This window comes from Aliivibrio sp. 1S175 (assembly GCF_001690985.1).
Lineage (GTDB): Bacteria > Pseudomonadota > Gammaproteobacteria > Enterobacterales > Vibrionaceae > Aliivibrio.
On the sequence record NZ_MAJS01000006.1, the window covers coordinates 250,831 to 308,501 of the forward strand.

Below are 57,671 nucleotides of genomic sequence, written 5' to 3' on the forward strand. Positions count from 1 at the left end.
ATCATGATAGTTTTACTAATGTGCTTGTCGCACATATTTACAATCAGGTGTTTGATTTTATTAATTCAGGAAAATCTTCATTGTCTGGTACGGAATTACAGAATCAGACTGAGAGTTTTTATAAAAGATTACGTAGTTTAGCTGAGGCGGTTCAACACTCAGGTGAAAAAAGTGAACATTCTGGATTAGATAAAATTATTCAGTACAGCTCTGGAATCAAAATTGACCAGCTATTTCATGATTATATAGCAACTGCAAAAATAATTTTAGGTTGTGATGCAATTGTATTATCAATCGATGATGTGGATATGGCTTTAGATAAGGCATATTCCGTTTTAGAGGAAATACGACGACGACTATCCTGTCCAGATATTATCCCATTAGTTAGTGGAGAGCTTGAGTTATACCAACACCTCGTAAAACTAGAATTAAGAAAAAGCCTTACAGGTTATGACGAATTGTATTGCGATAGAAAAAGTAACGAGTTAGCAGATGCTTATTTAACAAAAATACTACCTAATCATTATCGCATTGCTTTAAAACCTATATCTGATCTTTTGTCATATCTCCAGATAAAAGATTCTAAATTGAAAACAGAGGCTAACAAGCTAAGCTATTTTGATTATCAAAAAAAAATCAAACAGTATTTTTTCGGTTTAGTTAATGGTGAGGAAAGATGTGCTGATTATCCATTACCACAATCTGCTCGTGAAGTTGGTCAGTTGATAAGACTTATTACTCCATCAGCGTTGAACGATGACTTATCGTTAAAACATAATTGGGAGTGCTTACGAGGTTGGTCTGAAAGTCAACAACATGGAGCTAGTCATGTGTTAGCCTGTTCAGCGATACAGCAACTGGATAGCTTTACTCCCTTTAAATTAAGCCAATTACTCATTTTCAACGTTAGGGATCAAGCATCAAAACGTTTACCGTGGGCTAGCTACGATTTTTGCGAGGAGCAAATAAAATTGGCTGAGCCCTTTGATAAAGGAAAAGGGACAGGCACTAACGTTAATCTATTGAAGAACGCTCTAAATCATAAGGTGATTAGGAGCATGCCGCCTTTGGAAATGTTTAGTGATAATATATCTATTACTATCGGAAATTCTGCTGTTGAGATTGAACGCAATACTCTAGAACTATATACACACTCCGCTTACTATGGAACCCAAGGTAGTCAACAAAGAAAGGTATACTTCAGTAAAGCTTTTGAAATTTTGGCAACAACATTACTGATGTCAGTGAGCTCCGTAACTTCATGTGAAGAGTGGAAAAACAAGTTTCAAGAAATCATTGATTCGACGCCATTTTATTCAATACACGCTTTGAATCCGACTAAATATGTTGATGAAGCTCCCATAGCAAAAAATAGTGATATTTTAGAGATTGAATTGAATATCAATGATAATAATAACTTTGTTGAAAAACTCGTTCAGTGGGTCAATAATCATAAAACTGACATTGCATTATTTGTCGATAATGAAACTAAGTTACTTGCAATTTTAGCGGCTGTTTTTAACAAAGCATTCTCTCAATTGAATTTACTTCGCGAGGGTTACCATAAAGGTAATAATGCTGAGGATACATTATTAGATGCAATTTTGCGTTTTCGCTATATTTTAATCAACGCTTTTGGTTTCCTCCTAAAACCAAATAACGTTGTTCCTGCTAATTTAGCTCTTGAAACTTCACAAAATATCCTTCGTGAATTATCAGAATTCTCTAACCAATCAAAAACTTACCAGAAAAATGTAGACTGGATTCATGAAGCGATAAAAAGCTCTATTCAGGAATCTGAAGGTAGTCTTGAACTTAAGTCAGCTCAATTCATAGATGCGGTATCTAGACACCCAATATTTACTGAACTTGGTATTGATATTGATAATTGCACTACTCTTGAATCAGCGGTAATTACTAATCAGAATGGTGGGATAAGAGTTTCACAGGCACAAGAAAGTTCTTCTAGTGGGAAATTCAGAAGTAAGGGGAGTGTGAGAGCATCGTCCAATTCAAAATCTCCTATTATGACTTTCAAAGAGCAAATAGGGGCAAAAAAAACATACCGAACAGCATCTGACTTTAAAAAAGCGATCAATAATGGTGTATATAAACCAGATCATCTAAAGACTTTGTGGGAAAAAGCGGAGCAAGAGTTGGGTTCCAACCCTACGCCAGACAAATACCAAGGGACCCACTGGGAAATCTACATAACTCTGAAAGAGAAAGTAGGTAAATAATGCAGAGCATACAATTACATTGGCTAACTCCTGCTGTATTACTAAGTTCTGACCGTTTATTGGATAATGTCATTGGTTCACCAATACAATCTGCGATCAAAGAAAGTACTCAAAAGAATTTGTATCGAATGGCATTAAAAGACTACCAGAGTTACCTACCGGGTAGACTTCGTCAAGAAGATATAGATCTTGCTCTTGGTCAATGGATAGATATATCCAAACCACTTGATCTATCTTCTATCATAACAACATTTCGTAAATCATTTATTAGTTGGCGAGGTGATAGATTCGAAGTTGAAAATCAACAGCTTGAACTCTGGCTCAGTTTGTTGTCACAGATTGATCCCGCTTGGATAATTGGATCTGGTTATGCTGAGTTAGTTGATAACGAAACACTATCTATAAATCAAGTTATTGAAATTGTTCGTGAACAATGTCCGAATGCTCTTCCAAAACGCTTTGACGGAGAACCAGTTGCTGATAACCACGTACATTTAGGTGGACATGGGCATTATAGCCTCTCTATGGCAGCTTTTGCTCTTCATTTAAATAAACGTCCAAGTAATGATCGTTCTAAATGGCCTTTTAGACAAGAACACACTTTTTTTAATAGTCAAATGAGAGAAATCACTGATTTACCCGTATTACTTCATCGTTTGTTTGGTTTTATTATAAATGGTATTAATACTGAAGGTATTGATCATAAATCTGTAACTTATGATTGGGATTCTTTGAGTACTCACCAGATTACACGTCATGCGACTGAACTAAACTCTATTCCACTTAGTGGGCATGTTCATTGTTTACTTGCATCAGCTGTAAATGAAAGTGGCCCTGCTAGCTGGGTATTGATTACGACTGCTATTATGCTACTTCTACGTCAAACATCCAATATACATAAAAAGAAGTATCTAACTGCATTCATTATGACTTCGTCGGTATTACGCAACTACATGGTAGTATCAGGTGTTGGGCTTGGTGACTTTGTTCAGTATTTTAAGTTTGGCTACAGAAAACCAATTGCAGGTATAAATTATCGAAAGCAATCCCAACTATATGATCTTACTGAGCATTATTTACGTGAGTTCAGAGTTGGTGATTCTGATTATAAATTCTTTTACGAATTAGCACGCTTCTATCTAGAACATAATGTTGAATCTAAAATGCATTTCGTTTTTCATTTTACACGCGGTTTTAATAAAGGAGAAAAAAACCGCCGCTATTCTCTTACTAGAAGAAATAGTAAAGCAACTGTCCGTAACCTTCAGTCTTTTATTAGCTCATTGACTTTTAGTGACTTTCCTATAGTCAATAGAAACTCTTTGGAATATAAACAAGTAGATTTAAGAGCAATGCTAAGAGGTTTTGATGTTGCAGGTAATGAAAATGAAATACCTATCGAAGTGTTTTCACCTGCATTGCGAGTACTTAGAAGTGCTATCCACAAATACAAATTTCCATTAGAAAAGCGGTTGAGGCAGCCTTTTATAACATTGCATGCAGGAGAGGACTTTAGTCATATCCTCAGTGGTTTAAGAGCGATTGATGAAGCTGTTAGTTTCTGTGATTACAAACCAGGTGACCGCATAGGTCATGGGTTGGCATTAGGGATAGATGTTCAAACATGGATTGCTAGACAACAACATATTTACTTACCCTTGCAAGAGCACTTGGATAACCTTGTCTGGTGTTACCATATGGGACTTGAATTAGTAGCAAGTCATCCTCAATTTCAATCTGCGCTTATGATTGTTGGTGAGAAAATTCGTCATTTTTGTTGTGAATTACATGAACAAGAGATTTCACCAAGAGCCCTTTATCAAGCTTGGCAGTTACGAAGAAACTGCCCTGAAGCTTCAGAACAACAAGCTGAAGCATTAGGGAGTGAATGGTTGCTTTGGGTTCCTGATGCTGATTGTATTCGTCGTTTTCAATCGAAAGATTCATCAGGGAGTAATCAATCACCTTATCATCTATGGCAAAAGTATCTGAACCGTAAACGGCATGATAAAGATCATGATAAAGTGGTGTCTATTAGTTATTCAAAAAACTCGACAGCCTGTAATATGAACCCTAAATTCGGTGTTATCGAGGATACATTATCTAATGCTGAACTTGATCTCATACATGGCATACAAGACTTAATGCTCGAACGCTTTAGTCAATCACAATGGATTTTAGAAGCTTGTCCTACCTCAAACCTCTACATTGGTAGGCTTGAACATTATAATGAGCATCCTATATTTCGCTGGTTTCCACTAAATAGAGAAGATCTTCTTTTTGGGGGGAGAGCTAATCGATTTGGTATTAGAAAAGGCGCTGTTCGTGTTTGTATCAACACAGATGACGCTGGATTAATGCCAACAACACTTGAAAATGAGCATCGAGTAATAAAAGAGTGTGCTATGAAAAATGCTTCTGTTAGCGATTACGATGCTCATCAATGGATAGAATCTATAAGAAAAACCGGTGTTGAACTTTTCCATTCAAATCATTTGAATTGGTTGCACGAAAAATAATATTTAAATCAACGTTACAAAGGGGCTAACTAAAGGCTCATTTTAGTAATTAATATTCTACTTTTTCGACTTAAATTATGTGAAAGTTAATCGATTCTAATAAGCTTGGTGAGTTCTAATTACAGGTTAGCTATCGCGATTTTTACATTAAATAATGAATAATCTCTTGATAATTCAAGTAACAAGTACTGGTATTAGTGCATATAGAGATAACCAAACAATCTATTTTTTAATTAGGCAACAGCTTGTTGCCTAATTAGGGAGTGGATAAAAAATCAAGCTCAATCACTTTAAAAAAGGCACAAAAAAGCTCTGTAAAAATAGAGCGATTAAGTGAATGTTTTACTGCTTTTCCAGCATAATAGGTTGCTTTCTTCCTGACCTATTCTTGGCTGCCTATCCGGCAGGTTACGTAGAAAGGATGGTTCTGATATTTGGGGTTATATTCTTGGCTGCCTATCCGGCAGGTTACAATGGAATATAGGGTAGATATTCTTAAAAATCAAAATATTGAAACGTTTCCTTTAAAATACCAATGTTGAAGGTTTCTTTTTAACTTACTGATCTTTATTTGATAATTTGTCTTCGTAATAAAAAGGTATTTTTGATAAATCAGGAACAGTGCCTAAATGTTTATTATTTGTCGCTAAGCCATAACTATTGTAGCTATTGCTAGAGTCTGTAGTCCTCGGGATGATGCCTTTTTGAATATGAAGAATAAATTGTTGCTGTTTACTTTTACTAGAGCACGACACTTTGTGAAAGGTATCAAACTCTCTGTCTTCATTTGATATAGGTGTATGCTCTTTATTATTTCTTGTGATTGAACGCTGAATTCTACGTTTTTTTGAACCTATAAATATTTTCCCAATAGATTGGTTTCTGATGAATCTTATTTGAGGAAGATTATTTGGCACAGGCTTGATATCTGTAATAGAAAATAATTCCTCATTCTTCATTAAATTGAAATAGGGCTGGTACTTAATGGCACTTAATAATTCAGAGTTATTAGAAAAAATAGCAAATTCATTCCCAACACTTTGTTCGGACCAATTTGGGAAGCCAATGGCAAAAGAGTTGTTTTCTATCAGCCTTAGACTAGAGATAAACTTGTGAAATTCAGCGATGCAACGTCCTGCCAATAACTCATTATCACAATCATCAGGCACATACGTAATACTAAAATAATGAGTGAGCATCTACTTTCCTTTTTTTGAAGAAGCACTCTTTTGAAACAGTCCTCCTTTTACTAATACAGCCATAACGTAATGCATATCATCAGTAATATCTGAATTTTCATCCAGTTGCGCGCAGTAGTTATCAGCGTTTTGAATTAAGGTGTAAAAGTCATTGCGATGTGAGGGATGCCTTCTGGCTATGATATTGTGATGATCAGCACCAAACTCATTTACTCTTAAGGGAATATCGGCATCATCAGCCCACCAATCGTCGATAAGTTGAATTGCAGCTCCAATCTTTTGTGCATGTAAAGCAACGGTTTTCTCACCAGTTAGAAGTGACGTTTTTGCATACACTTTGCTTGGTTTACCTTTTTCTTTAGTATCTAAAAACTCTTGGCTAGGATAAATTTCTTGGCAAAAGGCTACATTGATCGTTGCCGTAATATCGGCAAAGTAATAATGATCAGGTTCAGATAGTGCAATTGCGATTTCACTTCCTAACTTTGATATTGTTTTTTTATCTTTAGCTGAGGCTTTTCTTGATAGCTTAAAGGCATCATCGATATTAAATTCTTGGTTACTTGTTGTTTTTATTAAAATACTTGTACCTAGATTATGCTCATTTCGCCATAGCCAAGTACCAGAAAGTAAGTTTTTTGCGTATCGTTCACCAAGTTCTTGATAGCCGCCATTTTCTTTATATTTGGTGGCAAAAGCTTGCAATATCTCTCTAATTTGAATATCAGAGCATTTATCTGGTTGTAATGAATTTGCTTCTATACGTAATGAAAATCGGATTTTGATTTCATCTATACCAACAGGAACATAACACTCTTCAATAAATTGAGGGTTACTAAAGGAGAGATCTTGTGGGGCAGTGTTTTTAGTTGAGTAATCGCTATTAAAGGCTTCTGAAAATCCAGCTTTAGGCGCTCTTAAATGAGTTTGCTCACACTTAATAGGATTCATCTGACCATCTTTACTTTCATAATAAAAAACAGCCTTTCCCGGTGACAATGATCGAGTGTAGTTTAGATTATTACATAGCTTCATAGCGTATCCTTACTCATGCTTTTGAATAAGAATAGAATTGAAATCACTATTGATCGACCAAAAAGCATTTGAAAAATAATGTTTTTGTCGGTTAAGTCTCATATCTATAGGTATTACTTGCTCTGCTAATCCAATTAAAGGTTCACAAAATACGTGTTGATTAAGGCTCACATTCTCTCTATTTGTTGGATCTTCAAGAAATGAATAACCATTACAAATAGCAAGGTGTGTGCTATTTTCCAATATAGAAAGAAATTCATCTGGAGTGTTAAATGTTTCCGATGGTGGGTATATCCAACGACCTGAGTTAGGAAGGCGAGCTAACTCTTCAAATAAGTGTTCAGAAGATACATAGCTTGTAAGCCATTCTAAGCTTTCATGTAACGAAGGTTGATGTAACGTGCCACCAACACAACGAGCAGGCATTGCTGATAGCATACGTTGACTAATATCGCTTAAATTAACCTCAGTGTGAACTTTGATAATGAGGTCAAAACGCATATCACAAGAATAAGAAGGTTGCGTTAATAAACGTTTTGCAGGTGATAGTTCTCTTTTTTTATAAACATCCGAAGCTTCACAGAGCGGAGGAGATGATTGTAATTCATATTGATGAACAAATAGGCTGAAAGCTTCAAAATGAATGTTCTCTTCAATCTTTGTTTTTAATCTTCGTTCGAAGTCATGCATAAATCCCCAAAAACCAGTTAGTGAAGGTAGTCCACAAACATAGGGGGAGCTTAACGCATTGCCATTGTATAGCCTTAAATTTTTAAGATGGATAAATTGGGTCCTAGGAAGAGCTGGCTGCTGATTTATATTTTTATCTTGTGCCAGTTTATTCAGAACCCATGAAAGTTGTGATTTGAAAATAGGCATTAAATCAGGGTGATAAGCAAAGCGTTTTGTGTATTTATTCTTTCCTAGAGTTTGATTTAGGTGATTATGCAATGGCGTTAATAAGTCGGGAAAATTAGCAATAGGAGACGACAAGAATAGGTTAACTAATGATGGATGGTCATTAGTGATTTGTATCTGGTTATTATCTATATGATCTCGCCATCGAATCAGAGGAGTAAGCCAAAGAGCTATTTTTTGTCTAATGAAATGAACTCCTGATTTTCTGATTTGTTTTCTATGTTTCACATTCATTCTTACTTCAGAACTGATGAGCCTTTGTAATGCGTCAGTCGTACTTTTCTCAGTGATAGCTGAAGCACAAAAAGCTTCTCTACATTCAGTTTTGCTAGTCATATTATCGTGATACGAGTGTGGTGATTGTGATGTGCTTGGTGGCGAAAATATTAAGCTATGGTAACCACCGATAGAAGATGATAAAGCGCCTACACTAGCAGGGTGCTTACTTTCTCGTTTAATCCAACGAATATCATTAGGTTTCCTAGATTGGTGTTCTAACCATGTTTGAACTGAATTAGAAGTTACTGGAGTTAAAGTTAGATAGTCATTTTTATATGGAAATAAGATCTGTTTTGAATATGGACTGATGTTCTCTGGAAGTGTTTTTGCAGGTATTTCTTTTTGTATGGAATGAATAAATTGCTCAGCTTGTTTCTTGGTCCAGTTACATTGTATTTTTTTTATGATATCTAACCAAAACAGCGTGTCGGTTACGAATAATTGACTAAGAGTTGTTTGTTTTCCTCTCCATTTAAAGCAAGAGAGTAGAAAATGAGTATAGTTGACCTTTCCACTGTCATGAGACCAACCTAATCGATAAGGGACTACATTACTGTTTATTGTGTTATTTACTGAATCGATTGGTAGAGAAATAATGTTTCGCCCTTTAACTCGGCAATCTGGATACTTAACATTGTGACTATGGAACCACTTAAGTTCGTCAAGACACTTTTGAATATTATCATGATTATTTAAAAACAGAGATGCGCTAGTTTTGTCTAGGTAATCCTCCGTTTTTGGCGTACACAAATTAAGTAGGCATGTAATCGCTTCGATTTCATGATCATCAATACAAATAGCTGAAGAGTAGTGAGCAAATGCAACCTTGAAAGCTCTGTTGCGTTCCTTTACATCTTGAATGATGAGAATATCTGTAAATTCCATTAGTTACCACGCTGAAAGGTAGTGATGCAATTCATCTTGACTGGATTGCATGTTTGAAAGTTTGACTAGAATAATACTTGAGAGTGTAAAAACTGATTGGTGACTTGCTATTTTTTGATGCAGTTTTGGCCTAACGCCTAATTTAAGAAAACCTAATTCATATAAACGATAGATTTGATCGGTAGTGCAAGAAAGCAAGCTCGATGCCTCTAAGGGGCTTAGCAAGATTGAGAAGACATCAGAGTTAGGTTGAATTTGATAGCGAGATAGAAAGTACTGATATATATGACTCAATATGGAATTAGTTTTAAATTCTCGAGTAGGCAAGTGTCGGCAATCTAATAAAAGACTATTGAAAATTTCATTAAAAAATATCTTATTAAAAGGTTTAATCTGAACTGTTTTAGCTTTATCTATTTGCTCATCGAGTTCGGAATAGAAATTAGTAGGCCAATTTAATGAATATTTTACAAATGAAGTAGAAAAATCATCCGTTAGATTATATCTATTGATATACCAAAGTAAGACACCAAAGCGAGATGATATTGCTTGGTGCTCTCCCCAAACATTAGCTAGCTTAGTGTTTTCGCTGTTAAGCCATTGTGCAATGAGTAAAGCATTACTATTTGCTTGCGGAGCTAAGTGATCACTGAATTTGAATCCACACTGACAATCCGTAATGTTTTCACTTTCTTGATAATTAATAGAGGTTTTACACTCTGGGCAGTAATGTAATAGATCTGTTTTATGTTTGGTGCATACATCATGAGTGATGAAGTGCCATTCTTGACGTATGTATTCGTTCTCTTTTAGGCACTCAGGGCATACTGGAATACCATTTTTTCTGAGCAGGATTCTTGGTATATCAACACCATTTCTAAAAACAGCAGAATGTTGGCGTAAGAAAGTATTGCTTGATCTGCTTAAGGCGCTTTTTAATAAAGGGAAGTTATTAATCTCAAGCCACTGCTCAATTTTGATTAGTACTTTGAGCTTTAAGTTACTTGATGTGTGAGAGTGATAGAGATTTATCGTATTTAGGGTTGCAGGGAAAGTTCCACGAACCTCACGATCTTCTTCTTTGACTTGGAACCAAACTTCATCGCTAAAATCCTGAAAAGAATCATAGTAATTATTCTGACTGATTCTTAATAAACAGCTCTCTAGCGATTCATCTTCATAAAGCTCTATTGGATTAAGCATTTTTAATTACGCCCTAAAACTGAGGATTCCTAAGTTTATTTTTAGGTTAGATTCTATTGAATGTCAAAAAAGAGGTAGGGTAATTGTTCAGAATGTGAGGGCTATAGCGCATTTATATTCTATGTAGACTTAATGGCGTTTGAGTTGGTATGGGAAAGGCACTGTTATTTTGATTTTTAAATAGCAGTGCTTTTTTGATTTTATTGCTTTAGTGATTCTATTAACTTAACTCGTTCTTCCTCACTCATTTTTCCTATTAGTAGATTCAATTCAGCTAACGAATCAGATTCACAAAAAAAGTAACTCAGTGGAACACCAAGTTCTTTTGCCATACGTTGCAGCACACTAATATCAGGTGTGTGACGACCTTTCTCGTAGTGATTCATACGCCCACTCGCAGAACTCTCTTCCATACCGATTCGAATACCCAATTCTTTTTGGGTGATCTTGGCATGCTTACGAGCTTCTTTAAGTCGTTTTGGGATTGGATTTTCTCTTTCCACAGACTCATCATCATAAAAACCTTTAATAACTTAGATTGTCTAAGTTTTACTTATTCTTGTATACTTAGCAATCCTAAGTTTTTAGTTAAGGTTTTTTGGTTGTGAGTAACAAAGTAAAATTAAATGAGGTTGTCTTTAAGATATTGATAGAAAATAAGTTAGATGGTTTTACCGTATCTGACATGAGAGATAGCGTGTTAGAAGTGTCTGATTTATTTGAATCAAAAGAAGCTGCTGGAACTTTTGCATATAGACAGATTTTTGCTTTGGAAAAGAAAAAACTATTGGCTAAATCTGAAAAAGTAGATGGAAAAAAACTAACTTATTATCAGACTGAGCTACTTTTAAATTCGCAAGTCACAATGAAATCTTATGAATTTAAAGAGAGGGCTAAGCGAACTTCAGTGATACCCAAGGCTACTGCTCCTACACCGAGTAAAGAGAAGCCTATTTCTGAGCTATTAAAAGCAGTGATTAAGCAAAAAACTCAGTACGAGGCAGAGTTGACAATGGTATTAAGTGAAACTGAAGAAGTTAAGCATGTGATGTCATCTTTTCCTGATGAATCGACTCATTTACAAGCTCTTTATTTAGATTTACGAAACCAATCAGCGACGTTATGCGGAAAAGTAAATGCATTAACTAAAATTATTCAGCTGGATGAGGGTAAAGTTTAATGCTAAGAAAGTGGCAAGCAGAAGCGGTGAACTTAAGTATTGAAAAATATTTAAATGACCAACAACATATACTATTACTTGCTACTCCTGGGGCAGGTAAATCAGTTGCAGCGGCTGAAATAGGTTATCGATTAAAACAGACAAATGAGATTGATTTTATTCTGTGCTTTTCACCATCATTAATCGTTGCTGAAGGAATGCGTACTACTTTTTCTTATCGTTTTAATGCGTCATTTCATGGTTCTATGGGAGCCGTTGGAGGGTCATATACCTACCAAAATATGCTTTATTTAAGTGATGAATTTTGGCAGATCTTAGAAAACCATAATGTATTAGTTGTTTTTGATGAGATTCATCATTGCTCAGGATCTGATGTATCAGAATCGAATGCATGGGGTGAAAAAATTCTAACTAAAATTCAATCGAAAGCAAAATATACGCTGGCATTAACGGGAACGCCGTGGCGCAGTGATTTTACTCCAATTACTCTTGCTAAATATACTGACCCAGATAATCAAATTTATTGTGATTATATCTATGGGTTAGGGGAAGCCGTGAGGGATAACGTTTGTCGTAACCCACATTTAGTACTTGTTGATAATAATAATTTTCAAGTAACCAAGAGTGAAAAGGGAAAACAAACATTTGGCAGTGTATCTGAATTATTAAAGTATTCGTCTATAAATTATGAGTCAGTGATTACTCATCCAGAAACGATGAATTACTTATTGCAGTTGAGTTGTCATAAATTAGCAGAGGTTAGAAAAGATAACCCAGAAGCGGCTGGGTTAGTCGTTGCATCATCGGTTAGTCATGCTATTGAGCTTTTAAATATACTAAAAACCAAATTCAAACAAACAGCAACCATTGTTACTTATAGACACGATAATCCACTAAATGAAATCGCAAACTTTAGGAGTAGTAATACACAATGGATTGTTAGTGTTGGAATGATCTCTGAAGGAACAGATATTCCTCGTTTACAGGTTTGTTGTCATTTGAGTACTGTAAAAACAGAGCTGTACTTTAGACAGGTATTAGGCCGTATTTTGCGAGTGACTCAATCAAAAAATCAAGAAGCTTGGTTGTTCACAATCGCTGAACCAAAATTAACAGAATTTGCTGAGCGAATAGATGAAGATATACCGGATTATTCAGTGATAGAAAAAGACATTGAGATGACTCAAAAGGCTAATTTATTACCGACAACGGTATTTGAGAATCCAGATAAGGCCTTTAAAGCAACGCAAAGAGCACTTAATGAGCATCTAGAGATTATGTTTGATGATTACCCACAAGATACTAGTGTTTTTTCATATGCCCCAAATATTGCCTTACAGGGTGACTTTAGACAAAGAGTCATTTCTGTATTTAGTCATATGAGTTAGCTGGATATCTACAAATTAAACGATAGGAATAATTTATGAAGCTTACACCAGAACGATTTATTGAAATGGCTTGGTCTATAAACTTAAGTATCATCTCAGCAGATAAAGATCTTTTAGATGTCGATTTTATTGAAAAAACGACCATCCTTGCTGAAAAGGAAGGAATAGATGTACTGTATTTGGACTTTTCTAGTTATGAATCGATCGAGCATGTACTGACGAGTACAGAAAATACCGCGTTCTTTGAGGCTATTCAGTCTGCGTCAAAACCAACTCTTTTATGGTTTGATAACTGCGATATGTTAGCACCACTGAATTGTGATTTTACTTATAGATTAAGATCTGTTTTAACTACTCGATTTGATGGGGTGATTCAATCTGTATTTATCGCGAAAAATGAATCTTTAAAGTTAATGTTTACGGATAGTAAAGCCGCGTTTTATCAAAGTTCAATGCGTATTACATGTAGGTAAGGCGAAATTAGCTTAGCTATGTTCTAAGCTTGTTACGTATTTAAGTACGTTACAGATAATCAACTAGTCGTGATATAAAAAACTCAAGACTTGGCTCTATTACCTTTTTTATAGCCAGTCACATTAGTAGCCTCGCAATCAATATGTGACTGAAATCAAAATAAATATTGTATGCTATGTGATAAATTTCATTAGCTTAATTGAAGTTGAATATGTTTGAACGAACACGGTTCAGAATGGAGACTATGGGAACTTCATGTTCACACTCCTGATTCAATATTAGAGACACAATTTAAAGGTAAATGATATGAATGATGAGTTTGAAAGTACACAAAGTGTGTTAGAACGACGTTTTTTAGAGCAAAAAGCAGAGTTTATAAAGAATCATACATTACTTTCTTTATCTGAGTTTGCTGATAAATTAAGAATTAAAGGTAAGAAGAGAAGCTTGTCTATTTATCGACTTAGAAAAGAAAAAAAGGTTCTGGCGATTAGAATTGATGACGAATATTTTTATCCTGATTTCCAACTAAATAATGCAGGAAGTGTTTATTCTGCATTGGAAATAGCAATGCCTCAATTTCCCAAAATACTTAATGGTTGGGATATCGCTTTTTGGCTAACGAGTTCACAAACCATTGTTCAATATATTCCCGTGTTAGATCTAGATGTTGTTAAAGAAATAGCATTGAACTTGGATTCTTTAGATGAAATTGCAGAGTTTATTGAAGATAAGATAGATACATCAGGGGTACGGACAGAAATTCCCTTAGATTTGCTAGATAATGGAGAGGTTCAACTTTTTGCAGAATTTGTGGCGTGGTATTTATGTGATGAGCCTGAAATTACGCTGAAGGTTGTTTGGGAGTAGCTAATATTGTTTAAATTGGCTACGTGGAATTACTATAATTCATTTCTTCCCCATTGTGCGTTAGTTAACACTTAAGGCCGATAATTATCCCAGAAATTAGAATGGATAAGGTGACTATCAATTATAATTGATGATTATTGTTTACTACAAAATTAACTTTCAAAAACCTCTTTTTCTATGGTTTAACTGATTGTTTCGTATAAGTTACCCTGTTCATATTTTCTTTCTGTACTTTACAGTAAGATACTGATATTTAGTTTAATCCTCGTACAATAATATTCCCACACATCTTTGTGAATCTTGGAGAGAAAAATGAGTTAAGGCGTTTTGCTACCTAGTAATCTACAAAGCGCTACTCTTCATTAAAAAGCAAGACATGCCTTTCATATTCATCTGATGCAAACTGTAACTTTTAAGTTGTTGATTTAATCACAAATAATGGTTGGCGGTTATGTCATAATTTGAAAACTACGACATTCAATTAGTTATTAATTGAAAATTAATGGAAATGAGTAATGACAGAAGAACAAAAATCTAAATTTTCCCCTAAAGAATTTTTGCAACGTCGTCGCCCTGAAAAATTTTCAGATTCAGTAGTGACAGAAATCGGTATTTTAGAGCGGCCAGTCTTAGAGCATTTTCTTGCTAAACTAAATACTCGTAACCAAGAACTTCAATTCGAAGATTTCGCTAAAAGGCTTTGCGAAAAAGTGATCTGCCCTAACTTACTCGAACAAACTGGCCCTGTCGCTGGTGGTGATGGTAAAACTGATACTCAAACATTTCCGGTATCCGAGCAAAATCAACTTTTGTGGTTTGAAGGTATTAATGATTCCTCACATAAAGAACGCTGGGCATTTGCAGTAAGCACCAGAGTCGACTGGAAGGTAAAATGTCGACAAGATGTTATAAAAATACAGCAAACAAACCGTGGATATACTCAAGCATTTTGTATAACTAATCAATATGCAAAATCTAACCAACGCTCTGAGCTGGAAGATAGCTTAAAAACAGACACTGGCATGGATGTTCGTATTCTTGATATAAGTTGGATTTTAGATCAAATTTATAAGAATAAATTAGAATATTTGGCGATTGAAACTCTATCTATGCCAGTGCAATTTAAAAGAGAGCGCTGCGTCGGTAACAATGACTATCAAAAACAAAAAGAACTGGATGAAATAACAGAAAATATAAATACAAATGTTAACTCCGCCAAGATCACAACGGAGCAAGTCGATTACTTTTTAGATGTTGCAATACTGAGTGCCGAATTAGATAAGCCTATATTTGAAACTCAAGGCATGTTTGATCGCGCAATAAAAATAGCAAAGAAATTTGGAACCAAACAACAATTACTAGATGCCTATTATCAATACGCATGGAAGGCTCATTTTTGGCTAGAAGATTTTGAAATATTCGAAGAAAATCTATCTGAGGTATATAACTGCGCACAATCATCTTCTAGTGCGAGTAAATGGGAAAGTGTTGTAACACTAATAACCGTTCACCGCAGTTATGTCAGATTGAATAAAATAACTCCAACTATTGATATTGAAGTGATTGAGCAAAATACATTAAAGCAATTACATACGATCGCCGACAATGAAACTACTCCAAGTAATGCTCTTTTTGCTAAAACTCAATTAGTTATTTTTGAATTAAATAAGATTAAATCCATTGAGGAGTCTGCACCTGCATTTGAAGAACTTTTGGCGATACTCAAACAAAGTGAACGATTAATCGGCTTTCCTTTCGATAAAATATTCAACTTAGTTAATGGGGTAGATGATGTTTTTGGTGACGTTGAATCGTATGAAAACTTATTAGATTACCTTACTGAACAGTCTTGTTTGCGAGATGGTGAAGTTAAAAGCGCAATGCTTCAATTAAAACGCGGTATTAAAAGGTTAGATAGCAGGAAACCTTATCAAGCTATCAAGTTGGTAGGAAAGTCGTTAACTCTTCTGTACAAAGAAGAGTCAACAGATCAAGTGATTTTAGCGTTAAGGGTGATTTCAACAGCTTATGGGAATGTTGGGTTACTTTGGGCTTCTAGAGCCTGTATGCTGTTAGCTGCTTCTTTACTTACTGATAAATTTTGGAAGCGAGATGAACTAAATGCTTGCCAAGTACAAACTTATCACCAACTATGCTGGATTGAACTTAAGTTAGGTAGGCTTGGACATGCGCTAAAATGGTATGAACTCACATTGCTTATTCAGTCAGGTTTGAATGAAGACATTATCAGTGAAAATGATGTTATTAGTATAGAGGCTTTTATTGGACAATTAATACTTAACAGCAGTTTTGATTTTATTAAACGTCTAGAAAACCTCCCTAGTGTACTTGATGGACTTGGTTTATATAACTCCTCTGGAAATTTATTGGTCGCATTAGGGTATTTAGACGAGTTCGAGCAGGAATATAAAACACCTGTTGATGACCATTTATTCGAATACTTAATAAAAATGCGTGACTTTAATTTCGGAACTACTCCTAGGAAATTAAATATAAATTTAGAGAGGCGAGCTAAACATTTCTCTCAATTGTTGGGCTGTTGCATTAATATTGATTCTCCGAATAGAGCACCTTTTATTGAATTTTCTGAAGGTATTTTATCATTACTAGAAGGTGCATTTGCAACGTGTGCAGTTGACAAATTACATCTAAAAGAAGCTTATCTTTCAATTGAAGTAATTGCTGATGATGAAGATGAGCTGGAAATACACCATGAATTAGATGACAGCTCAGGCAAACTTCACCTAGAAGTAACTTGTTCTGGATTTGATGAAGAAGCTTTTGATCTTGAAGGGCAAGCCATCGTGCAGGCTTGGTTTAAGCAATTGATTTTTGAATTATTACCTGAAATGTTCATGATCCATAATACAAAATCCATTGAACGAATGATCTTTGAAGATGGAGCGCTAGATAGGTCGATATCTTTCGGTGCTTGTTTTAATGCTTCAAATAATGTTTTAGGGAAAGGTTTAGATACAAAGGTAAAAGATCTCTTTGCTCACAAGCCGGGTTCAACAAACTACCCTATGCTTCGCACTGAAGCGTGGGATAAGGATTACCCTAAGCCGGAATTAGTTAATTTGCCAACTAATTTAAATAAAGGTGTTGGGTCTCCACCTGAATCTCTTACTAACCCTGAAAATATTCATCATCAAGATATGTCAATCCAAGGGCTGATCAAACCGAGATTGTGGAGTAAAGCTAAATGGGCTGGTGTTGGATTCAGTAACTTTCCTGATGACATACCTGGTTTGTATTTGCTCTTTGATAACACTAATGAAGGTTCAGCAGTCTTTTCTGATTTACTCGATGAAGTTGGCATAAATAACAGAAACAATAGATTAAGGGTAGTTATAGTTAAAGGCATCTCTGTCAATGATGCTGCTCACTACAGGATGATTGTTTCTGAAAATATAAATGATGTTAATAATAATAAATTGATGACAATGATAAGTCGCATTAATACTATGACACCAAATAGCAGTGAAAACTTAGAACGTTTCTTACTTGAGTATGAGAAAAATGGTCGCTGTTATTTTGGTTGCGATGCAATGTTAAGAAATAACGAACGATCGGATGCGCATAGTGGCAAATTGGGTATTGTTATTAACAATCTATCGGTTCGTTGGGCTTGGGAAATTGGCGAAAATGATTTGGATTGCATGGCTATACAAAGAGACGATGAACCATACATACCAAAACACATAGACACAGCACCAGTGATTAAGTTATTGAATCGAAAAAATAGTTAAGTTGTCTTAACTATTTACTTTCTAAGTCGCTATAGGGACATTAGTGAATTAGGCTTATCTGCCCGATAGCTATATTCACTGTAGTGGTTAATCTATTTAACCACTACAGTGATTACCTTGGATAGTTCCATGAATAAATCTAGTTTAAACTTTACTACTGAGATTGAAGTCGAAACTCGTTTCTGTCCCAAAATGAGCTAGCACTAATATCTTTTATCTGATGTTAACTCTTACTCAATAGTGAAGATAAAGACATAGCATCGAGAAACTTAGTTGCAGTAAGGCGTTCATCATCAGTCATTGCGTTTAGATTATACTTTGAATAAGACTCTACCTCTTGAATTGGAATGTCAGCTACATTCATTTCAAATGGATTTTTCTTCGTTGGGTATTTGTATTTGAAAGTGGCACTTAAAACATCATGAGTTAATGTGTTTTTGTTTTGCTTAAAGCTTTCTAGCATCGCATCAGAGCAGAAGTTCTTAAGTTGCCTTAGCTCACCCCTACAAATTGAAAACAGTGGAATAGCAAACTCCTTATTGTGTAGTGATGGCACCTCATCATATCCCATTCGATTTGCTAGGCCTTTTAGGAATTGAACATATGTTTTCATGTCATTTTTTAATGAAAAATATTCTATTTGTGTTTTCCATGCTAAGCGAGATCCCCATTGAGGTTCTTCAGAAATAATATCTGCATAGGGCATACCAACTAACACAATTGATACTCTAGCTTCTTCACTAATGTATTTAAGCGTGTTAGCGACATTCTGACGTTCTTTAGCACTTGAAAATTCGATGAGTTCTTGAAATTCATTAATAATAATGAGTTCTGTTTTTTTACGCTGTAAAGCTCGAACTACTCCTTCAGCGAGAGCGATCTCAGATCGCTTTGCTCTTCTCGAACCTGAAGGTGATTGTCCTAAGTCAGTTAACAATTGATACATGGTTTGTTCGTTATTCACTCTACGTGGGATACGTGTATGTAAAACGGGTAATGAACTGAGTGCGGAAAAATTTGATGGCGGTTGTTGTAACAGGTAGTTATTAATGAGTGCTGATTTTCCTGAGCCAGTATCACCAAGTAAGAGCATACATTGCGGTTCTGCACCTAAACCTTGATTCATTCGTAAATCATCAAAAATAGAGTAGATATGAGTAATTATTGGATACTCAATAAAGCATTGATTAAAGCTGATGAGTTGCTCTTTTTGAGTTGAAGATAAAGTGTGCATCAAAATCCCTCTAAATCATCAAATTGTTCATCCCACCCATTCAAAACATCATGTTCATTTTTGGTATCGCTTTGCTCATTAGGTATTTGAATCGATTTTTGAGTATGACTACCAATATCTTGGTGCCGAGCTATCTTTGATGCATGAGTAGTTTTCGTAGTACGTTTTTTACTAGATTTGATTTTTTCTACTTCTTCCGCAATTCTATTTTCAACATATATACGTGAATCAGCGAGTTTTTCATGTTCTATTTGTAATCTTGTTTTAGTTCTTTGTAATTTTTGAGCTGTTTGATGCTGAAATAACGTAAGGCCTGATGTATAGCTAATATCTGTTATGCAAGGAACTTTAATATAGCGAGATTCATTAGTTAAATAGACAAAAATATTTGATATATCAGAAGGATCGGTTTTTGTTTTCAGCGTTAGGTTATTCTTATCAATCGCACCCCAAATTTTTCTGTATTCATTTAGCTCTTCTGATTCATAACGTAATCCATAAAGGAAAATACCCCCAATACGTACAGTTCGAGTATTTAATATCCCAAGTTCAATTCGTAATTGTTGGGCTTCTTCATCTGTATAGGTGAGAGGGGGTAAGGCTGTTACTCCTTCTTGCCATTTAAAGTAAGGAACAGCAGTCTCTCTTGTATCGGAAGACATATGATAGATATCGATAATCCACGTATGAAATAGTTCTAAAAATAGACTGAATGTAATCGCGGCATCTTTTTTAGGGTTATATCCCTTTAGTTGTTCTATTCTTGAGCGAGTTGTTCCGGGAAGTGAATGCACCAAGCCTTTATTTAATACATCAAAAAATTTTTCAACAAGAGGTTTCATCCATGGCTTACCAACTTTATTAAATAAAATGTTGGTAGCGAAGGGGCGTAGGCTATCTTCTAAACTGTTACTCCAGAACTCAGCACCATTATCTACAACAAGATTTTCAATTTTTCCAGAAATAGGCCAATCCTGTTGAAGGTGAGGGTATTGTTGTGTAATAGATGATTTATCAAGGCAGGCATTGCAAAAAGCGTGACGAATAGATTCAAAGCTAGGAGGCCTGAAACTAAGGTTATAGCCGACAATGCATTTGCTATAACTGTCGATTAAAATTGTTAGGTATGGACGACCTAATGGTATCTCTAAGTTGTCATCCAGTAAGATTAAATCAAGAGGTGTGTGATCTATTTCTACTCGCTCTAAAGGTCTTGTTACATTTACCATTCTATCTACGGTTCGGTAATTAATATCAGCATATCGTTTACCATACTGTTTTAAAGTCACATCATATTTAGGTAGTGCATTGATTCGGTTGTAAAAAGTACGTTGACTGACAGATTTGATTTTCTTTTCAGGCAAGGAACGGTTTTCTATTATTACTAAATCACAATAGTACTTAAAAGTTTGACTGATAGAGCATCGGGTTAGTGTTAAGTATTTTTCGTTAATTGCTTTCATTATCAAAAAATCGCTATCAGTATGCTGTTGAATATTACCTTTACTTGAGTGCTTTGGGATTAAAGAGGAGATATCATTCCCGCTTGAATGGTAATTTTTATGCCACTCAGCAAGAGTTCGCCAGTTAGGGGCTATCATTTTTAATTGTGTAGCTGCATCATCAAGAAGAGGATTTAAGTTTTTTTGTGTCCAACCACCTTTTAAACGTGGCTTGATCCACTTAATAAAGGAAATACGGCGTAGTACTTCCATTTTTATGTTATGACTATATGAATCAAGGGATAATAGAAGGGAGTTTGTTTCTTCATTATGAATGATTTTATTTTGCTCGCCAGAAACCTCGATAATCTCTTGAAATTCATCGTTAAATGGAAAACTCATAGTTATAACCACACATACGAGTTGCCATTAATCACTCCATTTGAGTAATCAGTTTGAAGTGCCCCTTTTGACAGCCAACTTAAAACACCTGTTAATGCTTCTCCGTTACTAATGTTTAAGCTGTTTGCAATTTGATTAATTTGAATTTTATTTACTTTCTGAATGAGGTGAATAATTGCTTTTTGAGTAACAGAAATACTATGTAGTCCAGAGTATCTATGTAGAAGCTTAAAATTATTGAGTAAATGACCTGTTCTAATTTGCTTTTCGGTAATAAGGATTAATGAAAGATTTAACTTCTGGGCTGCTTGTTGTTTTTGGATGAATTTTGATTGAAAATCGGGACGTTGGGTTTTAGAAAGAGGTTTGACTTCAAGTAGTTGTTGTTGTCCAGATGAATGTGTAATGAGAAAATCTGGAGTATAGGGGAGGCGTTTTCCTTGATATTCGTAATGAAAGCCTTGAGGTTGAGATTCAAAGCTAACAACATCAGGAGAATATTCAAGATGAAAGCACATATCAAATTCAAGCATAGATTCTGTACGAATGATCGAATCATTCTTCAGGCTCATAAATTTGCTAATGTTTTTTACTTGAGATTGTTTTAGTGTACGAACGTACATGATATTCACCTCTATGTTGTAAACTTACAACTAAAGGTAGTTTATGCAGGCTTATTTTGCAAATTTGTAGACTTCTTTGCAATTTATGCAGAGTAATTTTGCAAGCATCAAATAGGTGGAAGCCCCAGCCACATCCCGGCACACACGTCACTCGCTGCGGCTGCTTCCTTCCGGATCTGACCGAGTTCACGAATTAGTGTTGCGGGAGGACCAGGGCCTCCATAGATTCTGTTGTTCCTGAGAACGAGATGGATTATTGAACATGCTCATTTAGATTGCAAGTGAAAATAATAAAAAACACACCAAGCGATCAATAAATAAGCATCTTGGTTCATTTTTAGTAAGTGTTGTGATTTTTATGTGTCTTAAATGTAATGTGTTGGCATGACTGTTCTATAACAGGGGTCATAATTAATTATAAATGTGGCTTCTTTACTATTTTTAAGGAAACGCATACTCAAACAATCCGTTGTTGTATCTTTATTATCTGCTCTTACGCTAGCTGGTTTTTTATACGCAAACGAATGAAGGAGCAATGTCGGTTAATTCAGTTATTACTTTAAAGTACGAAGAACAATTTTGGCACCATGCTGCACTATTCTCCATGTATTATACAAAAGGAATGAAAGTGATGATGGAGCGAATAAAATAAGACCGCTTATGACTTAAAATACGATATGTCAGAGGCCTTTTTTGTTTTTGTAAATGCAATTATGAATATGACAAAATGGCCACCTATCGTGAGCAAGTTTTACTGATGAGTTGTTTTGGAACGAATCTTATAGACACTAAAAATACCTTAGTAGACGTAGGTGCAGGTTATCGTTATTCTAAACGTCAGTGTTTTGATGTTTTTTTAAAGAAAAAAGTAATAAAACATTTAGCTTTAATGATTGATGTGAAATACATTTATTATAGTGTTGTCACTATAGATGAAGCGCATGATGAATTTATAGTGTAATCAGTTTACATTACGATTTGTAGTTCCAGTAATATAAAAGGCAATTCTATTTTCTGTTGATTTAGGTATTGTTAAATATATGCATTTGGTTTTTATATTAATATTTTCAATGAGTTGTTACCGATAATTCGTGTATTTACACTAACTATTAGACTGAGGTCACTTATTAATACATATTAATTTGATACCATACAAAAGTAAAAATTGGAATTCTGAATGGTTGTATGATCTATAAACAAATAAAATACTTTATTGTTACTATCTTTTTGATCGGTATAACTCCGATATTTTATTTTTGGAGCTTATATCAAACTGAATTAAATACAATAGTATTCCAAAGGCAGAATGTCGCCAAACACCAGCTAAATTTTAGTAAAAAAGAAATTTATTCAATTGCTTCTGAGTTAGGTACATCGTTAAGATTATTATCTGATAACAGAATGTTATTACGATTTATTCAAGATCCTTCTGAAAAAAACCGAGCGCTATTAGAGTCACTGTGGTTACTAACCGTTACGAATTATGCTTATATTTCTCAAATTCGATTTATTGATATTGATGGCAAAGAAATATTTCGTATGGATGATGATGATAATCAAATTAGAATTAGCACCGATCACCGATCTCAAGATAAATCCCTGAGAGATTACTTTGCCTCTGTCCAAAAAATGCAGGCTGATGACCTTGTTTTTTTTGATATTGATTTAGACGTTGAACAAGGTCAAGTTGTTATACCTACTAGTCCATCATTGCGGATTTATACTCCAGTTGAAGTGGGTGGATTACGTGAAGGGTATTTATTCTTTAATGTGAGTATTTATGAAATTATTACTCAACTTGAAAGTTCTTTAGAGGGAAAAGGTAACGTTGAAGTTGTTAATCAAGATGGTTATTACTTAGCGTCCAACAATATGAATAAAACCTTAGGGCACCTTATTTCTGAACGTGAAAAATATAATATTTCACTTGAAAATCCAGAATTATGGAAAAAGATAAAGTCTAATGATTCAAGTATATTTTCAGATGAGAAAAACTTTTATACATTTTCAGACATTACGTTTGAGGGTGTATCTGCTAGTCGTTCTTTTTCTTTAATATTAAGTCGTCCTAATTCTTTAAAAGTAGCTAATTTAGACCATAAATTGACGTTTATTATCTACGAATCGATTATGGCAATGATAGTTATCATTTTTATATCCGTGCTAATTGCCCGGTATATTGCAAAACACAGAACAACGAGCCTTGAAAGTCAGTTAGCCTTAGCTGCCCTTAATGGAATGTCAGCTATTGTTATTACAGACAGCAACAACCGCATAATAAAAGTAAATGAAGAGTTCACTCGACTAAGTGGGTGGGAAGAAAACGAGGTATTAGGCCGTTTACCCTCAATGTTTCAATCTGGATTACATAAAAAAAGCTTCTATTCGTTAATGTGGAAAACGATTCAATCGAAAGGTTTGTGGGAAGGCGAAATTACGAATAAAAGAAAAGATGGTACGTTATTAACTGAGATTTTACGTATTCAAGCGATTTGTAACTACGATGGTAAAATGGAATATTTCATTGCATCTTTCGTTGATATTACCGCACGTAAAGAACTGGAAAACAGGCTCAGAGACTTAAGTGAAAAAGACGCTCTGACTCAGTGTTGGAATCGTCGTAAATTTGAAAGTGAATTTTCAGCAATTGTTAATCAAGAGCAACTAAATGAAGAAGTAAGTACATCTTGCTTAGCTATTGTCGATATTGATTACTTCAAACGAGTGAATGATAAGTATGGTCATGATGTCGGCGATAAAGTGATCACACAAGTGGGGCATATTTTAAATTCGGAAAGTAGAGAGTTTGATTTTGTTGCTCGTATAGGAGGAGAAGAGTTCGCTATTATCTTACCTAACACTACGTTAAAAGAAGCGGATGTTATTTTGAATCGTTTTAGAGTGGCAGTGCATTTATATGATGGTGTGAAAATTACCATTAGTGGTGGATTTACTGATATTTGCACTAGCAGTGAATCAAGTTACAAGCGTGCAGATCTTGCTCTATATGAATCTAAAACATTAGGTAGAAATAAAATTTCTTGTTTTTCTTCTGAAGAGATGGGGGAAATTGCATAGAATAAATGTCGTAAACATTGATTTTATTTTCGATAAAATACAGACGTCATTTTTTGTAATAATGGCTTTTTGCTTTCTATTGCTTGTTCGATCTTTATTTCCTTGAATACGGATATTAGAGCTTTGAAATTAAGATTTCGTTCTGCAGGTACTGGCTTCATAGCCTGAAGAAGTAATTGATGTAGTTTCTTTTGTTCTTTTGTCCTTGCTTCTAGAGTCGCTTCTTTTTGTTGATAAGGATGGGTTTTAAGTAAAAGCTTGTAAAGTAAGATAGAAAGCGAATAAAGATCGCTTTTTACGGTTGGAGCATTACCTTGAAGTACCTCCGGTGCTGCATAATCACCAGTCCACGCATGGACTTGGTTGAAGTTAATGGCAAAATTATTATTGTCGGGGTTAATGTTTCTACTAATACTAAAATCAAAAAGATGCAAATCGTTATTGTCTGAAATAAGTATATTCCCTGGTTTTAAATCGCCATGTATAACCCCTCGTTTATGGCAATGAATCAAACAGTTGATTAAAATAAAAGCGTATTTTAATCGTGCGTCATCAGGAATATCCTCGAAAGGAGAATCAAGTAATAAAGACAGTAATTCTCCTTTTACCATGGGCATGACAAGAAACCCACGTTGTGACTCTTCACATAAAGATAAGTGTTGTATTGGAACAATATTTGGATGTTGCAGTTGACTGGCTTGTAAGTACTCATTTACTAATAGTAAATCGGCATCATGATATTCTGCTGATTCACTATTCAATACTTTTATAGCGAATTCGTAGTGATCAAGACCAATGCTCTTAAGTAATAAGTCATCTACTTGATAAACGATCCCCATACCTCCAACACCAAGAACGCGTTTGATTTTATATCGACCATTAATGACTTTAGGGATTGGCTTTATTGTCCTTTTTTTAGTAAGAGAGCCCTCTTGCTCTAACTCAGAATCATCCGAAATAAATTGGTCGATATTAAGTTCAGTCATCGATGTGCCTTAATCATAATTGCAGATAAATTATCATTTGCTTCAGTGAGTAACACTTGCTCTTTTAAGTGGTAGCATCCCTTTAATGCACTAGGTAAGGCCATGCAAGCTTCTATCATCGCCGTACCTAGGTATTTATGTACACCATCACTAGAAAGTAGAAATGTATCTTGGTGCTGTAAGGGGACGATACAATGTTCAATGGCTAAATCATTTCCCATCCCGATAGCTTGCGTTAATGCTTCTCTACCATTTTGTTCGAGAGTATGATCTTTTGATATTTGATAAAGCTTATTATGCCTAAATAGATAGCAACGTGAATCTCCAGCCCAGATGCAAGCAATATGTCCATTATGAGCAATAAGCATACACACAGTACTACCAATAACCGCACTGTGTGAAAGCGTTTTTTCTTGGCTTAAATGATGATTTACTTTGCATAACATTCGTTTTGCTTTTTCAATCTTTTGTTCTATTGTGCCGTATAGACGTTCAGATTGAAAAGCATCGGTGATCATATTACTGGCGATTTCACCATATTCATATCCTCCCATGCCATCAGCAACGATCCAAAGCCCTTGTTCAGTAAAAGACAAAATAGCATCTTCATTTTTGTCTCTTACTTTACCTTCTTCGGAAAAATGGGCAGTTTGAAATTGCTGACTCATCCATTAATCCTTTTTGGCAGATAGAAGTTAGTTAATATCTTACGATTAAACGGATTTGGAGTACGATCGCTGTAAATTAAGTATTTTGCTTTCATGCCTTTATTTTCTAAATCAAGTTTAATGACATCATTGCCTCGGTATTTATTTACACTGAATTTATCTAATACTCTAAAAAACGCCCAAGGACCTGAGTTTTGTTGATTAACAACTTTTGTTCCACTTAAATCTTGAAGAACAAAACTGACATATTGACGTTGATTCTGAATAGGCCAAGTAAACCTTTTTTTCTGAATAGGCCCGTGACGATACGCAAACTTATTTTTCCCGTAATAGAATGTAGATTGGAGTGCGCTAGCGTCTAATTCAAAAGGAGCGATACGGAAAGAAACGTTGGCCTCTTTACCTTTAGAACCATAAAACATTTTTTGTATGGTTAACCCATAGTGATATTGATTTAAAAACGATTTAGACAACCCAAGCGAGTGACCATGTAATGTTTTTTGTTGAAATTTCCCTTTTTGCTTATTAACAAAAGAGGTTAAATAAACATCAAAGAAAGAATCAAGAATCCCTCCATTTTGGAAAAATTCATCAAAATCAGCAATATTCACATCATGATTACTGTTTTTGAATGGATAGCGTCCAGATAGGGCGACATCGTAGTGATTAACCACTTTATCGTTGTAGACCATTTGGATGTAATCACGTGAGTGACTTAGAGTGATACCCCAAGCGTTATTTGAGATTTGCTTCCACCATTGCTGTAATGGTTGAGGGAGTGTTTCTGCCATTACTCGAATGTCGTTTAATTCGTTTGGTATCCCTTGCATACGGTCGCGTGCAATCTTAAAAGCGGCTTGATCAGGATTAGGAGAGAATTTAACGATTGATAAGCGGCCACTAAGCTCATTGATAACAACTAATGCGTCTTCAAGAGGAATTGTCGCTTGGGATTTATCTGTCAGTAGTAAGTTTAATGGTTCAAATTGGTTGCTTACCGCTTTTCGTGCACTTTGTGATCGTTCCTCTACACTATGTAAACCTAGAGATGCTACTTTTTTAAGTTTACTATTAATAGGTAGTTTCTTCGCTGTTTTGGCAGCATTCGATGCAACTTGAGCCTGATCTATAAACGTAGTGTTTTCTCTAATTAAATTTAATAATTTCAAAACAGGCTGGCTAGAACCCGTCATATTAGCGATTTGAAGAATAGCTTCATCTATATTCTTCACTGGTTTGATTTGCAGTTGGTCAACCGCGTCTTTCCAATAGCGAATATAATCATGAAAATAAAGGTCTTCGACTTCAGCATACAATGCTCTTATCTCATTTGTACTTAAATCACTAGATAATCCTATTACCCAATTTTCATCAATTAATTGTTTAACTTGATCAAGCCCTTTATTTAGAAAAACACGTTGGTAGCCTTCTTGTGTGTATAAACCAGGGATTAGAGTATTGGTATGATTAAAGATATTTTGATTAGGTCCAAGATGGTCACTTATTTTAATATCTCTTAAATTCATCTCTTTTGCATCTTGTTTTAGTTGCTGGTAAACCAAAGATGATGTCGCTGCCTCTCTGAGATATTTACGTGATTTCGCCACTAAATTGTCGTTTAAAGAAACGGGTTCAAAACCAATATCCATTAGGTTTGAAAAGTGAACTTGTAAGGCATTTTGTTCAGTAGCTGAACCACTGTACAAATAGGACCAGTGTAATCCCATCCACTGTTTTAAGTAATTATCATCTAAGTGCTCATGGATGTTTAGCATTAAATATGCACGTAATGAGGGGGTGAGAAACTCTCGATTGTCTTGATTGTTGGTCACTTGGTATTCAAGCTCACTCGTTACTTTAGGTAGTAACAATTCAATCAATTGTTGCTGATAAGCCTTATTTGCAGTTTCTCTTAGCTGTTCACCTTGTTGTAACCCTGCGATATTTTCAGGGAAAGCATCTTCTGTTTCTGGGTACACTTGTGTTGCTTTTAGTAATGCATCAAGGGTAGGTAATAGTTCTATTGATGGAGCTAAGGGAGAAAGGTGCACAATGTGTTGGTTATAGTCATTAGCTAATTCAAGTAGGTGTTGTTGCTTGTTATGGTTGTTTAAAAAGCTTGTTGCCCATAATGACCCTAAACCAATCACTAAGACAAATGACCCCGCATAAATTGAGAGGTTTTTAAGTTTTACTTTTTTCTCATAATTATCGTTTAGTGTTGCTAATTCGCTATTTGGAAAGATAACGTCATTTAATAGTTTACGAATAAAGAATCCACGTTGATGTTGATAAGTGGGTAGTACTCGTGAACTTATCCCAAGATTTTGACCTATATTTGACGTCGTAGAATCCATTTTTGCGTCTGTGGGTGCGGGTACGGAGGTTAAGTATAAACCACGTAAATGAGAAGCTTGATGATAACGCGTTTTAGTAAACGCTAATTCAGAAAATAAAGCGAGACGCTCAGCAAGGAAGCTAAGTTGTCTTGGAAATTGCAATAATTCGGCACGTTTCATTACATCACGCTCATCATGTAACTTAGACATAACTTGTGAATCTATGCGCAGGATGAGCTTTTCGAACTCTTGTTTTATTTTTTCTGCTTGTTGTCCTTCACCTTCATTAAATGTGACACCAAAGACCTGGTCCATTTCTTCGCGAGAGAGGGAGGAAAAGAAAGGTTCAAATCCCTCTACTTTGTCCATTTTGGTTAATAAAAAATAAATTGGCATATCAGAATTTAGATCATGCCTTATTTCTTGTAATCGCTCTCTTACATAACGAGCTTGTACTTCAATACTGTTTTCGTCAGGTGATTGTAGAGTGGTAATGTCAATGGTTAAAATAACCCCGTTGAGTGGACGGCGACGACGCTTATTGTGTAAAGCTTTTAAGAAGCGCCCCCAAATTGGTTTATCTAATTCATTTTCATGTTGATCAAAAAATCGACCTGCAGCATCAAGTAATACTGCATGGTTGGCAAAATACCACTCACAATGTTGGCTATTTTGAATGTCTCTTGTGTAATGTCCATCTGTTTGGTTTAGAGGGAAGTCTAATCCTGAGCATTCTAACAGGGTCGTTTTACCACTATTTTTAGGGCCGATAACCATGTACCAAGGCAGTTGATATTTTACGTTATTACTGAGTTTGCCATAGAGCCCAGCCCGTTTTATTGTGGCAATCGCAGCGTCTAATTTTTCTTTTAATTTTGATGTATGTTCTTGTATGTAAGCTAATTCTGACTGAGCCGCTTCATATGCTTCTTTATTTTCTTCTTTCTGTGCTTCACGTTTGGCCAGCCACCAAAGAGTGAGATTTAAGGCTCCCCATAATACTAAGCAGATAAAAACGGTAAGAACCTTACCTGTAGTGGTTTCAATTAATGGAGTATTAGCGATAGCAATATGTTTACCAAATAAACAAAGCAATAAAGCAATGAATAAAGTAAAAATTAGACTCCAACACCATGTTTTCTTTAAGGTGTTTAACAATGAGTTAAAAAATGATTTCATCTATGAAAATCCTATAATTTAATCTGTTGGAAGGCATGTATTACAAGTTCTGATTGTTGATTTAATACGTAATAAAACCCACCATAAATGGCACATAACGAAACCGTTACGACACAAATAATTCCAATCCATGAGGTTTGTCTTGTGAGTTTATGGCATTGAACCTGTTTGGGTTCCCAGTTGGGAGATAAACTTGATTTTTCATCACCTCGTAAGGATCGTATTTGTCGATATAATGAATCACGAATAGCATCAAGTTCGACTAATCCTCTTGATAAAACACGGTACTTCCCCTCAAACCCTAAACTTAAACAAAGGAACATTAGTTCTAACAAGTCTAAATATTTTGCTGGGTTACGGCTGAGTTTTTCTAATAAAAGAAAGAATTTTTCTCCGCCATAAGTTTCATTATGAAAGCTACTTAGCATACTTTGTGAGGCCCAGTGACTTTCTGAACCCCAAGGTGTAGTGACGATAATTTCATCCATAAATGAACATAATAGATAACGAGATAATGCGACGTAGTTATTTTCTACTCCCGAGTTTAACGCTTGGAATTCAAATGATTTTAGTTCTTCGACCAATTTTGGTTTTAAAAGCTCAATATCTTGATAGCTCTCTTTTTTTAAATCGCAAGTAATACAAAGTAAGGAAGATGCGGCACTGATTAGTGGGTTATTTCCTGCAAAGTTATATTCTTCTGGCTTGATTCTTGCGGCATAAACCATACGTTCCTGTAACTGATCAAACTTAGGCGCACTCGAATTTTGAGTTAATACCGGATTGATCTGATGGGGTTCTTGTGTGATTAGGACTGTACGATCATCCATGTTTCTGCTGTTCATCTTAACTGTTCCTTATTGCCCAGAAAAAGAGAGAGAGTTCAGGGAAATCACCAGCAATATGAAAGGCGAATCCACCAGATTGGCTTAATTGAGAGCGGTCATTTGCATTAAGATCTAAGGTGAAATAACAATAATCACCATGGAATGGAACTTGTCGTGGTGCTACAGAAAGAGAGCGGCAGGTTATTCCTGGTAACTGCAAATTTACTAAATTTCGGATTTTTTCAACAGGTCCGACTTTTAGTTGTGGCGGCAGTTGTTTGCGCAATGTTTCTGTATCAGTGTGTGAGCGAGCAGCAAGGATAAAGGTAGCTTCTTGTAATAAAGAATCATCTGATATTGGAGCAATGAGTACACCGTGATTACGTTTTTGAAGTGGTATTTCAAACGCATTTTGCTTCAGTGATTGGTTAAGTTGCTTACGAAGTTGGAATAATATCTTCTCGAAAGCATCTCCTTGCTCCTTGTGATTATAGGCAAGTTCTAGATTTGCTCTGCGACGGTTAGCATCATAGGCAGAAAGCTCACCTTGTAATGAGGCTAAGAGCAAAAAGAGCTCTTCAGGGTGATAATGAGCGCTTTTGTTTAAGTAATTGAGCTGAGGTTCGTATTTATTCAATAATTGTAATAATAAAAAATCACCAATTTCGGACGTAGCATGCCCTGATTGAGTAATACGCTCGGCCAGTATATCGGCCTTGTGAGTGATTAAAGTGAGTACTTCTCGCAGTGCTCTTTGTACTAATGAAGAATGCTGGCCATTTATGAAACTGGCCTCAAAATTAGGGTTGAGTTGAATCGCACCTTCCGGAGTCACTTGTTTTATTTCACACAGTTTTAATTTAACCCAGTGATTATCAATTTTTTCTTCAGTGATAATATGAAAATCTAATTCCCCACAACTTATTGTTTGCAAGTTTTGAACTTGTGCATTGTTATCTGCAATCGTTAAATCATAGGATATATAACGAGTGTTGATTTCTGTTTCTTTTTCATTACGCGTTTCAGGGCTATTTATTGTAGAAAGTGAAATAGCTAAATATAAATTTAAGTTTGTTGCTGGCGCGTCTGATTCCCAAATGATTGGATTCGTTTGATGCTGGATGTCAAATAAAGATCCATCAGGAAGAATACCAGAGGCTTGGTTGATAACAATCTTCCCAACAGATAGGTGGTGGCTATCAAAGCTTAATGAATGAAAGCCCCAATTGAACCTATGTTGTTGTTGAGTTCTCACTTGCAACTGGTTTTGGTAATAACGGTCATTTTGTTGGAAGTGTTGAGGGCGCAATAACATGCCTTCTTTCCATATTACTTTTTGCATTTATTGGCCTCTTTATATCCGTGAGTTATTTTTTGTTGGCGATATTTTTTTCTTAACTCGTTCTAATTTTACGATCGAAGTATCGGTTGCGATTAATTCGATTTTTTGTGCTTCTTCTTGTTCAACGGTGTAGATGTAATACCATTCTGCAGAATCAATGTTTTGATAAGCCCCAATGACAGCAAGATATTGTCCTTTGGTATCCAATTTTAACTTGATGGTTTTTTTATCTCCGGGTCTTAAAATAAGTTCTTCTTCGGCAATAAAATCAGAGCCAAGAGTTGATTTTGCATTGTTGTATAAGTCAAAAAACTCGGCATTTTCAAAGCTAGTAATTGATGAAATTTCAATGATCTTAACAACTAGTGGCGAGGGCCTTTGAACATGGTCTGGGTTTAAATTAGCAGAAGCATTGAGAGTCAGAGCCACATAAGTGGGATCAGGAGTACTGCTACAAGCACTGATAAAGAGCAGCGTTATGAGAGAAAACAGTTTTTTCATGATGGTTATTTCCTTTTTATCACTCATGGTCCGATCGTTACACACGTAACGCTGCGGATAATATTTGTAACTGGGATTCATATTGCTTTGCGAAATCTTGCTCTAGTAATGCGTTTCGCCAATCTTTATCTTTGCTTATTTTTTCATGTAACTTTGCATAGGCTTTCCAATATTGAGCATCAGCTTTACCAAATTTGCTGTGTATACCGTCTTGAACAAAGCGGTAGACTAAGGTCTGTGGTGATAGCTTTTCAATTAAGGAATCTAACGTATGCTGACAGGCATCATGAATGGCGATCTGGTTAGCTTGAATGTCTTTACAACTCTGATTGATGGCCTCAATACCTTGTAAATAGCCGGGTTTATGATGAATGATGACATTCAATGCATCATTAACATCATGGCTAAATTTGATCGGATTATTTCCTTGGGCTTGAATTGTGGTCGCGTTTGCTGTCAGTTTATTTTTAATCTCAGTTCGAGTTCGTAGTAACTGTTGAATTCCATTAACGGAACTTCGTAATGCAGAGCCAATATCAAATAGAGTTTGCTCTGGGTTCTCTAAATTAGTTAATTCAATTCCTAGCCCTTTTGAAAGTGCCGCTAAATAAGCTTCGTTACTCGTATTTAATTTTGTTTTTGGTTGTTCACTAGCCTGCTTTTGTGTGCTTTTTTCTGTAACGAATGATTCTATTGGTTGTGGTTCAAGATCAATATCTTCATTAACAATATCGTCATTGAATACTGGAGAGATAAATTGTTCTTTGAGTAAAGCATCATCAATAATAGCTTGAGAGGGAATATTATCTTCGACTTGTTTTAGAAGTATCTCCTCATCGCTATTTAACAGTTCTTCAATTGGAGTATTACTTAAAAAGCTATCATCAGGGATCATGTCGAAAACGGAAGGATCTTGATCGGTACCGTGGTTCGATAGTGGGTCTAAAGAGCGATTATTGGTTGATTCTGGAGAGACATAATTTGTAGGATCTTGAAGAATACGAGCTCTTATTTTAATAAATCCAAGTTCGTACACATCACCATGAGAAATAGGATGTAATTCACCAGTGTTTAAAGAGGCTTCTTGGCCATTAAAATAGGTACCATTGGTGCTGTTATCCATGATGAAATATTGCTCTTTATCATAGCTAATAGATGCATGAATATTAGATAGCTGACGTTTTGAATCCGCAATGTACCAATCTGCATTCGGACTACGGCCAATAGTTCCACCTGCCTTTTTAAAGGTAAATGTAGGCAGAGTATCTATAGGAAGATCGTGTGATTGAATAATATCAAAGGCAAGTTCCATGTTATTCCTCCTCTGAAATTAAAGTGGTTTGTTCTTGTGGCTCAGGTTCGCCAACAGGACGGTAATCATCGTAATTACTGCATGCAGAAAGCAGTAAGGTCATAATGAGCAGTGAGAAGCGTAACAACATGCTTAATATCTCCATTCCTTGGCGGATAAGTTAAATTTTCTTAGTCGATAATCGAGTGAGCCTTTTGAAAGCTCTAATCGATTTGCGATAGTCTGTAGGTGTCCTTGGTGCCTTTCTAAATAAGCCACTAATACCGTTTTTTCAAATTGCTCTATTTGAGAAGAAAGACTGCCTATTTGTGGGTTATTGTCTTTTGTTTTTGGGGTCATCATCATGAGTTCATTTAAGACTTGAATGATAATGACCTTATCTAATTTTCGAGTGTTGGGTGCTTCCATACAACAACGTTCAATAATGTTTTTTAGTTCTCTAACATTGCCAGGAAAAGAGTACTCAACAAGATAATCAATAAAATCTTTAGTTAACTCAGGGGTTGATTGATGTTGTTCCTGGGCGTAATTATCAGCAAAAAAATGGCTCAGTAATGCCACATCACCTTCTCTTTCTCTCAATGCTGGGAGTGGAATTGTAAATTGAGCTAAACGGAAATAGAGGTCTTGACGAAATTCACCTTGTTCTATTTTCTTTATTAGTGCTTGGTGAGTGGCTGAAATGATTTTCACATCAACATCGTAAAGAGTTGTGGACCCAAGAGGGCGGACCTTTTTTTCTTCTAATACCCTAAGGAGTTTTGCTTGTAATGAACTTGGCATATCACCAATTTCATCTAGAAATAAAATGCCTTTATCTGCTGAACGTATTAAGCCAATATAATCTCTATCTGCACCAGTAAATGCCCCTTTTTGGTACCCAAATAATTCACTTTCTAATAAATGTTCAGGTATTGAGGCGCAGTTTTGAATTACATAGGGTTCATTTCTGCGATTACCGAATTGGTGAATTGCTTTAGCTATTAGTTCTTTACCACTACCCGTTTCACCCGTAACTAAAACATTGCGGTTTATATGTAATGCTTTAGAAATAGTTAAGCGAACTGTTTTTATCGCTTGGCTATTACCAATGATATTTAAATCCGAAGGTATGTGGTTGCCGTCATTATTGGGAGTTAGTATTTTCTCTAAAGAAATATGCTGTTTTTTTAATGTTGATGTTAGGCGATCTACAGCCAGTGAATTTAGTGTATGTATTGTTTGTCGGTCACTTTTTTTATATGACGTAAAGTTTGGATAATAGAACATTAATACACCAGAGACTCGTTGTTGGGTATTTTTTAGTGGCACGAATTCTACTTCACCATCTGTTAATAAATAATGGTCAGATTGTTCAAAGAGTAAATCCTTAATATCTTCACTGCATTGGCTAAAGTGAAGGTTAAAATTACGACCTTCTGTCATGCAAAGCGTTAAGGTGTTGAACTCACGGTAATCAGTATTAAGGTTTTTATTTTTGGTTTGATTATGATCTAAATAAGTGAGATTAATCATGTGTTTTTGATTACGTTGAGTTTGTCCTTCTGCCATTTTAAATAGCTGAGTTCCCGACACTTGAGATAAGAAACAAATTACTTTTTGAGCGCCGCTGTGCTTGAGGACCCCTGATAACCAACACTGGGTAAATTCACCTAGGTCGTTGTGCTGGTTATTGGTTGTGTTATTTACATGTTTTTGCATAGCTATTCCCCAAACTCACAAAACACGTGACCATCGTCATCGATATTGAGAGATATATTACTTAGAGGTTCTTTTCGAGCTAATGCTAATAGAATCTGAGAGGAGAATGCTGGCTTTAATTGGTTATTAATAATGGCATCTATGTTTCTTGCACCGGTTTCGGTCAGCGTGCAACTTTTGGCAATGTGCTGAATTATATTTTCGTTATAAGTGAGTAGTATATGTTGTTTATCTAGTTGTATTTTAAGTTGTTCCAACCGAATAGTTACAAGATCTTCCATGCTTTCCATATCTAATGGGAAAAAGGGTACTACACTCATTCTGCCAACTAATGCGGGTTTAAAATATTGATTTAATGTTGGACGAATTGCTTTTGTGAGAGCCTCGACTGTTGGTTTTTCTTCTTGATTGCAAAGCGCTTCAATATGATCTGATGCAAGGTTAGACGTCATAATAATTAAGGTTTGTCTGAAGTTTATTTCACGACCTTCACCATCGTTTGCTGTACCTTTATCAAAAATTTGATAAAAAATATTCATCACTTCAGGGTCTGCTTTTTCGACTTCATCTAATAAAATAACGGAATAAGGTCTTTGACGGACAGCTTCGGTTAATACTCCGCCTTCTCCATAACCGACATAACCAGGAGGAGAACCAATTAAACGAGATACGGTGTGTTTTTCTTGAAATTCAGACATGTTAATAGTAGTAAGAAATTGCTCGCCCCCATACATTAGATCTGCAATTGCTTGTGCGGTTTGTGTTTTACCAACGCCGCTTGGGCCTACAAATAAAAACACACCGGTAGGCGCATTTGGATTATTTAAGCCAGCAGCTGTTGCTTGAATGGCTTTTTCTAAAGCAATAACCGCTTGATCTTGTCCCTTAATTTGTTCTTTAAGCTGCACTTTAATGCTCAATACTTGAGTTGCTTGCCCGCGCTCTAAGGTGCTCATTGGAATACCAGTCCAATGAGAGACGACTTCAGCTACAAGAGAAGGGCATGTTTCGTAATTAACTAAAGAACCAGATTCTTGTGCCGTGAGAAGTTGTTGGTAAATGTTTTGTTGATTACACACTAACCGTTCTCGCTCTTTGTCATTAGAGGTGCGTGCTATATCGATTCTTGATGTTAATAAAGCTTCAGCCAATTCTTTTTGGGTTAACCATTGCTGTTCTAAAACATTTGCTTCTAAGTGAGTATCTGCAAGTAGAGATCTAAGATTAGAGATAAGTTTTACATCAATAGAGATCCCTGCTTGTTGATCTCTCACAACGCAATCGAGTTCACGCTGAGTGATTGCAATCTTATGTAAAAGGGCTTCGAGTGATTCAGGTTTTGCTTTGAGATTTATTTTTACTCTAGCGCAAGCGGTGTCCAGAAGATCTATCGCTTTATCTGGAAGTTGTCGACCACTAATGTATCGAGCTGACAATTCAGCTGCGGCAATGATGGCATCATCTCGGACATACACACCGTGACTTTTTTCATAGCATTCAGCTAATCCACGCAAAATAGTCACGGCTTGCTCAACGCTTGGTTCATTAACCTTCACTGGTTGGAATCGTCGAGCTAATGCGGGATCTTTTTCTATGTGTTTTTTATATTCTGACCATGTGGTAGCTCCAATCGTACGAAGCTCTCCACGAGCAAGAGCCGGTTTTAATAGATTTGCTGCGTCATTACTCCCAGCTTGTCCACCAGCACCGATAAGAGTGTGAGCTTCATCAATGAAAAGTATGATAGGTGTTGTGCTTTCTTGTACGGCCTTAATTACTGAATTTAGACGACGTTCAAATTCACCCTTTATACTCGCTCCTGCTTGTAATAACCCTAAATCGAGAGAAAGTAGGGCGACATTTTCTAATAATTCAGGAACTTCACCATGTGCAATCTTCAGTGCCAAGCCTTCTACAAGTGCTGTTTTTCCGACTCCGGCTTCACCGACAATCATTGGGTTATTTTTACGACGGCGAGCTAAGATATCGATCATTTGCCTGATTTCACTGTCTCGGCATAAGACTGGATCTATTTTATTTTCTTTGGCTAATTGAGTGTAATTTGTTGTGTAAGATTCAAGAGCACTTTGGTGTTCTTGATTTGTATTACTACTTTTTTCTGTTGAAGAAATTAAGCCTTCTACTTGTTGTTTTAACGATGTAACAGGTATCACACTTAATTCACGATAATAGGGGGTGTGGCCATATTTATTTGGGTGAGATAGCAACGTTAATAATAGGTTAGCAGCAAGAACTTCAGGTAATTGCATTTCTAATCTTGAATATAAATAGCTTTCTTGTAACCACTCAATTAAGGCAGTAGACAGTACGGGGTGATTACTTTCAGAAGCCGTACTTTTTCTACCGTGCTGTAATGCTTCAATTAAACGTTCAGTAGATACTTGATATTGCAGGCAGACTTTGTTCCAAAAACTTTGAGGGTTATTGAGGGCGGCTAGAATAAAGTCTTCACAAAGAACTTCGTTACCACCTCGAACTACGCAGAGTTGAGCTGCTTGTTCTAATGCTAAATGAGATTCTTTATCTAAGGTTTTTATAAGTTGAGATAATTCTACGTTAATCATGATGCTTTTCCTGAAAGTGTAATACGGCCTTCATTTGCACTTGAACCTAGCCAACTCGTCCAACCTAAGCAGCATTCATTGCTGTCTGATAGTGTTAATGGACGGGGTTCTCCGTTTTTTAAATGAAGCTGAATATCAAAGTCGAGTGGATCTTTAATGGTAAATTGAACCAATCTATTTAGCGTAATCCAATTCGGTTTATCGATTAAAAATGAATGAAAATGTTCCCAAGTTAACTGCGTAATATGGATTCGGAACTTGTTAGCACGGTCGGGGGCGCTATCACCTAACACCGAGCTAGTGGATAATGAAGCGTTTGCTTGTCCTAAAGCACAGAGTTGTGTCGTTGGGATTTGGCAATGACGCAAAATACATTCCTCGATATAAATATCGGAATGTTGGAAGTAGTATCGTAATAACGCTTCAATGGTATTTGCGGACCGAACTCGTTGACTAAGCAACCCTAAATAAGGGAAGAGTCGTGACCAGTTTATTGATTTATCTTCTCGAAGTTCTTCTTCTTTTAAGCCGAGTAATGCAAAAATATGTTGAGAGAAAGGGTCGTTAGCCCCCTCTCTAAACGCGGCATTGTAACGATATTTTTGCCATACGGTTCGGATAAGGCGATGAAGACGATGGTGGAAAATATCTAAAAAAGGTTTCAGAATATTATTTTCATCTTGTAATAAATAATCATTGTAATAATGCGGTAAAGGCGAAGACGCCCCGATTAATGACAACATATTTAAGGACATGATAACTTTTGGTAAGCCATTACCATCGATGCAGATTGATATTGTTTGAATCTCTCGAGCGGCAAACCCTTGTGACGCATTCGCTATAAATTGAATGCGTTCATAAGCCTGATCATGAGAATAATCGTAATGTAGGCTTAATTGATGACATACATGATCTAACGCTTTCATTAAAGATAAATGACCGATGAACTCAATGGAGATTTCCAGTGTTTCTACAAGAGAAGAGACCGGCGTTATTAGATTAGAGGTTGTTGCCCCATTCTTGGTTGCCATGAATAGTCTCCTCCATCGGTACTTGTTACATTTAACTGATTAAATGAATTCATGCTCGTATAAAGAGAAAGAAATTCATTAATGACACTCGCAAATAAATACAACTCACCTTCACATAAAAAGTTTTTACTATTGAGTTTTAAATGGGTATTCATTGCTCGGACAGGAGCACCTTGATAAAGCATATCGCTAGGTTTAGTTGTTATGTTTTCAATACCATCAATTAGTCTCTGGTGTTTTTTCCCTTTCGCATCATCCTGTTGGCCTGCAAAATCGTATGCAGATAAAATACGTTTAAAAGCTTCAGGTTTTGTTAATGATAGGTAGTTTAAAGACATATTAGAAATTAAAGACCACAAGCCATCTTTCTCAATTGGCGGTGTGTAGCAAGGTGTTACGGTGCGAATGTTAGTAAAGGTTACAGAACCTGCGGTTTGCGATGTCGTTTGGGTTATAGAATCAATAGCTAAACGTTGTGCTAAAGGACCATTACAAGCCGTTACCCCAAGAGATACTGTTATGTTATTAGTAAATGTATACTGAGAACGAAATGATAAATAGGTATCAAAATGCCCAGTAACAATGTTCTTTTCTTGTCGGATGCTGTAGTAATTTGAATGTTTATTTGAATCATTATGTTCAAAGGATTCGAAATGATAAAAATCAATACGTCCTTTCTGGCCAGGGTTCCAGCCATGAACTTCTTCGATTGATAAAATAGTACTTTGATTATCGGTTAGTGATGCTGGTGTAATTTTATACTGGTCTTTACGATGTGTTAATAAGAGTGGTTGCGTGTCTGTTTTAAATGAATTGACAATAGGCGTGCAAAATAATTCTGGTTGTACACGATTAGCATAAAAAGGTTGCTGAGTAATATTAGCTAGTGTGAATTTGAGATCGATATATTTACAACCTTCACTAAACGAAGCTGGCCAAACAGGCAACTCAGTTAAGTCAATGTAGTAATACTTTTCGGGATAACAAAAAAACTCTTGTATGTGACGATAACCTTCAAAAGTATTGAGTGGGTAATCGAATAGGTTTTGTTCAGTGGAAAAACCTACAGCTTGAATACTCTCTATTGGGAAAGTACCTCGGTTAATAATATCTTGTTCATTATTTAATGCACAAAATTCAGCTTGAGTGGTTGCAGATCTTAGGGCCATTATTAAAGAAAGGCAGCTTGCTTTATCACCATTAAAATGGACTTTCAGTTTTGACATATCTAATGAGTGAAGATGAACACCAGACGACAGCTCTAGTCTAAGTTGATATATCCCCCCATGACCATTTGCAGTAAAAGATGAAGATTCCATAGAAATAGGATATATATCAATGTCATAACAGGTTTTGAATTGACATTGAATACCATCAATAGACTGGCTTAATACCTCCGTCCCTTTAGCTATGTGTGTTTTTTGAGTTAATTCACTAGCCGGAGTAAACTTTAATGTACTCATTGCAGGGATAGCTTGAACATAATTAGGCCAAAGTAACCGCATTAGTGAATGAGTTAATTCTGGTAATTGATTATCTAAGCGCTGATGTAGGCGTCCGACTAAAAAAGCAAAACCTTCAAATAAGCGCTCAATATCAGGGTCAAGACCTTCTTGACCAAGAAAAGGGGCTAAGGCGGGATTTTCTTCCGAAAAAGATTTACCTAGCTCTCGTAGAGCAACTAGCTCAGATTGGTAATATTGATTAAAACTCATGCAGCACCTTGCATATTTCTATTAGCTGATTGTTGTCCGCTAGTTTTTGCATGAGTTGTAAATGAGATAGGAACACTCTGGCCATTCAATATGACGTCACCTTGAACATCAAAATAAAGGTGAAGAGGGCTATAAATATCACCTAGATAATTGACTTTAATATTCGTAAGACGGGTTTCATAACACTGAATCACTCGCTCTACCTCTCTTTTTACATGAATGATCGCATCGTGAGGAGTCATGTGAGACATATTAAGATCTGGTAAACCTAAGTCAGGACAAATAAGAGCGTCTCCTTGTCTGGTTGATAGCAATTGCGAGACATGAGATCGAATTGATTCCGTTATGTCACTAGGCTTAACAACAGCATTGTTCCGTGTTATTCCTGTTAATAGCCGTTCAAATAATCGTTGTGCAGCCATGTTTTGTTAGTCCCTTAAATATACCGTTCGAGAAAATAGGATCGTGATTATGTTTTGTAAAACATCTGCGCTGACGTCATTATTGGAGTCAACGCAGAGTGGAGTAAGCATTACTCTTGGTCTAACTTGCCAACTAATGAGAGCGTAAAGTCTGACCCCATATATTTAAAGTGGGGGCGAACTGATAGGTTAACTCTGTACCAACCAGGGCTTCCTTCTACATCGCAAACTTCAATGTTTGCCGCACGAAGAGGGCGTCGACTACGAACCTCTGCGGGTGGATTTTCTTGGTCTGCGATGTATTGTCTTATCCAAGAATTTAATTCTTGCTCTAAATCGGTTCTTTCTTTCCAACTACCAATTTGTTCACGCTGTAATACTTTTATGTAATGTGCAAGGCGACTGATGATAAAGATATAAGGAAGTTGCGTACCTAAGCGATAATTAAGTTCCTTATTTCTTCCTTCTTCACTGTTACCAAAAAACTTTGTTTTTTGAACTGAATTTGCAGAGAAAAACGCTGCATTATCAGAGCCTTTACGCATGGTTAAAGCGATAAAGCCTTCTTCGGCTAACTCATATTCACGACGGTCTGAAACGAGTACTTCTGTTGGGATTTTTGTTTCAATATCACCCATACTTTCAAAATGATGTAGAGGTAAATCTTCAACAGCCCCACCAGATTGTGGACCAATGATATTTGGACACCAACGGAAGTTAGCAAAACTTTCTGTAATACGAGTCGCCATTGTGAAAGCAGTATTACCCCATAAATAATCTTCATGAGTGGCAGAAACATTTTCATGATAATTAAATGTTTTGACTGGATTATCTTCAGGGTCGTAAGGTTGACGTAGCAGGAATCTTGGTAGGGTTAAACCTACAAAGCGAGAATCTTCTTGTTCACGGAATTTTTGCCATTTTGTATATTGTGGACTCTCAAAATGGTCGTTTAAATCTTTGAGGTCAGGTAAGCCTTCGAAAGAGTCTAGACCGAAAAATTTAGGACCAGCAGCAGAAATAAACGGCGCATGAGCCATGGCTGCTACAGACGCCAAATTTTGAAGGTTTTTAATATCGGGAGCAGAAGGACCAAAGTGGTAATTACCAATAATAGCACCAACCGGTTGGCCACCAAATGTACCAAATTCGTTAGTATAAACATGCTTATACAAACCAGATTGGGTAATATCTGAGGCATCTTCAAAATCCTCTAATAAATCATTTTTTGAAATACTAATAACTTCAATTTTAATGTTTTCACGGAAATCAGTTCTATCAACGAGTAATTTTAAGCCACGCCATGCTGATTCTAATTGTTGAAATGATTCATGGTGTAAAATTTCATCAACTTGCTTACTTAATTGTTGATCAATTTCAGTGATCATTTTATCGATTAATGCTTTTTTTACAGGCTCTTCTTGGTTTTTTGGTTTTAATAGCTCTTCAATAAAAGCACTGACGCCGCGTTTAGCAATGCCATAGGTTTCATCTTCTGGTGTTAAATTGGTTTGAGCAACGATTTGGTCAAGAAGGCCAACCGTGATTTCAGGTTGAACTTCTTGTACTGCGCTTATATCGGACATTGATTATTCCTTTTCCTTTGTTAAACCTAATTCGCTCAGTAGCTTTTCTCGTGCATTTTCATCAACGAGAGCGTCTTCAATTGCTTTTCTAAATGAAGGTGCATTTCCTAGTGGACCTTTTAAAGAGACTAAAGCTTCACGCAAATCCATCAGACCTTTTAGTTCAGGCACTTGCTCAACGATACTTGCAGGATCAAAGTCATTGATTTTTTTGAATGAAAGATCGACAGAAATTTTCTCAGGCCCTTCGCCATCTTGGAGTTGGTTTTTTACACCAAAAGAGATGTTTAGGTTCTGTTTTTCAATGACATCGTTAAAGTTGCTTTTATCCACATTGAATGGCTTTCTGTCTTCAAGTTGACGATCGTCTTGTTGGAGAGTGAAATCACCAAGTACCATCACTTTAAGTGGCAATTCAAGTTCTTCAGTTGAATCAGACTTTGCAGGTTTGAATGTCACATTTACACGCTCTTTTGGCGCGACAGATCCATCTTTTGACATGGGGGCTCCTAGATTTTCAATTTAAGAACAGTTCATTATATAAACTGTTTAGTCATTAATTACTCGTATTGGGTTTAGGCAACAGAGTCGTTCACGTAAAGTCGTTATGAGTTGAGTATCTTGTTTTTTTACAGGTAGCTTGCTTTGACACGAAAGCCAGAGATCTAATAGACGTTCTTCAAGCAAAGGATCCCAGTGTTTTAATACAGAATGTGAGTATTGGGTATCAAGCCACTTAAGAAGAGGACTTGCTAACTCGTACTTCTTTGCTTGTAATAACAAGGTTGCCTGTGAAAATTGCCAAAAAAAGGCTTCACGAGCAGAGCGTGATTGATGGTGGCCTGTAATAAGAGGCTGGAGTACGTCACTTAAAGGTTCTTGTTTCAATAAAGTAAGAGCTTCTCTTAATACAAGGTCCCATTCACTTGTTGTATTGCTTTCAACAAAGTGCGGTGTGGATTTTGTTGGGGGATTATGTTGAAGGCAGTTTTGCTCAATCCATGCTTGCGTATCAGGTTTTGCAAATTCAGAATTATCATCAAATTTTAGTGAAGTGATGCCAGGTGTTTTTTTCATAAGTAAAGAAAGTTGATCAACAATAGATTGAGCTGCTTCATGATGATTTAATTCGATTAAACTTTCCCATGCCATGAAATGGCCATCTAGCCAGAATGGAGATTTAGATAAACTCTCTTCAAGTTCAATGAGTAAACTCGCGTAGTTGGCCTCACTCTTTAATTGCTGAAAATGCTGCTGTCTAGCGAGAGGTACCGGCTTGAGCATGGTGACATTATCACCATCACTCGATGGAGCTTGAGTAATATTTAGCCAGGTTAGAGTACGGTTTAATTGATATGCTTTTTCATCATTTGTTTTTTGATTAAGCCAATATTTTGAAAGGCTGCGTGCTACATCCTGTAAATGACGTAATGCTTTATTTGCATTACGATCATCTGTTATTTCGTCTTGAGAAAATGAAAGGTTAGTGCTTGTATTTATAGATTTAATACTATTATTGGTGATTGTATTTATTTGTTCGCTTGGTACTGATTCTTTCCCTGATGTTAATCTTTTTTTATGCTTTTTAACTTGATTTATTAATAGGGTGACATTATCTGTTTGTGAATCAAAATTAGAGGTAATTGAGTTTTCTAATTTTAATAAAATGTCAGTTAAACTATCAATAATTTCAATGTCGACTATATTGTCAATGATGTCCTTTGTTTCTTTATTAATATGAGTGATTATTTTGTTAATCGATGAATATTGTTGTTTTTTTCTTTTTGGATAGATATCACTTTTATATTTAATGATAAAGTTGTGAATTGTTGATAAAAACTCAATAAACGTCACTGAAGATGGGACGTGTTTAAAAGAGAGTAGTAACCAATAAATAATCCTATAATCTTTACTTTTAATGGTTAGTAAATTCAATGAATTAGAGTGAACACTGTGCCAGTCCGTTTTGCTTGTAGCAAACAGATCGATAGCTTTATTGATTTCGATTTCAATAGTTTCAAACTCAGGCTCATAAGTAAGATCTATGCCTAAGCGATCCTCTTCTGATATATCAGAGAGAATTTCATTATAAGAATACATATTTACCCTAGCTAATATCAATCGATGTAAGCATTAAATAGCTTTTTATCAATATTGATATGGTGACATTATAATTATTTATTACTGATTTGATTGTTATTATCAATCTATTTATAAGTAAATATTAAATGGATAAAATGAAATAATAAAGAGGAATAATTCGTGGTTAAATTAATTGAGAAATAGATCTAAGTTTTATGCAAATAAGTCAAATAGATTTATTTGCATAAGAATTAATTTAAAAACAGCTGTCTCATTGGTGAGTCGTTTGTCTTATTTTTTCTTGTAATCATTAAGGACAATTTCAAGTGCGCTAATTGCTGTCTGTTTATCAACATTATTATTCTCTAGCAAATAGATTAAATCTACAGCTAGTTTTATGTCGTCAGGAGCGTGATCAAGAGGACTATTATTTTCTATTTCAATAATGGTTTCTGTGTTATCTGTGTTCTCAGAAAGTTTAGATTGATTAGTCATGTTGCTCTCGATAAGTAATTTGTTGTTCTAAACGAACCATTGCTTCTTTACAGCGTTGTAGTCGCTTTTCTGTCGTTAAGAGTGTTTTTTGTAACCCTTGTTGTTGAGTGAATGAATTACATTGATTAACCGCATGTTCTTGCTCTCGTATCATTTGAGTTAATCGGCGATCCCATTCTTGATGCTGCGCTAAGTCCTGGTACATATCGCTTATTGGTTTCTTATAACTGCCTTTGGGGCGCGGCTCATTAGACCGAATACGTTGAGTTGCAACTTCTCGTTGAACGGCTTGAATTTGAGAAACCAACATTTGGGTTAAATATTCAGCTCTTTGCGCGGTTAAAATATTTGCTTTTTCTTCTCTTTGTATCGATTTTAACGTTTCTTTTGTTTCATTAATACAAGGGACAAGATAGCGACTGCGGCAGCCGAACAATCGTTCATCAAATAAAGGCAATCGTTGCTCTCCTCGACGACGGTCAATTTCTGCGGCTGTTTTACCTAGTTGCTCAAGCATGATCTGAATTGAACTAAAGTTTGTCATATGAACCTCAGTGGTGATAGCGTGAAATTAGAACCAAGCATCTAAAGCCAATTTGAATGCTAAAATACACACAACAGTAACAAAGACAGGACGAATAAACTTAGAACCAAAACGAATCGCGGAATGCGCACCAATAAATGCACCGACCATTAAACACACTCCCATAGTAAGACCTAACGCCCAGTTAATATGCCCCAGAATGGCAAAAGTAACTAAAGAGGTAATGTTACTTGTGAAATTCATTGCTTTAGCTAAACCTGACGCTAATAAGATATTAAGGCGATACATAGCCATGCTACTTACCGTCCAAAAGGCACCAGTACCAGGACCTGCAACACCATCATAGAATCCTAATGTTAAGCCTTGTATTACTTGCTGTTTTTTTAATGTTGGTGTTTTTTCTGGTAATTGATTTTGTTCAGATATTACACGTGTAGGCCATATAGTATAAAGAGCAGCGGCAAGAATAATTAGGGGTAATCCTTTTTCTAACCATTCGGTAGAAATATAATTAACCAGTAATGTCCCGAAGGTAGCACCAAAAAGAGTGGCAACAAATGAAGCTTTCCAAAAACCAGGGTCAAATAGTTTCTTTTTAAAATAGGTTAAAGCCGCCGTTGATGAAGCAAAAGTAGCTGCAAGTTTGTTTGTACCTAAAGCAATGTGAGGTGGTAATCCAATTGAAAGTAAAGCGGGTACGGTTAACATACCACCACCACCAGCAACGGCATCAATAAATCCAGCAATAAAGGCAACCAACCCTAAAACAATTAGGGTACTAGGTTCAAGAAATTCCATATCAACTCTTATATAATAATGGGTATAGTGATATCAATACCAATAACATGATCTCTACTATTTTATAGAGAAATCATTTAATTATTGGCATAGTCTTAGGTTCGCAATGTGCGAAAGGTTTACTCAATTACCCTCTTAAAAGGAGGTAATGCATCTAAAAGCGCCTTGCCATAACGTTTAGTTATTACTCGGCGATCAAAGAGGACAACTCTACCAGAATCTTCTTCTTTACGCAGTAAACGTCCAACGGATTGAATCAATTTTTTACTGGCTTCTGGAACACTGATCTGCATAAATGGATTTCCACCTCTGCTTTCTATGTATTCAGAATGAGCCTCTTCAACTGGGGAGGTTGGGACACCAAATGGTATCTTGGTTATTATTAGGTTTGTGAGCAAGTTTCCTGGTAAATCTAACCCTTCAGAAAAACTCCCGGTTCCAAATAAGATACTAATTTTATTAGATTCACAAAGTTTTGAATGTTTTTTAATTATTTCTTGACGAGATTCTTGCCCTTGAATTAATAAACTCCATCCGTGTTTCTTTGCTATTTTTTCAATACCTTCTGCTACTTTATTCATTTGCCAATAGGAAGAGAATAAAACTAAGCTTGATGTTTGGTCTGCTAAATAAAAAGGCAGCTCTTCAATTAATAAATCTGTAAAACCGGGATCAGAGGGTTCTATTGGTAATTTTGGAATGACTAACTGTGCATTTTCTTGGTAATTAAATGGTGATGCTAAAGAAAGAAAACGAACGCCATCCTCTGGTTTTTCTGATATACCAGCTTGCTTACAGAAAAAAGAATAGCTATTAAGAGCACGCATAGTCGCTGATACAATTACTGCACCCGCGGCTCTGCTCCATAAATTTTGATCTAGCTGCCAACCTACTTCAAGAGGAGATACGTTAATTACAACGTCACTTTCTCTGTCTTTACTTTTTTCTAACCAACGAGCAAGTGGGGCTCCTTTATCACTATTGGGTTTTGCCATTAAAAACCACACTTGAGCCAAATTTTCTAATCGTTGAAGATAAAATCCCATTTCGGCTAATGCAGGTTCTGCCATTCTTGGTGCGAGTTCCCCATCTTTCATGCGTTCAGAAATCAAATCACTGATCTTCGCTAAAGCTTGATTGGCTTTCGTTGATAGTTCTTTTAAATCTTTTGATTGCTCAGCAAGCCAAGTTGGAATTTCACCATGCTCAAAGCGGTAAATACCATCATTATTAAATAAGGTAGGATCGAATTGTTTGCTTAGTTGACTTAAAGAGGGGATTAACTCTTGTAAATTATCATGCAGTGTATTTTGAAAGCGATTTACGCGTTTTTGGTCTGCAAGATTACAAAATTTACTGACAGATTTATTTAAAGATTCTAACCAAGACACGGTACCTTTTAAATTTGCAGCAGCAGCAGAATGTTCTCGAGCAACATGTGGTAAATGATGAGCCTCATCGAATATATAGATAGTCTGTTCTGGCTCAGATAAAACCACGCCACCACCAAGATCAATATCAGCCATTACTAGACTGTGATTTGCTATGACTACGTCAGCTTTATCAAGATGTTCACGTGCTTTTTGAAATGGGCATTCACGGTGCATTGGCAAACCGTTATGGCAACTGTATTTATCTGAAACGATAGATAGCCAGATAGATGATGGAATTGTACTAGGCCAGCTATCGGTATCACCATCCCACTTCCCCTCAGATAATGCTTTATACATACGTTTTAAAAGATCTAAATCTTTCTTTTTAGGTTTTTCTGTAAATAAGGCTGTTTGCTTATCTTCTTCATGATTCGTTTCTACTAATAAAGCCAGTTTGTGGCTGCAACAATAGCGCTGACGCCCTTTAGCTATAATAAAAGAGAAAGGTAATGGTGAAATACGACGATAAAAAGGAAGATCCTTATGAGCTAATTGTTCTTGTAAGGCAACTGTTGCTGTCGAAATCACAATTTTTTTATTATTTAGTTTAGCGAAAGGGATGGCACTTAGCAGATAAGCTAAAGATTTACCAATGCCTGTACCTGCTTCAGCAACAATCATGCGATGAGTTTCACTATATTCCCCAGCAAGTGATTTAGCGATTTCTGCTACTAAATAGTTCTGTGCACGGCGAGGTATAAAGCCGGGAAGTTGGTCTTGCAGTGTTTTATAGCTTTCGCGAATGCAATCAGTAACAGCTTTGTTCAGCATGAGTCGACTCAAATGGATATAAAAAACCATTGTAACACGCTTGTTTAAATGTGATCTCCTGCAAAAAATGGATTCTTATATAATAAATTAGAGACTTTTGTCACGATTTTGAGATGTATGCACTCTTAAGATGTAAATGTTAATTTTTAGACTGTCTATTTTGGTTGTTTTTCGTTTTATTTTGGTTTTTTATTCTTATTTTTCATACCTAAGTTTGCGTTATTTGGATTTATATTCTTTTAATGTGGAAAATAAATATTTATATATTTGTTTTTAATTGTGATTTTAAAGGACGTAAATTCATGCTGGTTGGGGTTATCTTGTTGTATTTTAAGTGTTTATATATTTTTATATTACTTTTGGTTTGGGTTTGACATGCGTTAAAACTTTTTGCAAAGTAGCTCTCGAATTAACGAAGTATGGATTAATCGCACGGTTAGATGCGTTGGTCGATACGGAATGAAAAATACATAAATACATGGAACCGGAAAACGGATTTCCAATCTTTCTAAGAAAAGGCAGTGGATTATTATGAAAAAGACTCTTTTAGCTCTTGCAGTAGCAAGCATCTCAACTTCAGCTTTTGCTGTTGATACAAGCAGCCAAAACAGTAAAAACGATGACATGTTTGCATTTGACTCTATGCATAAAGACCAGTTTTCTGTGTCTGGTTCTGTAGGTGTCGGTGGTTATTACGATACTGCATCTAAAGCAATATATGATGATTGGGCAACAGGTCTTACTTTAGCCGTTAACTACCGTAATAATCGTATTGTTGGTTACTTTGAAACTGACTTTATGTTGAACTACTCAACTGACCCTGATGCTAAAGCTGCATCTTCTTCTGATAAGTATTCAGGTCCTGCGACTGATGTAGATAAAGCATGGTTAGGTTTTGATACTGGTTTTGGTATTGCCTCTTTTGGTTGGGAAAATGATACTGCACTTGATGCTGTAGATGGCGCTGGTGATAATACTTACGAGTTTGGCGCTTCTGCGGGTGACGCTTCTGATGGTTTTAATGTTGTAAAATTCCAAGGTTCAACAAGCGGTTTTGCTTACGGTATTTCTTACTTTGAAACTGGTGACAATCATGTTGCTGCAGATAAAGGTGTGAATGGTTACGTAGGTATCGAGCAAGAGATCTTTAATGTATATGCTGGTTACGAAACTCGTGACGAAGCTGAGTATGATGTAATGACTGTTACTGGTAACGTTAAGCTTGGTGCCGTTAAACTGGGTGCAAACTTCTGGATTGAAGATGGTGATTCAGATGATCTAACAGGTAAAAACCTAACTAATAAAGAGAATACTGGTTATTACCTATCTGCTGGTTATGCATTAAGTGAAGACTTAACATTAGCAGCAGGTTACGCGGCTAATACTAAAGAAATTTCAAAGAAAGAGACTGATTACTCTTATATGAACGTGGCAGCAATGTACACACTAGCTAAGAATATGGATATGGGTATTGATATTCGTCAGGATCTTGATGCCGGTGCTTCTGATGAAGAAACTTATGTATTCGCAGCTGGTTATTACTACTTCTAGTATAACCATTTAAGTTTTTAAATTATTAAAACCAGTCTTTTGACTGGTTTTTTTTTGCTCTTTTTTTATGTAATTTAGCTGTTTGGTGTGTCGAGTTTTTAACATTGTTTTTTTTATTGATTGAAAAGTGAGGTAAAGGTCACAATTATTTTTTAGCATTTCTTATGAATTCTTTATTGTGGCTCTCGTGATTGAAAAAAAATACGACTAAATATAATTAGTTTTGTCGTATTTATTATTGTCAATTTCTATCTATAAATATGAATGCCCTGGTAGTGGTGTTGCGGGTAATTTAGGTTAATTTACATTTATTGCTTATTGTTATTAATGACTTACTGGCGAAGTGTTGATTCTCTCTGTGTTTATTTTTATTTTTATTTATATTTTCCAGTTTGAACTACGTCACATAATCAAAATGTCCGCTGTAACCCTCTGTATTGCTTGTATTTATCAATTTTTACTTTCCTTGACTTTGTGCGTTGACACAATGAGAAAACTTTAGCAAAGTAGCGTCCAGAAACAGAGACGCTAACAAGTCGCACAATTAGATGTAACTGTAGCGCTCTAACATAAAGGGAACCGGAAAGCGGATTTCCAAATCTTTCTAAGAAAAGGCAGTGGATTATTATGAAAAAGACTCTTTTAGCGCTTGCAATCGCAAGTATCTCAGCATCAGCATTTGCTGTTGATACAAGCAGCCAAAACAGCAAAAACGAAGACATGTTTGCATTTGATTCAATGCATAAAGACCAGTTCTCAGTATCTGGTTCTGTGGGTGTTGGTGGTTACTACGATACTGGTTCTAAAGCATTTTATGATGATTGGGCTACTGGCCTAACTCTAGCAGTTAACTACCGTAACAACCGTATCGTTGGTTACTTTGAAACTGACTTTATGATGAACTATGCAACTAAACATGATGTTGCTTCAGATGTTGGTACTGCTAAGTGGGTTAATGGTATTGAATCAGGTCCAATTGCTAATGTTGATAAAGCATGGTTAGGTTTCGACACTGGTTTCGGTATTGCGTCTTTTGCATGGGCTAATGATACTGCTCTAGATGCAATTGATGGTGCTGGTGACAACACATACGAGTTTGGTGCTTCTGCTGGTGATGCATCTGATGCATTCAACGTAGTTAAATTCCAAGGTGCTACAAATGGTTTTGCATACGCCGTTTCTTACTTTGAAACTGATGATAGCCATAAAGCTTCGGATACAGGTGTGAATGGTTACGTTGGTATTGAGCAAGAAACCTTCAATGTATACGCTGGTTACGAAACTCGCGATTCTGATTACGATGTATACACAGTAACTGGTAACGTTCAGTTAGGTGCTGTTAAACTAGGTGCTAACTTCTGGATTGAAGAAACAGATAAAAAAGCTAAAGATATGACTAACACTGGTTATTACGTATCAGCTGGTTATGCAGCCTCTGAAGATCTAACTTTAGCAATGGGTTATGCAGCTAATACTGAAGAAAATAATCTAAATAACACAGATACTGATTATTCTTTCGTTAACGTTGCAGCTATGTACACATTAGCTAAAAACATGGACATGGGTATCGATATTAAGCAAGAGCTTGAGAGTGGTACTCGTGACGAAGAAACTCATGTATTCGCAGCAGCATACTACTACTTCTAATCTCTTGATTTAAAGTAAACCAAATTATTAAGCCAGTCATTATGACTGGTTTTTTTTCGTCTGAAGAAAATTAAGATATAAGAGTATTTATTAAACTTTTTATGACATCAAAACTTTCTTTAAAATAATTGTTCTTTTTTGTTGAAATAAAACCACAGTTTGATAATGTATTTACAAGGTTAAAAACAAAATCAATTTGTTACTTAAAGGTTTATTATTATGCGTATTCAAGGTCTGAACATTCATCACCATCACCATCCTGAGTAGTCTTTCGGGAGGATACGTTATATCCGGAAGGCAATTAGAATTACCTTCCGATGAATAAAATTTCAAACCCTCGGAAGGTAAAACTTCTGAGGGTTTTTTCGTTTTATGACCAAAATTAGTAACGGATAACCACAACAAATTTAGAATTACATTTTTACAAGGAAGAGATTATGTCAGCACAACGTTTACGCATCGCAATTCAAAAGAAAGGACGTTTGTCTAAAGAGTGCCAAGAGCTGTTTAAGCGCTGTGGTATGAAATTTAACATCTCAGGTGAGCGCCTAGTGGTTCATTCTGAGAACATGCCAATTGATTTATTGTTGGTTCGTGATGACGATATTCCAAGTCTAATCATGGATGGCGTGGTTGACTTAGGTGTTATTGGCGAAAACGAATTAGAAGAAGTACGTCTAGAGCGTAAGGCATTAGGCGAGCCTTCAGCATTTACAACATTACGTCGTTTAGACTTTGGGGGTTGCCGTCTGTCTATCGCGATTGATAAAGATGCTGTTTATAACGGACCACAAGATCTAGCAGGTAAACGTATTGCAACAACCTACCCACAATTACTTAAAAGCTTTATGGATGAGCAAAATATCCCATTCTCAACCTGTATCTTAAATGGTTCAGTTGAAGTTGCTCCGCGAGCTGGTTTATCTGATGCAATTGCCGATTTAGTATCAACAGGTGCAACCCTTGAGGCAAATGGCTTAAAAGAAGTTGAAGTGATTTTCCGCTCTAAAGCCACGCTAATTCAACGTGAAGGAGAGTTCGATGCGGATAAAGCAGCATTGATTAATAAGCTACTTACACGTATGCAAGGTTGTATTCAAGCGAAAGAATCTAAATACATCATGCTACACGCGCCAACTAATAAGTTAGAAGCGATTAAATCATTACTACCGGGTGCGGAAGATCCAACGGTACTTCCTTTATCAAGTGATGGAGCGAAAGTGGCTGTTCACCTAGTGAGTACTGAAAATCTATTCTGGGAAACAATGGAACAACTAAAAGCATTGGGTGCAAGTTCAATTCTTGTATTGCCAATTGAGAAGATGATGGAGTAACCATTATGAAAACCTTAGTTTGGCAATCATTAAGCGACTCACAACAAGATACGGTGCTTCAACGTCCCGCAATTACAGAAGGCGCTAATATAACGGCTGCTGTAACCAGTGTGATAAATACGGTGAAGCAAGACGGCGATGCTGGCGTGTTAGCGTTAACTGAAAAGTTTGATAGGGTTAAACCTGATTCTATTCGCGTTTCAGCAGCAGAAATTGAAGCAGCGAGTGAGCGCTTATCTGAAAAGATGAAAGCGGCACTACAACAAGCTTATAGCAATATTTCTAAGTTTCATAAAGCACAAAAGCCTCAACCAATCAAAGTTGAAACTCAACCTGGTGTCGTATGTGAACAAATCACGATGCCAGTGAATAAAGTTGGCTTGTATATTCCGGGTGGTAGTGCGCCATTACCTTCAACAGTGTTGATGTTAGGTATTCCTGCACAGATTGCAGGTTGTCATAAAGTGGTACTTTGTTCGCCACCGCCGATTGCTGATGAGATCTTATACGTTGCTAAGCTATGTAAAGTCGATGAGGTGTATAACATTGGTGGCGCACAAGCGATTGCAGCTATGGCGTATGGTACTGAATCTGTCTCTAAAGTGGATAAGATCTTTGGCCCAGGTAACGCATACGTCACTGAAGCAAAACGCCAAGTTTCTAATGACTTTCGTGGTGCTGCTATTGATATGCCTGCGGGACCTTCTGAAGTCTTGGTTATTGCGGATGAAACGGCTGATCCAGACTTTATTGCAGCCGATCTTCTTAGCCAAGCCGAACACGGACCTGATTCACAAGTTATCTTAGTAACGCCATCGCCAATCATTGCAGATCAAGTGGCTGATGCCATCGAAAAGCAATTAAAAGAACTGACTCGTGCGGATATCGCTCGCCAAGCGCTAGGCTCTAGTTTGTTGATTATTGCTGAATCATTAACGCAATGTGTTTCAATATCAAACTTTTATGGTCCTGAGCACTTAATTGTTCAAACTAAAAATCCACGTGAATTATTACCATTGTTAGATAACGCAGGTTCTATTTTCTTAGGTGAATATTCTCCAGAATCAGCAGGAGATTATGCGTCGGGAACTAACCATGTATTGCCGACTTATGGTTATACCAGAACCTATTCAAGTCTTGGTCTTGCTGATTTTTCTAAGCGTATGACAGTACAAGAATTGACGGCGAATGGTTTAAAAGGATTAGCACCAACGGTAGTCACAATGGCAGAAGCAGAAGGGCTTGATGCTCATAAGCGAGCGGTTACCATCCGAGTTGAAAAACTAGCTAAGCTAGAAAAAGATCAGCTAAAAGCCAATCAGCTAGAAACGAATCAATAGGAATTCATGATGGAAAAGTTAGCCAGAAAACAAGTGCAAGCATTAACGCCTTACCTCTCTGCCCGTCGAATCGGTGGTACAGGGGATGTGTGGTTAAACGCCAATGAATCTCCATTTGATAATGAATACAAATTCAATTTTGCACGCCTTAACCGTTACAGTGAATGTCAGCCACCAGAGTTGATCAATGCTTATGCGGCTTATGCAAAAGTAAAACCAGAGCAAGTGCTAACATCTCGTGGTGCTGATGAAGGAATTGAATTATTAGTTCGTGCGTTCTGTGAGCCAAATGAAGATGCAATTTTATATTGCCCACCAACCTATGGTATGTACTCAATCAGTGCAGAAACCATTGGTGTAGAGACAAAAACGGTTCCGCTGACCTCTGATTGGCAATTGGATTTACCATCAATTGAGCAAAATTTAGATAATGTAAAACTGGTCTTTGTATGCAGTCCAAATAACCCAACTGGCAATGTGATTAACCGTAAAGATATTTTGTCTTTATTAGAGATGACAAAAGATCGTGCCATTGTGGTGATGGACGAGGCGTATATTGATTTCTGTTTGGAAGTCTCAACCGTTGATTTACTTGCTGATTATCCGCACCTAGCTATTTTGCGTACGTTGTCAAAAGCCTTTGCATTGGCTGGCTTACGTTGTGGTTTTACATTAGCAAATGAAGAACTGATTAATGTATTACTTAAAGTGATTGCACCATATCCAGTCCCCGTTCCTGTCGCTGATATTGCAACTCAAGCGTTATCTGAAGCAGGTTTAGCTCGCATGAAATACCAAATGCTTGATTTAAGCGCTAACCGAGCTTATTTGCACGCAGGATTAATGGTATTGAATGGAGTTACTGTTCATGAAGGTTGGGGTAACTATTTATTAGTGCAGTTCCCTGATGGCGATGCAGTGTTTAAAGCCGCGTGGGATCACGGCATTATTTTACGTAATTCACCAATTAAAGATTGTGTGCGTATTAGTGTTGGCAACCGCGAAGAGTGTGAAAAAACAGTAAGCTTTATTCGTAACCAATTAATTTAATGTTATCCCCAAACTTAGGAATAAGGCTTGGGGCTATCAATAATAGAATTAGAAAAATTAAAAGGACGTTCCTGTGAGCAAACAACAAAAGATTTTATTTATTGACCGTGATGGCACCTTAATTGTTGAGCCGCCTGTCGATTTTCAAGTAGACCGTTTAGATAAGCTAAAATTTGAGCCTCTGGTTATTCCTTCTCTATTGTCTCTTCAAGAAGCGGGTTACCGTTTAGTGATGGTGACGAACCAAGATGGTTTAGGGACAGATAGCTATCCGCAAGATGAGTTCGATGCGCCACACAATATGATGATGGAGTTTTTTGAATCTCAAGGCGTTAAATTTGATGATGTTCTGATCTGTCCTCACTTTGAAGAAGACAATTGCTCATGCCGTAAACCTAAATTGGGCATGGTAAAAGAATACCTTCAAGGTGGAAAAGTGGATTTTCAACACTCGGTTGTGATTGGTGATCGCCAAACGGATCTTCAACTGGCTGAGAACATGGCAATCCGTGGTATTCAATATCACCCCGAGACAATGAATTGGCCTACGATCTTAAAAGATCTGACGGTAAATGCACGAACTGCAGAAGTTATCCGCACAACTAAAGAAACAGACATTAAAGTGTTTGTTAATTTGGATGAGCAAGGTGGCAATACAATCTCAACCGGTCTTGGTTTCTTTGATCACATGCTTGATCAAATTGCTACGCACGGTGGCTTCCAAATGAAGATCAATGTCGAGGGTGACTTGCACATTGATGATCACCACACCATTGAAGATACGGCTCTAGCACTAGGCGAAGCGTTAAAAGAAGCCTTGGGTGATAAGCGTGGTATTGGTCGTTTTGGTTTTAGCTTACCAATGGATGAATGTTTAGCGCAGTGTGCACTGGATTTATCTGGTCGCCCATATCTGAAATTTGATGCGGAATTTAGTCGTGATCAAGTGGGTGATTTATCAACAGAAATGGTGGTTCACTTCTTCCGTTCATTAACGGATACCCTTGCTTGTACATTACACCTTTCTTCTGCTGGTCATAATGATCACCACATTATTGAAAGCCTATTTAAAGCGTTCGGGCGTACATTACGCCAAGCGATTAAAGTGGAAGGTAATGAACTGCCAAGCTCAAAAGGCGTATTGTAGGAGTGACTATGACAAAGCAAAATGTCGTTATTATTGATACAGGCTGTTCTAACGTATCGTCAGTGAGATTTGCTATTGAGCGTTTGGGTTATGACGTTACGATAAGCAGAGATCCACAAGTGGTATTAGCGGCAGATAAGCTGTTTTTACCGGGCGTTGGCACAGCAAGCGAAGCGATGAAGAACTTGGCTGAACGTGATCTCATTAAGTTGGTTAAGCAAGTTGAAAAACCGCTATTGGGTATCTGTTTAGGTATGCAACTTTTGGGTAAGCTTTCTGAAGAGAAAGGCCAAAAAGCAGATCAAATTGTGGATTGTTTAGGCTTATGTGACGGTGAAGTTCGTAAGCTTCAAACGGGTGATTTACCACTGCCTCACATGGGGTGGAATACGATTAAACCCGTTGAAGGTAATCCACTCTTTAAAGACATTCCAGAGAACAGTTACTTTTACTTCGTACACAGCTTTGGCATGCAAGTGGGTGATTATACGATTGCCTCTTGTGACTATGGACACCCCTTTACCGCCGCATTACAAGTGGGTA

Annotated in this window: 44 protein-coding genes, 1 other RNA gene and 1 other annotated feature (2 of these 46 only partly in view); of the genes, 16 read left to right on the top strand and 29 right to left on the bottom strand. The window is 36.3% G+C overall.

Annotated elements, in window-relative coordinates; all coding sequences use genetic code 11:
• Both A6E06_RS03150 and rdrB read left to right on the top strand, forming a co-directional pair.
• Window positions 1-2,240: the 3' portion of a hypothetical protein gene (locus tag A6E06_RS03150; protein WP_065591590.1), read on the top strand. 325 nt of this gene lie to the left of the window's left edge; only the last 2,240 of its 2,565 coding nucleotides appear in the window; the start codon falls outside the window, past its left edge; it ends in the stop codon at window positions 2,238-2,240.
• Window positions 2,240-4,759 carry an antiviral RADAR system adenosine deaminase RdrB gene (gene rdrB / locus A6E06_RS03155; protein ID WP_065591591.1) on the top strand — a complete coding sequence of 840 codons (2,520 nt, stop codon included), beginning with the start codon at window positions 2,240-2,242 and terminating at the stop codon, window positions 4,757-4,759. The genes A6E06_RS03150 and rdrB overlap by 1 nt, the downstream gene beginning before the upstream one ends.
• A gap of 557 nt (window positions 4,760-5,316) precedes the next feature.
• On the opposite strand, the gene cas6f is transcribed toward rdrB, so the two are convergent.
• From cas6f to A6E06_RS03180, 5 genes are all read right to left on the bottom strand, one after another.
• Window positions 5,317-5,958: a type I-F CRISPR-associated endoribonuclease Cas6/Csy4 gene (cas6f, locus tag A6E06_RS03160; RefSeq protein WP_065591592.1), complete on the bottom strand. Its 642-nt coding sequence runs from the start codon at window positions 5,956-5,958 to the stop codon at window positions 5,317-5,319.
• Complete coding sequence (gene csy3, locus A6E06_RS03165) at window positions 5,959-6,993, bottom strand: type I-F CRISPR-associated protein Csy3 (RefSeq protein WP_065591593.1); 1,035 nt, start codon at window positions 6,991-6,993, stop codon at window positions 5,959-5,961.
• A 9-nt stretch (window positions 6,994-7,002) separates the two neighbouring features.
• The gene (locus A6E06_RS03170) at window positions 7,003-9,075 is read right to left on the bottom strand and encodes a type I-F CRISPR-associated protein Csy2 (protein ID WP_065591594.1); all 2,073 of its coding nucleotides are present in this window, start codon (window positions 9,073-9,075) and stop codon (window positions 7,003-7,005) included.
• Between the two features lie 3 nt (window positions 9,076-9,078).
• Window positions 9,079-10,278 (bottom strand): TniQ family protein, encoded by a 1,200-nt coding sequence (locus tag A6E06_RS03175; RefSeq protein ID WP_065591595.1) that lies wholly within the window; start codon window positions 10,276-10,278, stop codon window positions 9,079-9,081.
• 200 nt (window positions 10,279-10,478) lie between these two features.
• Window positions 10,479-10,781, bottom strand: a complete 303-nt coding sequence (locus A6E06_RS03180) for a helix-turn-helix domain-containing protein (protein WP_017019121.1) — start codon at window positions 10,779-10,781, stop codon at window positions 10,479-10,481.
• Window positions 10,782-10,882: 101 nt separating this feature from the next.
• On the opposite strand from A6E06_RS03180, the gene A6E06_RS03185 reads away from it, so the two are divergent.
• The 5 genes from A6E06_RS03185 (at window position 10,883) to A6E06_RS03205 (ending at window position 17,963) form a co-directional block, all read left to right on the top strand.
• Window positions 10,883-11,458 carry a hypothetical protein gene (locus A6E06_RS03185; protein ID WP_065591596.1) on the top strand — a complete coding sequence of 192 codons (576 nt, stop codon included), beginning with the start codon at window positions 10,883-10,885 and terminating at the stop codon, window positions 11,456-11,458.
• Window positions 11,458-12,846, top strand: coding sequence for a DEAD/DEAH box helicase (locus tag A6E06_RS03190; RefSeq protein WP_065591597.1), 1,389 nt, complete (start codon window positions 11,458-11,460; stop codon window positions 12,844-12,846). Before A6E06_RS03185 ends, A6E06_RS03190 begins: the two co-directional genes overlap by 1 nt.
• Window positions 12,847-12,881: 35 nt before the next feature.
• Complete coding sequence (locus A6E06_RS03195; protein ID WP_255312046.1) at window positions 12,882-13,319, top strand: hypothetical protein; 438 nt, start codon at window positions 12,882-12,884, stop codon at window positions 13,317-13,319.
• Between the two features lie 307 nt (window positions 13,320-13,626).
• Entirely contained in the window at window positions 13,627-14,190 is a 564-nt protein-coding gene (locus A6E06_RS03200; protein ID WP_065591598.1) for a hypothetical protein, read from the top strand.
• A 515-nt stretch (window positions 14,191-14,705) separates the two neighbouring features.
• Entirely contained in the window at window positions 14,706-17,963 is a 3,258-nt protein-coding gene (locus tag A6E06_RS03205; protein WP_065591599.1) for a hypothetical protein, read from the top strand.
• Between the two features lie 223 nt (window positions 17,964-18,186).
• Here the strand turns inward: A6E06_RS03205 and A6E06_RS03210 are convergent, their stop codons facing one another.
• The 4 genes from A6E06_RS03210 to ffs all read right to left on the bottom strand — a co-directional run bounded on the left by A6E06_RS03210 (window position 18,187) and on the right by ffs (window position 21,880).
• Window positions 18,187-19,197, bottom strand: coding sequence for a TniB family NTP-binding protein (locus A6E06_RS03210; protein ID WP_065591600.1), 1,011 nt, complete (start codon window positions 19,195-19,197; stop codon window positions 18,187-18,189).
• Window positions 19,197-21,041, bottom strand: coding sequence for a Mu transposase C-terminal domain-containing protein (locus tag A6E06_RS03215; RefSeq protein ID WP_065591601.1), 1,845 nt, complete (start codon window positions 21,039-21,041; stop codon window positions 19,197-19,199). Before A6E06_RS03215 ends, A6E06_RS03210 begins: the two co-directional genes overlap by 1 nt.
• Window positions 21,042-21,043: 2 nt before the next feature.
• Window positions 21,044-21,664 carry a TnsA endonuclease N-terminal domain-containing protein gene (locus A6E06_RS03220; RefSeq protein WP_065591602.1) on the bottom strand — a complete coding sequence of 207 codons (621 nt, stop codon included), beginning with the start codon at window positions 21,662-21,664 and terminating at the stop codon, window positions 21,044-21,046.
• 119 nt (window positions 21,665-21,783) lie between these two features.
• Window positions 21,784-21,880, bottom strand: an RNA gene (gene ffs, locus A6E06_RS03225) — signal recognition particle sRNA small type.
• 511 nt (window positions 21,881-22,391) lie between these two features.
• Between ffs and A6E06_RS20075 the strand changes: the two genes are divergently transcribed.
• Entirely contained in the window at window positions 22,392-22,625 is a 234-nt protein-coding gene (locus A6E06_RS20075) for a hypothetical protein (RefSeq protein ID WP_065591603.1), read from the top strand.
• 224 nt (window positions 22,626-22,849) lie between these two features.
• Window positions 22,850-24,742 (top strand): diguanylate cyclase, encoded by a 1,893-nt coding sequence (locus A6E06_RS03235; protein ID WP_065591604.1) that lies wholly within the window; start codon window positions 22,850-22,852, stop codon window positions 24,740-24,742.
• 23 nt (window positions 24,743-24,765) lie between these two features.
• Here the strand turns inward: A6E06_RS03235 and A6E06_RS03240 are convergent, their stop codons facing one another.
• From A6E06_RS03240 to dinG, 20 genes are all read right to left on the bottom strand, one after another.
• Window positions 24,766-25,728: a protein kinase gene (locus A6E06_RS03240; RefSeq protein WP_065591605.1), complete on the bottom strand. Its 963-nt coding sequence runs from the start codon at window positions 25,726-25,728 to the stop codon at window positions 24,766-24,768.
• The gene (locus A6E06_RS03245; RefSeq protein ID WP_065591606.1) at window positions 25,725-26,396 is read right to left on the bottom strand and encodes a PP2C family serine/threonine-protein phosphatase; all 672 of its coding nucleotides are present in this window, start codon (window positions 26,394-26,396) and stop codon (window positions 25,725-25,727) included. The genes A6E06_RS03240 and A6E06_RS03245 overlap by 4 nt, the downstream gene beginning before the upstream one ends.
• Window positions 26,393-29,914, bottom strand: a complete 3,522-nt coding sequence (gene tssM, locus A6E06_RS03250) for a type VI secretion system membrane subunit TssM (RefSeq protein ID WP_065591607.1) — start codon at window positions 29,912-29,914, stop codon at window positions 26,393-26,395. The genes A6E06_RS03245 and tssM overlap by 4 nt, the downstream gene beginning before the upstream one ends.
• A gap of 11 nt (window positions 29,915-29,925) precedes the next feature.
• Entirely contained in the window at window positions 29,926-30,759 is an 834-nt protein-coding gene (gene icmH / locus A6E06_RS03255) for a type IVB secretion system protein IcmH/DotU (RefSeq protein WP_065591608.1), read from the bottom strand.
• A gap of 1 nt (window position 30,760) precedes the next feature.
• Window positions 30,761-32,083: a type VI secretion system baseplate subunit TssK gene (gene tssK, locus A6E06_RS03260; RefSeq protein ID WP_065591609.1), complete on the bottom strand. Its 1,323-nt coding sequence runs from the start codon at window positions 32,081-32,083 to the stop codon at window positions 30,761-30,763.
• 12 nt (window positions 32,084-32,095) lie between these two features.
• Window positions 32,096-32,584, bottom strand: coding sequence for a type VI secretion system lipoprotein TssJ (gene tssJ, locus A6E06_RS03265; protein WP_065591610.1), 489 nt, complete (start codon window positions 32,582-32,584; stop codon window positions 32,096-32,098).
• 37 nt (window positions 32,585-32,621) lie between these two features.
• The gene (gene tagH, locus A6E06_RS03270; RefSeq protein WP_065591611.1) at window positions 32,622-33,896 is read right to left on the bottom strand and encodes a type VI secretion system-associated FHA domain protein TagH; all 1,275 of its coding nucleotides are present in this window, start codon (window positions 33,894-33,896) and stop codon (window positions 32,622-32,624) included.
• 1 nt (window position 33,897) lies between these two features.
• Window positions 33,898-34,026, bottom strand: coding sequence for a hypothetical protein (locus A6E06_RS20080; protein WP_141676874.1), 129 nt, complete (start codon window positions 34,024-34,026; stop codon window positions 33,898-33,900).
• Between the two features lie 2 nt (window positions 34,027-34,028).
• A complete protein-coding gene (locus A6E06_RS03275; protein WP_065591612.1) occupies window positions 34,029-35,597 on the bottom strand; it encodes a sigma-54-dependent Fis family transcriptional regulator in 1,569 nt (522 codons plus the stop codon).
• Window positions 35,598-35,599: 2 nt separating this feature from the next.
• Window positions 35,600-38,182 (bottom strand): type VI secretion system ATPase TssH, encoded by a 2,583-nt coding sequence (gene tssH, locus A6E06_RS03280; protein ID WP_065591613.1) that lies wholly within the window; start codon window positions 38,180-38,182, stop codon window positions 35,600-35,602.
• Complete coding sequence (gene tssG / locus A6E06_RS03285; protein WP_065591614.1) at window positions 38,179-39,213, bottom strand: type VI secretion system baseplate subunit TssG; 1,035 nt, start codon at window positions 39,211-39,213, stop codon at window positions 38,179-38,181. Before tssG ends, tssH begins: the two co-directional genes overlap by 4 nt.
• Window positions 39,177-40,928: a type VI secretion system baseplate subunit TssF gene (tssF, locus tag A6E06_RS03290; RefSeq protein WP_065591615.1), complete on the bottom strand. Its 1,752-nt coding sequence runs from the start codon at window positions 40,926-40,928 to the stop codon at window positions 39,177-39,179. The genes tssG and tssF overlap by 37 nt, the downstream gene beginning before the upstream one ends.
• Window positions 40,925-41,350 carry a type VI secretion system baseplate subunit TssE gene (gene tssE / locus A6E06_RS03295; protein WP_065591616.1) on the bottom strand — a complete coding sequence of 142 codons (426 nt, stop codon included), beginning with the start codon at window positions 41,348-41,350 and terminating at the stop codon, window positions 40,925-40,927. Before tssE ends, tssF begins: the two co-directional genes overlap by 4 nt.
• Window positions 41,351-41,460: 110 nt before the next feature.
• Window positions 41,461-42,936 carry a type VI secretion system contractile sheath large subunit gene (tssC, locus tag A6E06_RS03300; RefSeq protein WP_065591617.1) on the bottom strand — a complete coding sequence of 492 codons (1,476 nt, stop codon included), beginning with the start codon at window positions 42,934-42,936 and terminating at the stop codon, window positions 41,461-41,463.
• Window positions 42,937-42,939: 3 nt separating this feature from the next.
• Window positions 42,940-43,437 (bottom strand): type VI secretion system contractile sheath small subunit, encoded by a 498-nt coding sequence (gene tssB, locus A6E06_RS03305; RefSeq protein ID WP_065591618.1) that lies wholly within the window; start codon window positions 43,435-43,437, stop codon window positions 42,940-42,942.
• Window positions 43,438-43,485: 48 nt separating this feature from the next.
• Window positions 43,486-45,036, bottom strand: a complete 1,551-nt coding sequence (gene tssA / locus A6E06_RS03310; RefSeq protein WP_065591619.1) for a type VI secretion system protein TssA — start codon at window positions 45,034-45,036, stop codon at window positions 43,486-43,488.
• Between the two features lie 273 nt (window positions 45,037-45,309).
• The gene (rsmS, locus tag A6E06_RS03315; protein WP_255310643.1) at window positions 45,310-45,462 is read right to left on the bottom strand and encodes a pleiotropic regulatory protein RsmS; all 153 of its coding nucleotides are present in this window, start codon (window positions 45,460-45,462) and stop codon (window positions 45,310-45,312) included.
• A 43-nt stretch (window positions 45,463-45,505) separates the two neighbouring features.
• Entirely contained in the window at window positions 45,506-46,057 is a 552-nt protein-coding gene (locus tag A6E06_RS03320; RefSeq protein WP_065591621.1) for a primosomal replication protein, read from the bottom strand.
• 27 nt (window positions 46,058-46,084) lie between these two features.
• Window positions 46,085-46,855, bottom strand: a complete 771-nt coding sequence (locus tag A6E06_RS03325; protein WP_065591622.1) for a TSUP family transporter — start codon at window positions 46,853-46,855, stop codon at window positions 46,085-46,087.
• A gap of 119 nt (window positions 46,856-46,974) precedes the next feature.
• On the bottom strand, window positions 46,975-49,059 hold the full coding sequence (gene dinG, locus A6E06_RS03330) for an ATP-dependent DNA helicase DinG (RefSeq protein WP_065591623.1): 2,085 nt from the start codon (window positions 49,057-49,059) through the stop codon (window positions 46,975-46,977).
• A gap of 531 nt (window positions 49,060-49,590) precedes the next feature.
• Here dinG and A6E06_RS03335 point away from each other — a divergent pair.
• From A6E06_RS03335 to hisH, 7 genes are all read left to right on the top strand, one after another.
• Window positions 49,591-50,610, top strand: coding sequence for a porin (locus tag A6E06_RS03335; RefSeq protein WP_065591624.1), 1,020 nt, complete (start codon window positions 49,591-49,593; stop codon window positions 50,608-50,610).
• A 627-nt stretch (window positions 50,611-51,237) separates the two neighbouring features.
• The gene (locus tag A6E06_RS03340; RefSeq protein ID WP_065591625.1) at window positions 51,238-52,257 is read left to right on the top strand and encodes a porin; all 1,020 of its coding nucleotides are present in this window, start codon (window positions 51,238-51,240) and stop codon (window positions 52,255-52,257) included.
• 242 nt (window positions 52,258-52,499) lie between these two features.
• Window positions 52,500-52,623: a sequence feature (His leader region), on the top strand.
• A gap of 71 nt (window positions 52,624-52,694) precedes the next feature.
• Complete coding sequence (gene hisG, locus A6E06_RS03345) at window positions 52,695-53,591, top strand: ATP phosphoribosyltransferase (protein WP_065591626.1); 897 nt, start codon at window positions 52,695-52,697, stop codon at window positions 53,589-53,591.
• Between the two features lie 5 nt (window positions 53,592-53,596).
• Window positions 53,597-54,931: a histidinol dehydrogenase gene (gene hisD / locus A6E06_RS03350; RefSeq protein WP_065591627.1), complete on the top strand. Its 1,335-nt coding sequence runs from the start codon at window positions 53,597-53,599 to the stop codon at window positions 54,929-54,931.
• Window positions 54,932-54,940: 9 nt separating this feature from the next.
• The gene (gene hisC, locus A6E06_RS03355; RefSeq protein ID WP_065591628.1) at window positions 54,941-55,981 is read left to right on the top strand and encodes a histidinol-phosphate transaminase; all 1,041 of its coding nucleotides are present in this window, start codon (window positions 54,941-54,943) and stop codon (window positions 55,979-55,981) included.
• A 73-nt stretch (window positions 55,982-56,054) separates the two neighbouring features.
• On the top strand, window positions 56,055-57,128 hold the full coding sequence (hisB, locus tag A6E06_RS03360) for a bifunctional histidinol-phosphatase/imidazoleglycerol-phosphate dehydratase HisB (protein ID WP_065591629.1): 1,074 nt from the start codon (window positions 56,055-56,057) through the stop codon (window positions 57,126-57,128).
• Window positions 57,129-57,136: 8 nt separating this feature from the next.
• A protein-coding gene (gene hisH, locus A6E06_RS03365) for an imidazole glycerol phosphate synthase subunit HisH (protein WP_065591630.1) crosses the window boundary here: on the top strand, window positions 57,137-57,671 show its 5' portion. It continues 80 nt past the right edge of the window; only the first 535 of its 615 coding nucleotides appear in the window; it begins with the start codon at window positions 57,137-57,139; its stop codon lies off the right edge, out of view.

Bases quoted from the DNA above. Each gene is read 5' to 3' on its own strand.
- rdrB (WP_065591591.1), top strand. From the start codon at position 2,240: ATGCAGAGCATACAATTACATTGGCTAACTCCTGCTGTATTACTAAGT.
- cas6f (WP_065591592.1), bottom strand. From the start codon at position 5,958: ATGCTCACTCATTATTTTAGTATTACGTATGTGCCTGATGATTGTGAT.
- csy3 (WP_065591593.1), bottom strand. From the start codon at position 6,993: ATGAAGCTATGTAATAATCTAAACTACACTCGATCATTGTCACCGGGA.
- A6E06_RS03170 (WP_065591594.1), bottom strand. From the start codon at position 9,075: ATGGAATTTACAGATATTCTCATCATTCAAGATGTAAAGGAACGCAAC.
- A6E06_RS03175 (WP_065591595.1), bottom strand. From the start codon at position 10,278: ATGCTTAATCCAATAGAGCTTTATGAAGATGAATCGCTAGAGAGCTGT.
- A6E06_RS03190 (WP_065591597.1), top strand. From the start codon at position 11,458: ATGCTAAGAAAGTGGCAAGCAGAAGCGGTGAACTTAAGTATTGAAAAA.
- A6E06_RS03195 (WP_255312046.1), top strand. From the start codon at position 12,882: ATGAAGCTTACACCAGAACGATTTATTGAAATGGCTTGGTCTATAAAC.
- A6E06_RS03200 (WP_065591598.1), top strand. From the start codon at position 13,627: ATGAATGATGAGTTTGAAAGTACACAAAGTGTGTTAGAACGACGTTTT.
- A6E06_RS03205 (WP_065591599.1), top strand. From the start codon at position 14,706: ATGACAGAAGAACAAAAATCTAAATTTTCCCCTAAAGAATTTTTGCAA.
- A6E06_RS03210 (WP_065591600.1), bottom strand. From the start codon at position 19,197: ATGCACACTTTATCTTCAACTCAAAAAGAGCAACTCATCAGCTTTAAT.
- A6E06_RS03215 (WP_065591601.1), bottom strand. From the start codon at position 21,041: ATGAGTTTTCCATTTAACGATGAATTTCAAGAGATTATCGAGGTTTCT.
- A6E06_RS03220 (WP_065591602.1), bottom strand. From the start codon at position 21,664: ATGTACGTTCGTACACTAAAACAATCTCAAGTAAAAAACATTAGCAAA.
- A6E06_RS20075 (WP_065591603.1), top strand. From the start codon at position 22,392: ATGGCCACCTATCGTGAGCAAGTTTTACTGATGAGTTGTTTTGGAACG.
- A6E06_RS03235 (WP_065591604.1), top strand. From the start codon at position 22,850: ATGATCTATAAACAAATAAAATACTTTATTGTTACTATCTTTTTGATC.
- A6E06_RS03240 (WP_065591605.1), bottom strand. From the start codon at position 25,728: ATGACTGAACTTAATATCGACCAATTTATTTCGGATGATTCTGAGTTA.
- A6E06_RS03245 (WP_065591606.1), bottom strand. From the start codon at position 26,396: ATGAGTCAGCAATTTCAAACTGCCCATTTTTCCGAAGAAGGTAAAGTA.
- tssM (WP_065591607.1), bottom strand. From the start codon at position 29,914: ATGAAATCATTTTTTAACTCATTGTTAAACACCTTAAAGAAAACATGG.
- icmH (WP_065591608.1), bottom strand. From the start codon at position 30,759: ATGAACAGCAGAAACATGGATGATCGTACAGTCCTAATCACACAAGAA.
- tssK (WP_065591609.1), bottom strand. From the start codon at position 32,083: ATGCAAAAAGTAATATGGAAAGAAGGCATGTTATTGCGCCCTCAACAC.
- tssJ (WP_065591610.1), bottom strand. From the start codon at position 32,584: ATGAAAAAACTGTTTTCTCTCATAACGCTGCTCTTTATCAGTGCTTGT.
- tagH (WP_065591611.1), bottom strand. From the start codon at position 33,896: ATGGAACTTGCCTTTGATATTATTCAATCACACGATCTTCCTATAGAT.
- A6E06_RS20080 (WP_141676874.1), bottom strand. From the start codon at position 34,026: ATGTTGTTACGCTTCTCACTGCTCATTATGACCTTACTGCTTTCTGCA.
- A6E06_RS03275 (WP_065591612.1), bottom strand. From the start codon at position 35,597: ATGCAAAAACATGTAAATAACACAACCAATAACCAGCACAACGACCTA.
- tssH (WP_065591613.1), bottom strand. From the start codon at position 38,182: ATGATTAACGTAGAATTATCTCAACTTATAAAAACCTTAGATAAAGAA.
- tssG (WP_065591614.1), bottom strand. From the start codon at position 39,213: ATGGCAACCAAGAATGGGGCAACAACCTCTAATCTAATAACGCCGGTC.
- tssF (WP_065591615.1), bottom strand. From the start codon at position 40,928: ATGAGTTTTAATCAATATTACCAATCTGAGCTAGTTGCTCTACGAGAG.
- tssE (WP_065591616.1), bottom strand. From the start codon at position 41,350: ATGGCTGCACAACGATTATTTGAACGGCTATTAACAGGAATAACACGG.
- tssC (WP_065591617.1), bottom strand. From the start codon at position 42,936: ATGTCCGATATAAGCGCAGTACAAGAAGTTCAACCTGAAATCACGGTT.
- tssB (WP_065591618.1), bottom strand. From the start codon at position 43,437: ATGTCAAAAGATGGATCTGTCGCGCCAAAAGAGCGTGTAAATGTGACA.
- tssA (WP_065591619.1), bottom strand. From the start codon at position 45,036: ATGTATTCTTATAATGAAATTCTCTCTGATATATCAGAAGAGGATCGC.
- A6E06_RS03320 (WP_065591621.1), bottom strand. From the start codon at position 46,057: ATGACAAACTTTAGTTCAATTCAGATCATGCTTGAGCAACTAGGTAAA.
- A6E06_RS03325 (WP_065591622.1), bottom strand. From the start codon at position 46,855: ATGGAATTTCTTGAACCTAGTACCCTAATTGTTTTAGGGTTGGTTGCC.
- dinG (WP_065591623.1), bottom strand. From the start codon at position 49,059: ATGCTGAACAAAGCTGTTACTGATTGCATTCGCGAAAGCTATAAAACA.
- A6E06_RS03335 (WP_065591624.1), top strand. From the start codon at position 49,591: ATGAAAAAGACTCTTTTAGCTCTTGCAGTAGCAAGCATCTCAACTTCA.
- A6E06_RS03340 (WP_065591625.1), top strand. From the start codon at position 51,238: ATGAAAAAGACTCTTTTAGCGCTTGCAATCGCAAGTATCTCAGCATCA.
- hisG (WP_065591626.1), top strand. From the start codon at position 52,695: ATGTCAGCACAACGTTTACGCATCGCAATTCAAAAGAAAGGACGTTTG.
- hisD (WP_065591627.1), top strand. From the start codon at position 53,597: ATGAAAACCTTAGTTTGGCAATCATTAAGCGACTCACAACAAGATACG.
- hisC (WP_065591628.1), top strand. From the start codon at position 54,941: ATGGAAAAGTTAGCCAGAAAACAAGTGCAAGCATTAACGCCTTACCTC.